The organism is Kurthia huakuii LAM0618, from assembly GCF_000505545.1.
Taxonomy (GTDB): Bacteria; Bacillota; Bacilli; order Bacillales_A; family Planococcaceae; genus Kurthia; species Kurthia huakuii.
This window is the reverse complement of the sequence record NZ_AYTB01000015.1, coordinates 1-57,671: the sequence shown is the minus strand read 5'-3', so window position 1 is coordinate 57,671 and position 57,671 is coordinate 1. Positions and strand designations below refer to the sequence as shown.

The window sequence follows — 57,671 nt, the reverse complement described above, 5'->3', positions numbered from 1 at the left end:
ATGTACCATCTCCAACGGGGGATAAGCGTTACAAACTTGTGCATCTGACAACGCAAGGCGCGGCGGTATTAACACAAATTAACAATCAATACTGTGCGCTCATCGAAGAGTGGTTTGCAGATTTTGAGGAAGATGAACAATTAGAAACGTTTATTAAATTATTAACGATTATTCAACAACGAATTGATGAGAAAGGGGAAAAAGCATGAAAAATTTAAAAAATATGCGCACGCTCGCGCTCATTTTTTGGATTGTCGCGGTTGTCGTGGCGGTTGTCGCATTACCTGACTTGCAAAAGCTAGGGCAGGAAAAAGGGCAAATCGAGCTGCCGGCAGATTTTGAAAGTGAAAAAGCCGCGTCGATTTTAAATGATATGAATAACAATGGGAAATCGACATATGATTTTGCGATTGTGTTCAATGATGAAGACGGGCTCTCGAAAGCAGATAAAGAAAAGATGAATGACGTATTGCAATATTTCAAGGACCATAAAAAAGAATATGGCATTACCGATACGTTATTTTACAATGATAGTAAGCAAACAGAGGACCAGCTCGTCAGTAAAGATAAGACGACGATTATTAATCAGTTGTCGATTAAAAAAGAGTTAGAAAGTGCTACTGAAGTGGCCGATAAGTTAGACGAGAAATTAAAAGATCTACCGATGAAAACGTATATTACCGGTAGCGACGTTGTCATGGATGACTTTGCACAAACGTCACAAGAAGGCGTGCAAAAAACCGAAATTGTCGCGATTATTTTCATTATTATTATTTTAATTATCGTGTTCCGTTCACCGGTTGTCCCGTTTGTGTCGCTGTTATCAGTCGGCGTATCGTACATCGTGTCACTAAGTATCATCGCGCATTTAGTCGAAGGTTACAACTTCCCGTTCTCAAACTTTACACAAGTCTTTTTAGTCGTCATCTTGTTCGGGATTGGGACCGACTACAATATTTTACTGTTTACGCGCTTTAAAGAAGAGCTCGCAGCAAAAGGTCATGTGCTGCACGCCATTAAAGACACGTACAAAACAGCGGGGCGCACCGTACTTTATAGTGGCATCGCCGTCTTGTTCGGTTTAGTGGCATTATTCTTCGCAGAATTTAGCTTCTACCGCGCAACAGGGGGCGTCGCAATCGGCGTTCTTGTATTGTTAGTCGTCCTGTTTACGTTAAATCCATTCTTCATGGGGCTACTTGGTATGAAGTTGTTCTGGCCGGTGAAAAATGTAAAATCCCATGCGGATAATAAATTATGGGGCTTCCTTGCGAAACAATCGTTTGCGCGTCCATTTGTCGCACTTGCGATTGTCGCGATTATTGCCGTACCGTCGATTTTAATGTATTCAGGTAAACTGAATTTTAACGATTTAACAGAAATTAGTGATAAATATGAATCGAAACAAGCGATTAATTTGATTTCAGATAAATTCCCGGCTGGTATGAGTGCACCGACGACACTTGTCATTAAAAGTGATGATAACTTGACATCGGCCGAGTCTCTACAAGAAATTGACCGCCTAACTGCTCGTTTAGAAGAAGTAAAAGGCATCGATAAAGTGTATAGTGTCACACGTCCTGAAGGTGAAAAAATTAAGGAACTGTATTTAGGCGATCAGCTTAATACGGTGACCGATAGCCTTGAAAAAATGGAAAAAGGCACAAATGATGTGCGTAGCGGTTTAGAAGATGCGGCAAGTCAATCGGCTGCTGCGACGCAACAAACAGCGGCGCTACTGCCACCGCAAGTTGCACAGCAAATGGCCGCACAAGCTGAGGCGCAGGCACAAGGATTAAATCAAGCAACAGATGGTCTGAAGCAAGTCGAAAAAGGCTTGAGCGAGACACAAGATTATACGAGTGAAGCGGCGAAAGGCAACAGCGATGTATTGTATGTGCCAGACGACGTGCTTACAAGTAAAGACTTTAAACAAAGTTTAGATGCGTATATGAATGAAGACCAAAATACGACGACGATGCGCATTATTTTAACTGAAAATCCATATACCGCAGAGGCAATGGATATTATGAAAGAAACGCAAAGCGTCGTCCATTCATTTGTCGAAGGTTCATCGGTGCTACATGATACCGATGCCTACCTCGGCGGTAAAACGATGTCAAACGTCGATTTACAGCAAATGTCTGACAGTGATTTCCAGCGTAGTATTATTATTATTTTAGTCGGTATTTCGCTAATGCTCCTGTTTATTACACGGTCACTTGCACAAACGGTGACAATTTTAATCGCCCTTGTTGTCGCAAGTTTTGCAAGTCTAGGCATTACCGAATGGCTAACAGCGACGTTCTTAGGCGAGCCAACGCTAAGTTGGAACGTGCCATTCTTCACGTACATTATGCTCATCACACTTGGCGTCGATTACTCAATCTTCCTGATGATGCGTTACCGTGAAGGAGAAAATCGTGGCCTTGACATGATTGTCGAAGCAAGTAAGAAAATGGGTGGCGTCATTTTATCTGCAGCCGTTATTTTAGGCGGCACATTCGCAGCGCTTATCCCATCAGGCATTAACACGCTCATTCAAGTAGCCGTCGCGGTCATGATTGGCCTTGTCTTCCTCGCGATTCTCTTAATGCCAGTGTTTATCCCAAGTACATTTGGCTTATCGAAAAAAATGAATGAACCGAAGAAAAAAGACTAATTGAAAAAAGAGCTTAGCATTTCGCTAGGCTCTTTTTTGATGTGTAAAAATGAATACATGTTTATTTGTAAACAATTATTAGATCGAATTACGATACCCTTGCTTCATTTTTTCAGATGTATTCATTTCCAAAACAGGCTTTTCCACTTGATAAATATGCGCGCGGTCTAATCGTGTTTTTTGCTCTTCATACTTTTTTTGTTGCAATAATGACGTCATATCGTCGAAGGTCATTAAGCCGCCATTTGGTTTTACTAAGCCCATTTCATAAATGCGTTGGATGGTTGGGAGACTCTTCATATATTCCGCTGCATTGACATTTTTGCCATGCACCGTCATATGCTTAAAAAAAGTAGACCAGTTGCCATTTTCTACTTGCTGCTTGGCATCTGTTGCATTTAATGCATATTGTGGATTGACGACATCGCCTTTTTCTACGAGATACATAAAGTCAAAAAAGTTCATCGATATAGTTCCACTAACAGGGGGGGAATAGGGAGGAAAACAAATACGGTCAAAAACTGTTAATAGTGGTCCTTGTTTTTCAAGAATATCCTTCCATCTGACCACATCTTCTTCAGAAAACTTATCGGCTAATACAGAGTTTGCTACGTTGATACCCCCAACATATGTATGACCATATTTGTCATATTGAATTTTCTTCTCTTCTACAGGTTGCTCTGATTTAGCTGATTCTACTAAATTTTTATTATTTTTTTTAGTTTCTGTCGTGGAAGCATTCTGATTAGCGAAAGGCTGGTTTGTGTTGTTAATACTCGTAAGCATGGAACTCCTCCTTTGTTTAGTTGTAGTATCGTCAACTTCCTTACATTGTTAAATAGTTCCTGATATTTCATAAAATTATATGGTCAATAAGTAAAAAAATATACATGTTTACAAAAAGAAAAGGAAGCGCAGAAGCTGCGGTTCCTTGTTTGTCTAGCGTTTTTTGACTTTTGTTACTTTGTAGTATGGAATCTGTTTGCCATTTTTCTTAAGTGTTATTAAGATAATCCCATGATTTTTTGCGATAAAGGTGTAGCCACCACTTTGGTTTTTAATGCGAATAACATTTTTAAATGTGGTGTTGCCGACCTTTTTCGTTGTATTAACCGATTGTACTTCGTAGCGATAAGGATACGCATTTCCTTCCATATCATATTCGACTAACTTGTACGTTTTCCCACTAGTCATCGGAAACTTATAGGCAGGTGTCAAAAATACATCGGAATACGCAACTCCTAATGACAAATACTTGTCGTAATACAAATGCGTGTAGCCACGATAATTTGCCGTTGTACATTGGCGCTGTGAACTAGGACCGCTACATTTGAGATTCGACAGTCGTTTTGGCGTACCTTCTAAATCATACGTATCATAACTATAACTTTTACTTGGCACATAGCTAGCACCGCTCGTAACCGTCGCCGCAGAACTTGCCATTGGTGCGGCAACAAGCGACAATGCAGCTGCAGCCGACATAACCCATTTTTTCATCAAACCACCCCTTTGATTGTGTTGGTATGACTTTAACATAAATGAGGGGGTGAGGGTAGATGTTTTGAAGAGTGCTAGTCATCGGGATTTTACGTAGTTTTAAAAAAATCCTATGTTTCTAGCTCCGATTACATAAATTAGAAGGAAGTACAGTAATATATTAATATAATAGTGAATATTTTGATATACTGTAGTAAAAAGCACTAATTGTTTATAAGTTAAAGGAGAAACAACATGATTAACTTTCAAGATAAAGTAAGCTTCATTTGGTCAATTGCGGAGATTTTGCGTGGGCCATATAAGCCAGAAGATTACGGTAAGATCGTTTTGCCATTAGCAGTATTACGACGCTTTGACTGCGTATTAGAAAGCACGAAAGAAGAAGTATTAGCAAAAGCTAAACAGTTTGCGACAATGTCTGAAGAAGCACGTGAACCGATTTTAAATCGGGTATCAAAACAAAATTTCCATAATATCAGTAAATATGATTTCAAAAAGCTGTTAACAGATTCAGATAACATCGCAGACAACTTACGTGACTATATTAATGGCTTCTCAAAAGTAGCACGTGATATTATGGAGCACTTCGATTTTGACCGCCAAATTGATAAGTTAGATCAAAATAACTTGTTATATTTAACGATTAAACGCTTTAGCGAATTAGACTTGCATCCAGAGACGGTGTCGAATGTGGAGATGGGTTATGTATTTGAAGAATTGATCCGTCGCTTTAGTGAACATGCAGAGGCAGGGGATCACTATACACCTCGTGAAGTCATTCGTTTAATGACGCATTTATTGTTCTTACACGATGATGCCAATATTTTAACGAAACCAGGCTTAACACAAACGTTATATGATGCAGCAGCTGGTACAGGTGGTATGGGATCTGTCGCACAAGAATATTTGTTAAATCTGAATCCTACAGCGCATTTAGAGTTTTTCGGTCAAGAAATTAATCCAGAATCATATGCCATCTGTAAAGCAGACTTATTAATTAAAGGGGAAGACGCAACGAATATTCGTTTAGGGAATACATTATCAAACGATAAATTCCCTACAGATAAGTTTGATTACTTAATTTCAAATCCTCCATACGGCGTTGACTGGAAATCATACGAGAAACCAATTAAAGCAGAACATGAACAACAAGGCTTTGACGGTCGTTTCGGTCCAGGGACACCACGTACAAGTGATGGACAGTTATTATTCTTGATGCACTTACTTTCAAAAATGAAAGACGTCACACCAGAAAACCCACAAGGTTCTCGTTTAGCGATTATTATGAATGGCTCTCCTTTATTTACAGGGGATGCAGGTTCTGGCGAAAGTGAAATTCGTAAATATGTGTTAGAAAATGATTTAGTAGAAGGTATTGTCGCATTACCGAACGACCTTTTCTACAACACAGGTATCGCAACGTATATTTGGATTTTAACGAACAACAAAGCACTGTTATCAAAAGGAAAAGTACGTTTAGTAAATGCGGTTGATTTCTATAAGAAAATGAAGAAATCAATGGGGAATAAACGTAACGAAATTAGAGAAGATCAGTTAAATGAAATCGTTCGTTTATATGGTGACGCACAACCAAATGAATATGTGAAAATCTTTGATAACGAAGATTTCGGATATGCAAAAATCACTGTCGAACGCCCATTACGCTTAAACTTCCAAGTAAGTGAAGAACGTCTAGCACGTGTCGTTGAAGAAAAGGGCTTTGTGAACTTAGCGACTTCAAAGAAAAAAGGTGACGCAGCACACTTTGAAATAGAAGAAGGTAAAAAACTTCAAGCGCAAATCTTACATGTCTTACGTACATTAGAGAGCGATGAAGTATACAAAAATCGTGAAGTGTTTACGAAGATTTTAAAAGATGCGTTAGCAGAAGCAACTATTAAACTCGGCGCTCCTGTATTAAAAGCGATTTTAAACGGTTTATCTGAAAAAGACGAAACTGCCGATGTATGTATGAAAAATAAAACAGACATTGAGCCAGATACAGATTTACGTGATACAGAAAGCGTGCCGTTAAAAGAAAATATTGAAGACTACTTCGCCCGTGAAGTGTTACCACATGTACCCGATGCATGGATTGATCACACGAAAACAAAAGTAGGCTATGAGATCCCGTTCACTCGTCAATTCTACAAATACACAGCGTTACGCAGTTCAGCAGAAATCATGGACGAAATTCGTGCATTAGAAGTTGAGATTGCTGAGCAGTTGAAGAAGGTGATGGGATGAGTTTCAAAGATAGTGGTATTGAATGGCTTTCACATATACCAAGTGATTGGGAGGTTAAAAAACTTAAATATTTAGCAGAAATAATAGACGGAGATAGAGGTTCAGAATATCCGAATGACAAAGATTTAGTAGATAATGGAATCTTATTCCTGTCTGGTGACAATTTAAAATCTAATGGCTTCAATTATAGTAAAGTTAGATTTATTTCAGAAGAAAAATTCGCTAAATTGGGCCGTGGCAAAGTTTTGAAAAATGACATCATTACTTCTGTAAGAGGCACGATAGGTTCAGCAGGATTATTCAGCGGCGAAGTTTATGAACAGGCTTTTATAAATGCTCAAATGATGATTATACGACCACGAAAAATATTAGACAGTAAATTTTTATTTTATTTTACAAAAACAAAGGCTTGGAAATTATGTTTAGATTACTTTGCTTATGGAACTGCTCAGCAACAGCTTTCGAATAAAATTTTAATGCAATTACCTATAGCAGTTCCAGGTCTAAAAATTCAGCATCAAGTTATAAAATATTTAGATAATAAAATAAATACAGTAGATAAAATTATCGAACAAAAAGAGCAGTTAACAAGTATGTTAGAACAACAACGCCAATCCATCATTACAGAAGCTGTAACAAAAGGTTTAAATCCGAACGTGAAAATGAAAGATTCAGGTGTTGAATGGATTGGTGAGATTCCTGAGCATTGGAATACTTCTTTATTAAAACTTTATTTGGATAAACTAACTGATGGATCTCATTTTTCACCAGAAATGATGGATGTGGGTTATCCATATATTACTGTGAAGGACTTGAAATACGGTAATATTGATTTAGAAAATGCTTTGAAAATTAGTGAGGAGGACTATAATGTTTTAGTGAAGAATGGTTGTCAACCTAACTTTAATGATGTATTGCTTAGTAAGGATGGAACAATAGGCAAAGTAGCTGTTGTTAAAGAAAATGAATTTGTAATTTTATCCTCACTTGCTATACTTCGTCCTAATAACTATTTAGATTCAAGTTATTTATCTTTTTGGTTAGAGTCACTAATAAATAAAAATCAAATGGAGAGTTTTCTAGCTGGAGCAGCTTTAAGAAGGTTAACACTTCAAACTATAAAAAAACTTAGATGTATAATTCCGCCCTTGAATGAACAGTTAGAAATCGTTAAATCTTTAAAAGAGCGACTTATTCCATTAGATGAATCTATATTGTTAGTAAGCAAACAAATCAAAAAACTAAAAGAATATCGTCAATCCCTTATCTACGAAGCAGTAACAGGGAAAATTGACGTACGTGATATGGAAGTAGATTAAGTGAGGTGAAATGGAATGGCTGTAGATACATCTGAAAAAGGATTTGAAACGAATATTGAATTGGCATTGATTGGTGCTGGTTATAAAAAGCGTGTATTAGAAGATGAAGCGAGTAAAGCGTTTAAAGAGCATGCGATTGACGTTGAAGAACTATTTGCATTTTTAGAAGATACACAAGAAAAACGCATGCGCACATTAGAAAAATCGTACGGCCCTTCTTATAAAAAAGAAGTATTGAAACGTATTAAAATGCAACTTCATAAACAAGGTCTTGTGGAGTGTCTGCGCAAAGGGATTAAAGACCGTGGTGTGACGTTACAGCTTGCCTATAATAAACCACCGACAGATATGAACAAAACATTGTATGAGCAATATGCGAAAAATCGGTTTAATGTCGCACGCCAAGTTTATTACAGCGATAAGCATAACAATAGCTTAGATATGGTGTTATTTTTAAACGGTTTACCAATCGTTGTGATGGAACTGAAAAATCCGTTAACGAATCAAACAGTAGAACATGCGATGAAGCAATTGAAAAAAGACCGTGATCCACGTGAGCAATTGTTTAAGTTTAATGAACGTGTCGCTGTTTATTTTGCTGTTGATCCAGATGAAGTATTTATGACGACAAAGCTCGATAAGGAGAAAACATATTTCTTACCGTTTAATAAAGGCAACAATGGAGGGAAAGGAAATCTGTTAGCTTATGGTGACAACTACCGTACGCATTATTTATGGGATGAAATTTTAACGCCAGATAGCTTATTAGATATTTTATATCGTTTCATTTTCGTGAAAAAAGACGATATTAAAGATTCAAATGGTGAAACAATTGGAGAGCGCCAAATGCTCATTTTCCCTCGCTTTCATCAATTAGATGCAGTGCGTAAATTAGAAGCTGACGTCAATGAAAAGCAAGTAGGCCAAAATTATTTAATTCAGCACTCTGCTGGTTCTGGAAAAACGAACTCGATTTCATGGCTCGCACACCGTTTAGCGAAATTACACAACGAAAATAATGAACCAATTTTTAGTAGCGTTATCGTGATTACAGACCGTCGTGTATTGGATAAGCAATTACAAGACGCCGTTTATCAGTTGGAACATAAAGCCGGTATGGTTGCGCCAATTGATAAAGATTCTGAACAGCTTGCACGTGCACTAAATAACGAAACTCGTATTATTATTACGACGCTTCAAAAGTTCCCATTTGTATTAGAAAAGGTAGCAGGATTAGAACGTAAAAAATATGCGGTCATTATTGATGAAGCCCATTCATCACAAGGTGGGAAAGCCTCTACTGCGTTAACGAACGTATTATCTGATAAGACGCTTGAAGCAGCCTATGAAGAAGATCGTATTGCGGAAGAAAACTTAGATGATGTTGACGAAAAAATCGTTGAAACGATTATGAAAAGTGGTAAGCAAGAAAATGTATCGTTCTTCGCATTTACTGCTACGCCAAAACCGAAGACACTTGAAAAATTCGGTACGATGGGCACGGATGGAAAACCACATGCATTCCATCAATATACGATGCGCCAAGCAATTGAAGAAGGCTTTATTTTAGACGTACTTGAAAACTATACGACGTATCAAACGTTCTGGAAAATTGCGAAGACAGTTGATGATGATCCAGAAGTGTCTAAAAAACAAGCAACTCGTAAGCTTGCACAATATGTTTCATTGCATCCACATAGCATTGCACAGAAAACGGAAATCATAATGGAACATTATCGTAATTTCGTGCAACGTAAAATTGGAGGTCGTGCAAAAGCAATGGTTGTAACGGCGAGTCGTTTACATGCTGTTCGCTATAAAATTGCCTTTGATAAATATATTAATGAAATGGGCTACGAGGATTTAAAAACAATCGTGGCTTTTTCTGGTACTGTGAAAGATGATGAGATTAATTATACAGAGCCTGATATGAATGATTTCTCTGAAAAAGAGCTACCAGAAAAATTTAATTCAGACGAATATAAAGTGTTACTCGTGGCGGAGAAATATCAAACGGGATTTGATGAACCGCTATTACATACGATGTATGTAGATAAACCTTTAAGCGGTATTAAAGCGGTTCAAACATTGTCTCGTTTAAATCGTATGTGTCCAGGAAAAGAAGATACATTTGTGTTAGATTTTATTAACGATCCAGATGTCATTAAAGAATCATTCCAACCTTATTATGAATCAACAAGTCTTTCAGAAGTAACGGACCCGAATATTTTATATGATATGCAAGCGGAAATTGAACCGTACCAAGTGTTTACGGATGATGAAGTACAACGAGTGAATGAAATTGAAGTAGCTGGTGGTGTTACAAAATCAACAAAAGCGCAAACGACTTTAAATGCGATTCTTGATAAAGGTGTCGAACGTTTCAAAGACCTTTCTGAAGAAGAACAATTTGCTTTTAAACAAGTCGCAACGAAATTTACACGTACGTATGGTTTCGTACTGCAAGTTGTAACGTTCATTGATTTAGACTTACACAAGCAATATATTTATTTAACATACTTACTACGCAAATTGCCACGTTTTAAGGGTGATAAAGATATTTATATCGCAGATGATGTTGCGTTGGAATACTACCGTAATGAAAAAGTATTTGAAGGCAACATTGAGCTAGAAAAAACAGGCGGCGCTGAACTTGATCCGCAAAAACATGGCGGTGGCGGTCAACAAGAAGATGAAAAGGTGCGCTTATCAAGTATTTTAGATAAGTTAAATGACCGATTCGGTACGAACTTTACTGAAACAGATTTCCTTTCACGTGAACAAGTGAAAGAGGATATGCTGAATAGTGAAGAAGTACGCCAACAAGCGCAAAATAACACAAAAGACAACTTTAAATTTGCTTTCGAACGTTCATTCATGGATTTTGTTATTGATCGTATGGGTAGTAATCAAGAATTCTTTATGAAGATACTGGAGAATGATGAGTTTAAGCAGGTGATTATGGAAGATATGATGCATGAGGTTTATGGGGAAGTGAACGGATAAATAATTAGGATAAAAACGCATTCCTTTTTGGGATGCGTTTTTATTTTAGTTGAATCTTCTTTTATTATTTAACTTACCATTTATATATAGTTCTGAACTTTAAAATAAGATTTTCTTTCTAAGAGTTACTTGGCACCGTCAATAATTTTGTGTAAATGGCTCAACCCAAACTTGGTAGATCATCACATTTAGCGATCAAGCATCGCTTCTAACTCGGCACGTGCTTGGTCAAAACCGAGATGACAACGTGCGAGGAAACGTGTGTTGTAGTCATTTAATTGTGAAACGAGGAAGCGTTCTAGTGATGCTTCGTTCGGAAACTGTTCCTTACGTTTCGTATATTTTTTCAGCTGTTTATTCACCGATTCAATCAAATTCGTTGAGTAAATACTACGGCGAATCGACTGTGGAAAGGCGTAGAACGTTAAAATGGCATCGCCTTTGACCATTGGCACGAGCTTCGGATAGGCAGTCTGCCACTTCTTGATAAAGCGTTCGCGTGCTTGAATCGCTTCTTCTACCGTTTCAGCACGATATACTTGTTTAAAGTCGTCACACACCTCTGCCCGATCTTTCGTCCGCACTTTATGACTCAAGTTGCGCTGCACATGAACGAGACACGTTTGATAATGCGCGTGCGGATATACTTCAGAAAGCATCGATTCCATGCCTTTTAAGCCATCTGAAATAAACAGAAGGACCTCTTCCATTCCACGTTCACGGAAGTTTTCCAATAGCTCACGCCATACATGAACAGACTCGGTCGGTGCAATCGTATAACCGAGCACCTCTTTTGAGCCGTCCAAACGAATACCAATCGCTAAATAAACGGCTTCTTTCGCTACCGTATCACGTTTGATTGGAATATACGTCGCATCTAAATAGACGCATGAATAACGGTTCGACAGCTGGCGATTGTGATATGCCTCGACTTCATCATTCATCGCCTGCGTCATATTCGAAACCGTCTGCGGTGAGTAGTGATGCCCGTACATTCGTTCAATGAGGTGGGCAATCTCCGTCATCGTAATGCCTTTTTGAAACAAGTGAATGACCGTGTTTTCAAGCGTATCGTTCGAGCGTTTATACGGTGCGATGGTCTGTTGACGAAAATCGCCATTGCGATCACGTGGGATTTCCAGCTTTAAGTCGCCATACTCAGTGTGCAACGTGCGTTCGTACACACCATTTCGTGAATTCCCAGAGTTAAAGCCGATACGGTCGTATTTTTCATAGTCCAAAAACGCCGTTAACTCCTGCGCTAACAGCGTATTGACCGCTTTTTCAAGATGACTACGAAAAACTTCACCGATATTGCCATTTTGCGCTAGCGTTTGAATGATTTCTGTCGTAAACTTATCCATAGGAAGACCCTCTTTCTAGAATTGGTTGTCGTGACTTTATTCTACCAAGAATTGGGTCTTCTTTTTTTATGGATTTTTTTCATTTACACAAAATATTTTACGCTCTCTATTTTATAATAAATGAGTTTATTTGACTATATTTATTTGTTAAATGTAAATTAAATAGATATATAGACTTTATTGTATGTTACGTTTAAAATGAAAGCACTAATAGAATGCTAATGGAGGAGAGAATAATAGGCAGTTATACTGAAGGTTCGTTATTAGTTAATTTAGATGAAAATAAAAAAGGCTGGGAAAGAAGATTTAAAGAGGCTGATCTTCAGACGGAAAAATATTCCTCCAAGAAAATAGATTTGGAAAAAAATAAAGAAGTAGTAAAAAAGCATATAGAAAATTGGAGAAAAGATACCGAGTTAAGCACATATGTATCACCAGCTATTTATTCGATAGAACTATATACATTAAATAATATAGAATCGACTGCAGAATATAAAAAGGAAATGAAAGCTATTAAAGAAAAGCTTTTAACATCCTATGTTGATTCGGCATTTACAAAATATCATTATCTTTGGGTGACATTTAATGCTAGCGGAATGGTGGTTACTGTAGGTCGAAGTTCATTTACAGAAAGAACAACGCAATTGGGGGATTTATTTTTCGAATACAATTTATTTGGGAATGGCTCTCAAAAAATAATTTTGCATAATCTTTCAGAAGTGGATCAAGATATTAAAAAATATTTACATGAATTAGGCAAAAAATTAAATGACTATAATCACTTCGCATTCATCGTTCCGATTAAATCTGGAGAAGTCAAAATAGTATCAGAGTTAGAGAAAAGGTTAGGAGATTATTTAATAGAACAAGATATTGAAATAATGAATTTTTATTCGCATCGATATTGAGGTTTTATATTAAGTGGAACGGTGCAGTTAATTTGACACCCTATCATTTTTTAATAATCTTCTAACTTAGAGTGTTGTTGATTAGTAAAAGGGTTTCACAAATAGTGAAATCACCTGACCGTAATTAATAATAGATTGATATTTAAAACATGAGAACATAAGAGTTTCAAAATTAGTGTAGATTAAGCAAATTCTATTGTGAAGAAAGGATAGTATTTGAAGTGAGTTATAAGATTTTTTATAAAAATTTCATATTACTTGGGTGGAGGTAAAATAATGTATATTTCCAGTTTAACTATAAAAAATTACAGGAGTTTTGGGGAAAAGGAGTTTACTATCCCATTGAAGCCTTTTACTGCAATTATTGGAGAGAACAATATTGGGAAATCAAATCTTCTTGATTGTATCGGACTAATTCTAAGTCAAGATATAACTATGTTTAAAAAACGGACCCTAGATACAGAAGACATTAATTCACGTACATTAGATATTTTCAAAAAATCAGTTGTGGCAATGCGATCAGAAGAAATAAATGTTGCCAAACTAATGTTCCCGGAGGTAAGGGTAGATATTATCTTGGAAGACTTAGATGAGAATCAAAAGGCCGTTGTAGGGGATTGGTTTTTTGAAAAAACACTTTCAAAAGCGCAACTGACGTATTTATTTAGGGTTAGATCGGGTTTTAAAAAATCGGAGTGGTTAGAAAACCAATTAGCTAAATTGACTATTCTCAGTGATGCGGAAGGGGTTGTTGAAGATCAATTATATACTCATGTAGAATTTCCTATTGAGCAATATGAATATATAATCTTTGGCGGTAATAATACTACAAATAAATGTGACCCATATTTTTTGAAAATGCTTAAATTGGAAATTTTGGATGCATTAAGAGATGCAAAAAAAGAACTTGTTGCCAATGGTGAATATAAATTACTGTATAGAATTTTGAATAAAAACTATGAAACAGATTTCGTTGGGATTCAAAAAATCCTTACCAGTTTAAATAAAGAGTTAACGGAAAATGAAAAATTAGTCGCAATAAAAAAAGAAATCACTAAATACTTAGATAAAGTTTCTTTAACTAATCCAGAGGAAAAGAATAATATAGATTTTAGTTTTGTTTCACCACAAGTTAATGAGATTATAAAGAAACTCAGTATAGTATATGGTGAAAATCCTATATCGGTTGAAAGAAATGGTCTTGGGAAAAATAATTTGCTTTTCATTTCACTGATATTATCACATCTAGCATCTCAAACAGAGGAAAAAACAAAGCTAGCATTTAGAGTAATAGGGATAGAAGAACCTGAAGCACATTTGCATCCGCATTCACAAATCCATTTAGCAAAAAATTTGAATCAAATCAATAAAAACGAAGGATCAGGAGAAATAAAAACGGATACACAAATTATTATTACATCACATTCGACAAATATTACTACTTCGATTGATCTAAATAATCTTGTTGTTTTATATAGGGAAAATGATGAAATACATTATCATTATATTTTAGATGGTTTTTCGGATAGAAAAGTAGGACAGAAACATATCATATATTTAAGAAAATACTTAGATGCCACCAATTCGTCAATGTTTTACGCAAGAAGAATTATCTTAGTAGAAGGAATTTCTGAACAGATCCTAATACCATTATTTTTCGAAATGATATATGGTCAGTCCTTAGAGAGTATGGGGACGACTATTGTAAATGTAAATGGAGTAGCATTTAAACACTTCCTTGAAGTAATAAAAAATGGCTATTTTATAAAATGTGGAGTTATTACTGATAGAGATAAAGGTAAGAAAACTGAAAAAAGAGCAGAAAATTTAAAGGTGGAGTATTCCACATTTAATCATGTGATTGAAGTAGCAATTAATGAGGACACCTTTGAAAAAGAAATAATTAAATATAACAATGTTGACAAGGGAAATGCGATTTTAAAGCAAGTTTTCAAAACACTTCATAAGATTAATTATAATAAGTATGAAAAGCTATGGGAAAAAGAAATTGATGTGGAAACGTACTTTAATGAGATAGAAGGAGATAAATCAGATTTTGCTTTTGCCTTACATGAAAAGTTATTAAAAGAAAGTGAAGGATTCAACATACCAGAATACATAACTGCAATTTTTAAATTCGTAGTAGGTGAAAAAATTGAACGAAAAGATTGATAACACATTAATAATTGCTGCTGCTGGTTCGGGTAAAACTACAGAATTAATAAGGTTAATTAAACATAAAACAGAGGAATTACCAGACAATAAGATTTTAGCCGTTATAACTTATACTAATGCCGCCACTAATGAAATTGTTGATAGATTAGGCGGAAATACTACAATTCAATCGAACGTGTTCATTGGTACTATACATAGTTTTCTAATAAGATTTCTTATTAAGCCTTATGGGAAAATATTAGGTCTAATATCGGATGAACTAATCATCTCAGATTATAAAATTGAATTAGAAGAATCTAAAGATTCGTTTGTCGCAAAAGCAATTATAGAAGCACAACTATCTAAAAAAGGAATAGTGACCTACGATTATATCGAAACATTAGCAAAAAAAATTTTGAAAGATGAAAATGTGAAAGAACGTTTTTGCAGTAGAATACAATATTTGTTTGTGGATGAATTTCAGGATTCTTCCAAGGGGCAATTTGAAATAATCGAAAAATTGAGGAAGGAAAAAAGAACTCAGATAATTCTTGTTGGTGACCCAGAGCAGCGGATAATGGGATTTAAAAATAGAATAATAACACACCCGATAGATGAATTACAAAAGCCGAATGGAAGAAAGTATATTTTAAAACGATTAGAAAATAATCATCGATCTAGTGAAACCATAGTAAGATTTATTAATAATTTTCATTCAAGTATCGAACAAAATTGGGCTAATACAGATATTGAATCTAAAAATGAAATAATATTTATAACATCAACAGAAGTTAAAAATATATTAAGCGAATTTAATATTATTTGTGAAGATGAGAACTATGCTCAGATTCGCCCAAAGACTAGATTTTTTCTAGCGTTTGAAAATAATTTATACGGTGAATTTCGATCCACATCATTCAATCATAAAACTAAAGAAAATGAACCACTGATTTCATCTATTTTAGATTTTTTATCTGCATTTTTTAATGTGAGAAAAAGTAGTTTTTCTGAAACATTATCGTTGGATGAAATTGAATTGAGAAAAAAATGTTTGCTGTTATTTAATACTATTAATCAAAATCAACAAACAAATTTAGAAGAAATCTTACTTTCTATAGAGGAAATTTTTAATTATAAACGCGCTATTAATGAAGCGAAAGTACAATTTGATTTTAAAGAAAAGGCGAGAGTATTTGTAGAATCATTAACAGTTAGAAAATCTGCTAATAATATAGGAGATTGTTCTAGCGAATCTAAGATGTATCAAGACTCTTTTTTAACAATTCATAAATCAAAAGGGCTACAAGCAGATGCAGTTCTTGTTGTTGCAAAAACTGAAAAGGACTTATTGAAGTGGTTGGAAGAAGACAAGGATAAACGGTTAAATAGCAATCAAGATACATGTAGGCTGGGATATGTAGCATTTAGTAGACCGAGGGAGTTGCTCTGTATCGCTTGTTTAGAGCCAGTTGGTCGAGAAACTGAACAGTTACTTCAAAATTTAAAGGTGAATTTGTATCCTGTTTTAGAAAAGATAGAGACACAACAATTGGAATTAGAACTGGTATTTTCATAGTAATTAATGAATGTGGCTATTGTATCTTGTAAGATTGATTCACATGAATTAAAGCAACTTAATGAATGGTCTGCTGAAAAAGAGCAATGGTATGCAACTGTGCAGAATAAAAATGTGGTGCGCGTCATAACGGATTATACGAAACGTGTGAAAACCCACCAATCGATTAAAGGGATTAAAAAGTGGATGAAGGAAGACCCAGAAAAGGCGACGGTAGCCGTTGATGCCATTATTCGAAACACGTACCGCACGCTCATGACACGCGGCCAAAAGGGATGTTACGTCTATTGTACCGACGCTGCATTAGCTGCGTATTTGAAAGAGCGCTTGCAAAAAGTGTATAGCGCGAGACAAGATGTAGAAACGTTGTTAGTAGCGGAGACGGGCGAAGGTTATCGTTCATAAACAAGTAAAACCATCTGATACAATGTCAGATGGTTTTGTTATTTTTCATTATACCCTTAACCCCTTTTTAGCCTCAATATATGGTAAAATTTAGTTGGAATAAATCAAACATAGTAGGTGTAAAGAATGTCTGAAATCTTACAAGAAATTTTACATGAAATTAATCCGGATTTAGCGAAGTTGACGCGTGACGTCGAGCAGTTGTTGTTTGTATCGCCGCGGGCTGCCGTACAAACGACAAGAACGATGGCGGAAACCTTAATGCGTCAAGTAGCCGATATGGAAGATATGGACTATGCGTATTTAAATTTTGGCGAGGTTCAAAAGAAGCTTTACGACGAAGAAATTATTACCGAAACGACGAACACAGCCCTTCATTTTGTCCGCCAGCAAGGGAATGTGGCGAGTCATGATGGGTCGCGGAAAATTTTTATTCGCGATGCGCTCACCTGCTGGGAGTATCAGCATCTCATTTTGACGTGGTTTATTGAAGCCTATGCAGCACCGGATATTGAGGTGCCAGAATATGTGGAGCCAGCGCCTACGAATGCCCCTAATTCCGAGTCACTGCTTGCGCAAATTGAAGGGTTAATGCAAGCGGTGACGCAGAAAAAGCCATTGCACGTAGAAGCGGCGCCGCAGAAAGTAAGTCGGAAAATTTTTTACAATGAGCAGTTTATCGACGTGCCTGATTTTTTACGCGATGCTTTTTTACTCCCACAACGCTTCCCAAAATCTACAACGTTTTTAATTCGTTTAAATGGCGAGCAACAAGCGCGTATTATGAGTGAGCTGCCACATCAACTCGCTGGTCTCCATCACCATGTAAAACGTTTTAAAGAAGCAAATGATGCCATCTTTTTTGAGGAATTGGCGCGTTATATTGACGAAGAAAAGAAGCGTAAAGCATTAATTGAGCAATATCGCGGCGAAGTGCTCTTTTTCTACAAATCCGATTTTGTGATTTTAACGGAATCATTAGGAAATTTAGCGCTAACGAAAGAAAATTTCCCAGGGCAAACAAGCTTATTGAAGTCGTTACATGAACAAGGGTTTCATCATGTAAAGGACTTACCAAAAGAGCTTGTGTTATTAGGGAAATATCGCAATGTTGGGGAAACCGCGCTACTCAATTTGTTTAATCAATTAAAAGGAAAAGGGATGGAATTTGCGGCGCCTACCATGCCCAATGTGGAACATCTGGGGCACGAAACAGCAGGTACATAAAAGCATCCAATTTAGGGGGAAGTATGGAAGCGAAGCTGGGACATCACTCGATTTTTACGAGATATATAAAATTTGAGTCGTAATTTTCTTGTCTAAATAAATCATTTAATGCGCTTGAAAGTAAAAAAATGTGAGGCGATTTTGAAGATTGCCTCACATTTTTTCTTTTGTCCCAGCCTCGTTTTCATAAAATAATCTATAATCTAAAAGTCTAATAAAGTTCCTTTATTATCCATTTTCTTAAGTGTAAGATGCCGTTTTTTCGTATTATGTTTTAAGTTATCAAAAGATGGAAAAAGATTTACTAGTTCCACATTTACAAAAAATGAAAGAAGGAGGGTAATTATTATGGCATTTCTTTGGTATATCATTATCGGCGGTATTTTAGGTTGGTTAGCAGGTCTTATTTTAGGTAAAGATGTTCCCGGTGGTGTGATTGGTAATATCATCGCAGGTATTATCGGCGCTTGGATTGGCGGTATGTTACTTGGTAGCTGGGGTCCAAAAGTAAGCGACTTCTATATCTTACCAACATTATTAGGTACTATTATTTTAATTTTAATTGTGAGCTTTATTATGAAAGCGATGCGTAAAGCGAGCTAACTAGAAGAGGTGAGAAAATGAAACGTTTTCTTAGTTTTCTCTTAGGGCTATTTCTACTCGTTCTAATTGGAACATTTCTATTTTTATATGTAGATTATTCGAGCTTTACAGCGTACCAACAACAACTTCAATCCTATTCTTGGTTTGAACCTACACTCTATAGTATGGCAGCTGCCGGCTTATTGTTAGCGCTCATTCTTATTGTATATGCATTCACACCTTCTCATAAAAAACGCGGTTTATATTTGTCATATAACGATGGCAATATTTATATGAATAAACGTTCGATTGAAAAGGTCGTGTTGCATACATTAAATAAATATGATGCGGTGCGTCAGCCGATTGTTACGATTCGTATGTATCAGAAGAAGCATAAATCTTACATCGATATTGCAACCGAGTTCTTTGTTCTTCCAACAGGTAATATTCAAACATTGCTTGAGCGCATTAAAGAGGATATTAAAATCCAAACAGAACATTTTTCAGAAATACCTGTGAGAGAGGTCAACATAAAAGTGCTCGATCAAAAGGAATTGAAAAAACGCGTCATTTAATGAGAGAGGTGTGAGTCCATTGCAAAACAATTCAACAATTGACTGGCTTCGGGAGTATAAATGGCGCATCCTTTCTGTATTAGGAATGTTTATTGTTGGTGTGCTATTTCTTACAATTGGCTTTTGGAAGACGATGTTGCTACTTGCGTTATGTGCGATTGGTTTAGTAATTGGCTTTGCAAAAGATAAGACCGAAACATTTCTACTGTTTATTGACAAAATTAGAAGATAGGGGCCGAGATATATGGTAAATAACAACTCACGTTTAGAAAAAAACTATAACGATCAAACAGGTGTCAATGCGGTTGAACAAGAAAATGAACCAAAATTTGTAAATTCACTGACGTTTGATGATGCGGTTATTGGGAAAATTTCAGGTCTTGCAGCACGTGAAGTGAAAGGGATTTTGGATATGAAAGGCGGCTTTACTTCTCGTTTTGGTAGTGAAAGTGTCACAAAAGGTGTGTCAGTAGATGTTGGAGAAAAGCAAGCGATTGTCGATCTAAAAGTTATTTTAGAATATGGCCAAAGCGCACCAGCAATCTTTGACAAAGTCACACGCTTAGTAATTGACCAAGTGCGTCATATGACAGGTTTAGACGTAGTAGAAGTAAATATGCACGTCAGTGATGTTATGAGTGAGAAGGAATATATGCAACAAAAAACAAAAGATTCAACGAATACGGATTTGAAATAGGAAAAATGGAGTCGCAAGAAGCGGCTCCATTTTTTAATTTGTAAAAAAGAGCTATTGCTTAATCTTTTTAAATTAGGCAAAAGTACAGTATGGAGGTGTTCGCGTGAAATCAATCGGATTTGAACAATACGGGGAGTCAACGGTGCTACACGAGCGCGATATCGCTCGTCCTATTCCAAAAGAACAACAGCTAGTAATCGAAACATTATTTGCAGCTGTCAATGTCTATGATGTCGAAGTACGACGTGGTGATTTTGCGGCTAGTCCATTAGAAAAATGGTATGTGCCTGGTAATGAAGTGGTTGGCAAAATTGTTGAGAAGGGGCGTGCGGTGGAAGCCTTTTCTGTAGGGGATATTGTCATCGCAAAAACGGCACGCGGTGGCTACGCTGAATATGTTGCGGCTAATCAGAGTCATGTGTTTTTAAAGCCAGCGCATATGAGCAACGAACAGGCAGCGAGTTTTTCACATACGGCTGTGACCGCTTATTGGGCATTACATGGCTTTGCGAAGGCACAGCGCGGTGAAACGGTGGCGATTCTTGGTGCATCGGGCAGCGTTGGTAGCTTTGCGATTCAGCTCGCTAAAGCGAACGGCTTGCATGTGATTGCAGTAGCAAGTGCTAAAAACGAAGCGTATGTCCGCGACTTAGGAGCCGATGATTTCGTCGATTATCGGAAAATCGATGCGACATTTGATTTGACCGCAGATATTGTCCTTGATGCGTCGCTACTTGGAAAGGGTGGTGCTGCTGGCGTTCGCTATGCGAAAGATGGTGCGCGTTTCATTGGTTTGACGGGTTTACCAGAACAAACGAGGCCTCTTCAGTGGATAGATGGCCAGCGCACAAAAGACATGACCGATAAAGAAGCGATGACCGCACTAGAACATATACCGCTTCGTCTGCGCACGCCAGTGATTTTACCGTTTACGGCAGCCGGTGCAAGGGAAGCACATGACATGCTCATGGCAGGTACGCATGATGGCAAGGTGTTACTGCGCGTGCGCGAATCCTAAATATTGTATGAATTATGACTTAATTTGCAACAAACACACAGAAGGCATTGCACAAGTGGCGAAACATCAGTAAACTTACGTCAGAAAAATGCAAGAAAGCTGTGTGAGGAATGGAATTTATCGTTTTTGGATTATTTGCATGTAGCTTATTGCTTTGTGTCGCATTCGAGCAATCGATTTTGTGGGCACTCGCATTTGGTTACTTGCTCTTTTTTATGTATGGCTTGAAAAAAGGACACGCTGTGCGCGAGATGATGCACTTTTCATGGGACGGCATTCGCCAAATTAAAGGCATGTTGTTTATTTTTGTGCTGATTGGCATGATGACCGGGATTTGGCGCGCTGCCGGGACGATTCCGATGATTATTGATGTAGCAACAGGTTTCCTTGTGCCATCGATTTTTATTATCGTCGTCTTTTTACTCAATTGCTTGGTGTCAGTGTTAACCGGTACGGCATTTGGTACCGTTGCAACAGTTGGCGTTATTTGTATGACGATTGGCAATGTCATGGGTGAAAATCCGCTATTTGTGGCAGGCGCCATTTTATCCGGTATTTATTTTGGGGATCGCTGCTCGCCAATGTCTACGAGTGCGCTACTTGTTTGTGAATTGACGCATATGAAATTGTTTGAGCATATTCGTCAAATGATTAAAACAGCGGCGATTCCGTTTGCGATAACGAGCATCATTTATATTATTTTAGGCTTTATTCATACGCCAGACAAAGTAGTGAATCATGTGACCGATATTTTCGCAGATAGCTTCGTATTAAACGGTTATACGCTCATTCCGGCGGCACTTATTTTTGTGTTGCTTCTATTGAAAATGAAAATTAAGCCAACGATGTTTATTAGCATTGTTTCTGGCATTGTCATTTGCGCAGTCGTACAGCAGATGTCGATGGCAGAAATTGCTTCGACGCTTTGGGGTGGCTATGTGGCAGACAATATGCAGCTTGGTGCGATGCTTGACGGGGGCGGCATTGTGTCGATGGTCAATGTCATTGCGATTGTCTGTTTATCGTCATCGTACTTCGGTATTTTTAACGGCACGAATATGCTAGAAAGTGTCCAGCATAGCGTCGAGCTTTTAGCCGATAAAACGACGAATTTCTTTACCGGTACCGTCGTGTCGATTGTGGCGATTATGATTTCGTGCAATCAAACGCTTGCGGTCATGTTGACGTATCAGTTAAATAAAGACATTTATGACGATGATAAAAAAACAGCGAGTATGCTTGCAGATACAGCTATCGTTATTCCGCCACTCATTCCGTGGTCGATTGCGTGCGCTGTACCACTTGCGGCGATTGATGCGCCGGTTGCGAGCATTTTCTTTGCGAGTTATTTATATTTATTGCCATTAGCGGGCATTATTCGTTCGTTTTATATGAAGCGACAGACTGCTACAGCACTGAAGCCGTTATAAATTGTTTGTCATTGCGCATATTTTTAGTACAATGGAAATGATGAGGTGACAACATGAAAAATAAGAAATTTTTAAATTCACTCGGCTTAATTATGGTCATTATTTTTGGCGGTAATTTTGTTGTAAATTATTTCCGTTATGATAAAGTCGTGATTCCTGAACTTATCGGCGGCATAATCGGTATCGTCCTATTATTAATTGGCGGCGTTGTTATTAAAAGCGGTGCGCCGAAGAAATAACATCACCCAAGAACACGCTCTGTGCGGGTTCTTGGTTTTTTTTGTTCAATTGTTTGCTTATTGATTGTTTCTTGGCTATGATAATGTCAACAAATTCCTATACAAAAAGGAGAAAATGAATGAAAATTTTTAGAAGTAAGGATTCATTTGATCAAGTCGGACAGATGATTCAATTTCGTGCACAATGGCCTGGCATTGCAGGTGGCGATGTCGAAAAAGAAGATTATGCTTTTGGTCCACTGCAATCATTTGATCATGCGGTGATTCGTAAGGGAACGGTCATTAAAATGCATGAGCATAAAAATGACGAGATTATTAGTTATCTCGTTCGCGGAGAGTTTGTCCATGAAGATTCACATGGCTCGTATGAAACGATTCGTGAAAATCGTTATATGTTAATGAGCGCAGGAGAGAGCTTTTTCCATCAAGAAGGAACGCCTAATATGGACGTAGAAATGCTGCAAATTTTTGTGCGCCCTCGCGAAGTTGATTTAGCACCAGCAGTCCATTTTGCTGACTATGAGCCACAGGATGATTTTCGCTTAATTGCAGCGCCAGCCAATGCACCGCTTGTCATTCGCCAAAATGTTTACCTTTATGATTTATATGGGAAAGCCGGCGAAAGCTATACACTTCCAACGTATGAAGATTATGCGACATGTCTTTATGTTTTTGATGGGGCTGTATTGATAAATGGTGAAACATTGATGAAGCGTGACGGTGCAACGGGGCATGATTTAATAGAGCTAACATTAACGGAAGATAGTGTCGTGCTTGTCTTTTTAGTTGATTTACAAGCACCGATGACGAAAGAGGGGCCATTTAGTGGGCGCAATCGTCCAACCGAAAAAATTGTTAGCCGCATGTGGGCTGATGTACAAAAGGATATTGACTGATTATTCAAATTACGATACAGTAAGTGTAACTACATAAAGCATTAGGTGCTCTAGCAATAGAGAGAATAGGGAATAAAGTGCAAAACTTTAGCGGTCCCGCCACTGTAACAGCGAATCGTATGTCGATAAACCACTGAATTTTCGGGAAGGTGTGCATACGGTCATGACCTGAAGCCAGGAGACCTGCCTAACGCTGTACACGTACGTATAGACGATGGAAAAGTCTGTAGTTTATTTGCGATGCAAATAAGCTACAGGCTTTTTGTTTTGTGTAGACAATGAGGAGGAAAAAAACATGTCATTATTACAACAAACAATTGAGCAAATTACAGCAACGAATCAGGCGAGCTACGATGAAGCGGAGCACTATATCGACTCGCTCGCAAAACCACCGAAAAGTTTAGGAAAGCTAGAACGCATTGCAGCAAAAATGGCTGCGATGAACGATGGCACATTTCCTGAAATTCAAAAAAAAGCAGTTATCGTTTGTGCTGGCGACCACGGGGTTTATGATGAGGGCGTGACGACAAATCCGCAAGATGTCACGGTTTTCCAAACGTTAGGCTTCCCGAAAGGAACGACTGGCGTATGTGCCATCGCAAAATCCGTTGGTGCGGCAGTTGTACCAGTCGATGTTGGCGTATTAGAAGATTTACCGGCTGATGCGGGTATAATTTTGAAAAAAGTAAAGTATGGCACTAATAATATGGCGAAAGGTCCTGCGATGAGCCGAGAAGAAGCGATTCGTTCGATTGAAGTCGGTATTGAAGTAGCGAACGAGCAAATTCAACAAGGTGTGAATTTGTTAGCAACGGGTGAGATGGGCATTGCAAACACGACGCCAAGTGCGGCCATTTTGTCGGTGTTAGAAGGCTGTGATCCACTTGATGTGACAGGCTTTGGGGCTGGCGTTGGAGCTGGTGGTATTGCCTATAAAGCGGACGTCATTCGTAAGGCGATTGTGTTAAATGAGCCAAATAAAGATGATGCCATCGATGTGTTGGCAAAAGTCGGTGGTTTAGAAATTGGTGCGATGGCAGGTGTCACATTAGCTGCAGCTGCGCATCGTGTACCAATCGTTGTTGATGGTTATATCTCAACGGTCGCTGCGTTGATTGCAGCTGAATTAAATCCTCATGTGAAAGATTATGTGCTTGCTTCTCATGCATCGGAAGAGCCTGGTGCTAAAATTGCGGCAGCACGTTTAGGAATCGAACCAATGCTACATATGAATATGCGTTTAGGTGAAGGTTCAGGTGCAGTACTCGCATTTCCGATTATTGAAGCGGCATTATCAATGGCAACGAATATGGTGACATTAGAGCAAGCAGCGGCAATTATTCAACCGAATAAATAGTATATAGGCAAAAAGCCTCGCGTGAAGCGAGGCTTTTTTTATTCTCAAAATACCTAGTGCATGAATAAATCACTGGATTTTTTATACATTATTCTTTTTTAAATTTTCTGACTTATTACATATTTATGCTATTTTAACTAAGTTATTGAACTCAAATTTGCTATTTTATGTTTCGACTAAAAAATATGAGGAAAATATGACTATACGGGGAAAGATATCTTGATAAAATGCGAATAAAATAACTATTTTTCGCTTTTTCTTGATGTTTTTTTCATATTTTTCCACCAAAAATAATAGAAAGGAGTAAGGCCAATGAAGAAAACGCTAGTAGAGAGATTTGCGATTATGCTCGCAGCTACATTTGTCTTCGTATCACCGGCGATGAATTCAATAGCTGTCGCAGAAGGTAACGCAACAGATAGTGGACAGTCTACAGTTACAAGTCAAGAGCCTAGCGCACAACCAAAAGCTTCGGAAGATACTGGGCAGACAGAAGATCAACCTGCAACTCAGACTCCCGATTCTAAAGGAACAAATGATTCACCAGGTAGTAGCACACAGCAACAACCAGCTACACAAGCACCACCTGCATCGAATGATTCTTCAACAAAAGATGACGGCCAAAAAGGGAATCCTGAACAGCCACGCGCACCAACGACAGGGGAAAATAACAACCAGGGAAATCCACAAACAACGAAATCAAATTTAGCGATTACGAAATATGAAACGGGTACAAATAAACCGTTAGCAGGTGCGACATTTAATGTTAAAGCACAGGATGGTAGTTTCAATGCGAATGTAACAACGCAAAATCCGGGCTTTGTAAATGTGAATGGTTTAATTGTCGGTAAAACGTATATCATTACTGAAATAGATGCGCCGCCGGGGTATAAGCTGAATTCAACCCCGAAAACGCATACGCTTTATCAAAGCCACAACCGAATTGCTTTTTATAATGAAAAATTGGCTCCTGTTGAAGAAAAAACAACGTTAACGATTACGAAGTTAGCAACAGGAACAAACAAAAAGTTAGCAGGTGCCGCATTTAGCGTTAAAGCACAAGATGGTAGCGGTACGGTTAAAACAGGGGTTACAAATGCTTCTGGTGTCGTCACTTTTTCTGACTTGATTGTCGGCAAACAATATACCGTGACAGAAACGAGCGCACCAGAAGGGTACACCTTACTCGATGCTCAGAAAACGATTACAGCGGGTACCGAAAAATATGTCACATTTTTCAATAGTCCAAAGGCGCCTCCTCCAACAGAAAAAGGAAGTGTGACAGTCTACAAAAAAGATAAAGATACCGGCGAGTTACTTGCAGGTGCGACATTTGCGCTGAAAGAGCAGGGCGTTGTGAAACAGACATTAACGACAGGGCCAAGTGGAACGGCGACATTTAGCGATTTAGATGTCAAAGGCAAGTATACCGTGGAAGAAATAAAAGCACCGGAAGGTTATGAAGCCGTAACAGGTGCACAATCGGTGAGTTTCTATAAAGATCACACCGTGTCACTCGTGTTCTTTAATAAGAAAACACACACACCTCCACAAGGTAAACATAGCATTACCATTTATAAAAAAGATGCAGCTGATAAAAAGACACCATTGTCAGGTGCTCAGTTTGTCGTAAAATTAGGTGATCAAGTAGTTGACTCGAAAGTTACGGGCTCAAATGGTGTTGTTCAATTTACTGGACTAGCAGCTGGTGAATATACGGTTGTTGAAACGAAAGCGCCAGACGGTTATAAAGCCTTAACGGCGAGTCAAACAGTAAAAGTTGGCGGTAAAGACTCGAATAAACATGTTGTATTTTACAATGAAAAAGAAAAACCAGCAAAAACAGGCGAATTAACGATTATTAAAAAAGACCAGGAATCAAAAGCATTGTTACCAGGTGCTGAGTTTAAAGTAACAAATAAAGCAACGGGTGAAGTCGTGGGCTCAGGCATTACAAATGCTGACGGCGCGCTCGTTATTGGCAACTTACCGGTTGATACAACGTATATTGTTGAAGAAACGGTTGCGCCAGCAGGCTATGAAAAAGTAACGCAAACGCAAACCATTACAATTGATGCTGATAAACACAAAGTAAAAGGGAAAGATAAGTGTGAAGCTTCGCTCGTATTCTTTAATAAAAAGAACACGCATGATAAAAAAGGTAGCGTGGCTTTAAAGAAAATTGATAAGGATACAGGGAAAGCATTAAAAGGTGCCACATTCGTGTTACTTGATAAAGATGGTAAACAAGTGGGCGAAGGAACAACGAATAACGAAGGCTATATCGAAGTGAATAATTTGGCACCGGGAACGTACTACTTCAAAGAAACGGTTGCACCACCGGGCTATAAACTGATTGATGATAAATTTAAAGTGACGGTGAGCGATCGAAAAGGAGACGACCGACACAAGCAGAATTTTGTCGTCGTAAAAAATGAATTTGTGAAAAATGGTTTTGGTGTCGTGAAATTAATGAAAGTCGACAAAGAGACACAAGAACCATTAACAGGCGTTCAATTTAAACTATATGATGCCGATCACAAACCAGTATCAGATACAGTGTATACAACGCAAAAGGGTGTTATTATGGTCACAGGTTTAACACTTGGCGCGACGTATTACTTCCAAGAAGTGAAAGCGTTAGATGGTTATGAACCAAATGCTGGATTCCAAAAAGTAGTGGCAGGTATTCATTCAGCATGGGGTAGTGTCAAAGTTGAAAATGAAAAAACAACACCAAAAGTAGGGTCTGTACGTTTAACGAAAACAGATGCCAATGATGGTAAAGTGTTGGCAGGCGTTAAATTTAACATCGTCAATGCGAATACAAATGAATTTATTACAGTAGAAACCAATGAATGGGGACAAATTAACCAAGGTGACCTACCAATGGGTGACTACTACATTCAAGAAGTAGAAGCATTGCCAGGTTATGAATTGAACGCAACAAAATTATACTTCAGCCTTCCAAATGATAAGGCAACGAGTGAAGATGATCGTTACTATCCAAAATTAGCATTAACGAATACACCAATTTCTACACCAACATTATATGACGCACAGCTACTAAAAGTTGATAAATACGATAAAAAGAAAGTGTTAGCAGGCGCAGTGTTTGGTGTTTACAAAGCGGGTAGCAATGAACCGGTAACAAAAATTACGACCGGAGCAAATGGTATCGCCACAGTCACAGGTTTAGAAGCGGGTAGCTACTACTTTAAGGAGTTAGTAGCACCAACAGGTTATGATAAAAATAATCAAGCGTATCCATTTACTGTTGGCGATAAAGAAAAAGGGAGTAACCATCATTCGAAAATCGTCATAGAAAATAAAAAATCGACAGTGGAAGAAAAATATGGTTCAGCATCGATTCGTAAAGTCGATGATCATAAACCACTGCAAGGGGCCGTATTCCAGTTATACAGAGATGGACAAAAAGTAGGCGAACCAGTCGTGACAAATGACAATGGTGTCGCAACCGTCACGAAATTAGCATACGGTGACTACTACTTTATTGAAATCGCTGCGCCAGAAGGCTACAAATTGGATTCAACACCAATTAAATTTACGATTTCAAAAGAGCATAAGAACTTTACGACGGTCTTTAAAAATGACAAAGTAAATCCAGAACCAGAAAAATCAAAAGCGATGATTAAGAAAGTGGATGAACACGGAAAACCACTTGCGGGTGCGGTATTCCACTTATTCACGAAAGACGGAGCCTATGTAGGCCAAGCAACATCCGGTGCGGATGGATATGCGACAGTTGACCATGTTCAAGTGGGCGACTACTACTTCAAAGAAATGAGCGCTCCGGCAGGTTATGAAGCAGATTTAACAAAACTTTATCCAGTCGAAGTGACGAAACATGGCGGTAAAGTGAAAGTCGATGCCGTTAATAAATTCATTCCGGCTAAGACAGGTAGCGCAACATTAATTAAAGTAGATGAAAATGGTCATCCATTAGCTGGCGCAGTATTCCAGTTATACAAAGATGATAAGCCATATGGCGCGGCGATGACGACAGGTACAGATGGTGTCGTACTCGTGAAAGATTTACCATACGGTGCTTACTACTTTAAAGAAGTCACAGCTCCAGCAGGCTATGTTTTAAATGATGCGCCAATTAAATTTATGCTGAATGCAGAACATGCGACATTCCAGCGTGAAGTGATGAATAAAAAAGTTGTCACACCACCAGAGCTTGGTAGCGCAACATTATTGAAAGTGGATAGTGTTACGAAAAAACCATTAGCGAATGCAACGTTTGAGCTGTACAAAGATGGCGTGCTGTATGGTAAATACACGTCAGACTCATCAGGTTATGTGACGGCGCATAGCTTACCACTTGGTAGTAACTACTACTTCAAGGAAATTAGTGCACCGAGCGGGTACAACTTAAGTAGCGAAATGCCAAGCTTTAAATTAACAAAAGAGCATCCATCATTCCGCTATGAATTTAACAACAAGAAAACAATTATTGTTCCGCCAATCCTAAAAGGAAACGTCGTATTAACGAAAATGGATGCGGATACGAAAAAGGGATTGCCAGGAGCTGTATTTGAACTACGCAACGCACAAAATGTCGTTGTCAAAACAGGTTTAACGACGGATGCTACAGGTAAAATTGTTGTCACAGATTTTGAGCGTGGTAACTATAGCTTCGTCGAAACAAAAGCACCAACAGGTTATAAACTGAATGCAGACCCTGTATCATTCACCGTAAAAACGGGCGAGACGGCTTATGTCTCAAAAACGAATAAACTTGATACGGGTAGTGTTGTGCTGACGAAAACGGATAAAAAATCTGGTCATGCATTAGCAGGCGCAACATTCAACGTAGTCGATGCATCAGGCAAGACGGTTAAAGAAGGTTTAACAACGAATGCAGCGGGTCAAATTATGATTGAACAATTAGCACCGGGTGCCTATAGCTTCGTCGAAACGAAAGCGCCAGTAGGTTATAAACTTGATGCTACACCAGTTGCATTTACGATTTCAGCGAATCAATCAGCTGCTGTACACGTAACGAAAACGAATGAGTTAGAACGCGGTAGTGTAGTTCTAACGAAAGTCGATGAAGATACGAAGATAGCGTTAGCAGGTGCAATCTTTAAACTGCAAGATAGTGGTGGCAATGTCGTGAAATCAGACCTTGTGACAAACGCAGCGGGTCAAATTGCTGTTAGCGATTTAGAGCCGGGTGACTACTACTTCGTTGAAACGAAAGCACCAGCGGGCTACAAACTAGATGCGACGCCTGTAAAAGTAACCATTGCTAAAGGCTCGCACAGCATGAATTATGTAACAAAAACAAATAAAATGCACACGGGTACAGTCATGCTGACAAAGGTAGACGGTAAAACAGGAGCCGCATTAGCAGGCGTTGTCTTTAACTTAAAACGCAGCGACGGCACGATGCTTCAGCAAAGTCTTGTAACAGATGAAAATGGTCAAATTACCGTTAGTAACTTGAAACCAGGAGACTATACTTTTGTCGAAACGAAAGCATTGAAAGGCTATATTTTAACGAAAACACCAATGAAATTTACGATTGTAGAGGATGCAGCATATCCGGTATTAATTTCATTTATCAACTGGAAAGCATATGAGGCACCGCCGGAAGAACCGGGAACACCGGGAACACCAGGAACACCGGGAACACCGGGTACACCGGGAACACCAGGTACACCGGGAACACCAGGTACACCGGGAACTCCGGGTACACCAGGAACTCCGGGTACGCCAAGTACTCCAGGAACGCCAACTACGATAACTGGAAGCAATACACCAAATAATGCAGCACCACCAGCCGTGAGAACAACAACGACGTATACAAATCAACCCCAAGCATCTGGCGCTACAACAACTGCCGGTACAACATCTTCAGGTACAAATGAAGGCATGAAGAGCGCATTACCACAAACAGGTGTAGGCTATGCGACAACTGCTGCGGCAGGTATCGCGATTATGTTATTAGCATGGTGGTTAATCCGTCGCTCACGCCGAGCACATTAAGTTAACAGAGGGCGGTAAGTAATCATAAGCACGATAAAAAGCAGGAATTGCGTACTAGGCGCAATTCCTGCTTTTGTTATTTCTTGTTTACTACACGACCAACGCTTTTCAATAGCACGAGCATAAAGGCAGCGGCTTGCCAAACGTCAGGATTTTTCGCTAATTTGAGTACATGTAAGACTGGATTACGTTTTTTTTGTCGTTCCGCAATACGTTCTTCTTGCTGTACTTTTAAGTTGTGCACAACAGCTTTTGTTTGCTCGCCATCAATTAAAGCGCCAACACTAGCGAGTGCTTGAACGAGTAACACTAAATTTTGCGCTGGCTGCTTTTGCAGTTGATCGATGACAACATGTGATACGTCAGTACGGGATTTTAACAAGCTATCAACAGCATCTAAGCTTCCCGAATGGTCTAGTTGCTGTACGATCGAGAGTATTTTTTTTAAGGCTTGTTCATTTTGTGCGAGCTCATGTACGAGGCTCGTCATTTTTGCTTCTTCCATTTGTTGTGCTGTTGGTTGTTGTAATTCAATCGTGTGAATCGGCTTTGCCATGTTCCATTCCTCCCTCATCCGTTAACGGCTCATAATCATTGCGCCGCCATTTGCGTTCAACCTCGACGCCCATTTTGGGATAGCGTTTACGATTTCGCTGATTATTTTTAGGTAGCGGATTGGCGCGTTTTTCATCGAGCACTTCCATGCGCACTTTTGTTTGTTTAAAAGCAGGTGTATTTGTAAATTCATCGAACCCCGCACCGGTTAACATATTAACGGCATGTTCATTGTTGCGCGTATGCATCGGCAAAAACAGCTCATTTTGTTGCACACGTGATGTTACAAGTGCCGGTACTTTTATGCTGCCAAATGGCGAGATGAGGCGTACCATTGTGCCGTTTTCAACACGGCGTTCTTGCGCAAGTTCTGGCGATATTTCGACAAATGTGACCGGTAGTCGACTATTTAAACCGGCCAATTTCCGCGTCATATTTCCTTCATGAAATTGTTCGAGTAAACGCCCGTTATTTAACTGCAAGTCATATTGAACGTCATAGCTTATAGGTTTTACCCAGTCATGAATGACAAGGCGCGCTTTTTTGTCAGGGAAGTTAAAACCATCTGTATAAAGCAGTGGTGTACTCGCCCCGTCATTACTTCCCCAGAAAAAATAGCCCCAATCTTTTAAACCCTCGTAATTGGCTTGTGCAAATAGTGGTGTGAGCGACGCCATTTCTGCAAAAATTTCACTCGGATGGGTATAATGCCAATCACCGCCAAGTGCGTTTGCTAATTGTTGCGTAATCCACCAATCGTGTTTCGCATTTCCTTTTTCAGGAAGCGCTTGATACAAACGCTGGACGCGGCGCTCCGTGTTTGTAAAAGTTCCTTCTTTTTCAAGCGATGGCACACCTGGTAAAATGACGTCCGCATAACTAGCCGTTTTAGAAAAGGTAATATCTTGGACGATTAGAAATGGCAAGTCACTTAATAATTGCTGTGCTTGATTTAAATTTGAGTCGACGAGCGCCACTTCTTCACCGACAACATAAAGCGCTTGGATCGTACCTTCGCCGATAGCATCCATCATTTGAATATGATTGAGTCCAGGCTTTGCTGCAATATCGACACCATAGGCTTTTGAGAATTTTGCACGGGCTGCGTCATCCATTATTTTTTGATAACCAGGAAAATGATTAGGCAATGTGCCCATATCAGATGCCCCTTGTACGTTGTTATGCCCGCGAAGTGGATACGCACCCGCTCCGTGACGGCGATAATTTCCGGTAATGAGCAGCAAGTTTGAAATCGCTGCACTCGCCATACTACCGCCGATATTTTGCGTAATGCCCATGCCCCATAAAATACACGTGCCATCTGCTTCGTGAATCATACGCGCTGTGTCGATTAATTGCGCTTGCGGTATGCCTGTCACCTCTTCGACATACGCTAATGTGTACGGAGCAAGGCTTGCATAATAGGCGTCAAAATGGTTAACATTCTCAGCGATAAAAGCTTTATCATGCCAATTTTGATCAATTATATATTTTGTGACACCCATGAGCCATGCTTGGTCGGTTCCTTGTTTTGGATGTAAGTAAAGGTCGGCACGTTCAGCCATTTCATTTTTTCGCAAATCGGCGACAATTAATTTTTGACCAAAAAATTTCTGTGCACGTTTGACACGAGAGGCGAGGACCGGATGTGCTTCGGCAGAATTGGCTCCGATGATTAGGACGAGACTAGCCGAGGCAATATCATCAATCGTCCCAGCGTCACCACCCATGCCTACTGTGCGGAACAGCCCTTCTGTTGCGGGCGTTTGACAATAGCGAGAGCAGTTATCGATATTGTTTGTGCCGAGCATTTGACGTGCAAATTTTTGCAACACGTAGTTTTCTTCATTTGTAATTTTCGACGATGAGATGACGCCGATTGCATCGTTGCCAAATGTCTCTTTTGTGCGTTTCAATCCTTCTGCCGCAAAAGCAATCGCTTCTTCCCAGCTTGCTTCCATAAATTTATCGCCGCGACGAATAAGAGGCGTCGTTAAGCGACCGTCATCATTGACAAAATCATAGCCAAATTTCCCTTTTACACATGTTGAAATATGATTGACGGGACCATGCTTCGGTTCGATTTTTAAAATTTTGCGTTCCTTCGTCCACACTTCAAATGAGCAACCAACGCCGCAAAATGTACAGACGGTTTTCGTGCGTTTAATTTGATGTTTTCGCATGCGCGACTCCATATCAGATAACGCAAAAATTAAACTATAAGGTGGTTCAACATCTTTGACGACATCGATCATTTTATTTAACAGTGGACGTTCCATTCCCGTTAAATAGCCCGCTTCGCCAATCATTGATTTTTCTTGTAGTGCATTACAAGGGCAGACGGTCACACATTGCCCACAGCCGACACAAGAGGAATCATTAATTTTCACACCGTCATCCCAAATGACAAGTGGCCGACTGCGCTCCCAATCGATTGATAGTGTCTCATTCACTTGCACCGTTTGACAGGCCTCGACACATTGCCCGCAAGCAATACATTGATTTGGGTCATAACGATAAAACGGATGCGAATTATCGACTACACGCCCGTCTATTTTTGGCTCAAATGGATATGCTTGCTCTTCCATGCCCATTAATTCGACCGTATTATGCAGCTTGCAATTGCCATTATTATTTTCACAAACTGTGCAATATAGCTCGTGATTGCGCAACAGGCGGTTCATCGCTTCATTCCGCGCCGCTTCTGCCGCCTCAGATGTTAACTGAATCGTCATGCCTGCTTCGATGAGCGTTGAGCACGTCCGCATCAACTTGCCGTTGATCTCGGCAATGCACGTATCACATGTTTGCGGTGTACTAAGCGGTGGCGTGTAACACACTTGTGGATGCGCAAGCGCTAAATCATTTAATGTATCGACAATCATTTTACCAGCCACGACGTCATACGGTTTGCCATCTACTACAATTTGAATCTTTTCCAATAGGAATCCCCCCTCAAAAAGTGGTATGATTTTCAATTCCCGTTAAAATAACGCCATAAACGGTACAAAAAAACAGGTAACGCCTGTTGAGCGCTACCTGTTTGATTTAAGAAACAACGGGTTTTGGTGGCTGTACATCATCGGGAATCGCTGGTTTAAATGTTATGCCAGCGCGATTGCGGTCAAATTCCTCGCGTGCTTGTTGAATAATAGTAGAGTCTGTGAAGCTATCCAGTACAGCACCTGCCATAATTTTCGCAGCGTAATGCATGCCTTTCATACCGATAGAAGAGCCGAATGATGCGGTCGCCTGCCACGTATGAAGTTGGACAGCAGACGGTGCGCATGTCGTCATAATTTGTCCCATTGGTGTAATCCATGAGATATCACCAATATCTGATGAACCGGGCATTGGCATGCGGAACATTTGTGGGATGTGTTGGAAGCCTTGTGCAAGATCCGCCGCTTCTACAAAGCCCATTTGTGCCATCGATGCTTTTGAGCCTGCTACAACAGACGGCTCAATATTTTGTTGCAACACTTCTGCAAAAGTTTGTTCTTCTGCAGTGTACGCAATGTCTGGCAACAGCTGCGCATTGGCATACATCACTTCATTGAGCGTCATATTTGGCAATGTATCGTAGCATCCTGCTTTAATTTCGACTGTGACCGATGTTTCGGTCATCATGGCAGCACCTTCTGCTACTAAATGCAGGCGACGCAATAAATCATCAACTTCTGTGCGGTTTTTGCCGCGAAGGAAGTAGAGGACGCTCGCATTGTCCGGTACGACATTGGGCGCTAAGCCACCATTGGTAATTTGATAATGAATGCGCGAGCCATCGGGCACATGTTCACGTAAATAATTGGCGCCAACATTTGTCAGTTCAACAGCATCGAGTGCACTACGCCCTAAGTGCGGGGCAGCGGCAGCATGTGCAGTACGACCATGAAAGAAAAATTCGACACTAGACAATGCTTGCATCGCTAAATTGGTCGTCATATTAAACGTACCGGGGTGCCACGTATAAACGATATCTAAATCATCAAAAACACCAGCGCGTGCCATAAATGTTTTTCCTGACAATAACTCTTCAGCAGAACAGCCGTAATAACGCAATGTTCCAGTAATATTGTGCTCGTCCATATAAGCTTTTAGCGCGATTACCGCTTCAACACCAGCTGTACCAAGTAAATTATGTCCACAGCCATGTCCTGGTGCATGTTCATCGATTGGTTGTAATGTAGGTGAGACAGCTTGTGATAAGCCAGGCAATGCATCAAACTCACCTAAAATCCCAATAATTGGCGCACCGCTACCACATTCCGCGACAAAAGCCGTTTTGATCTCACCAATATTGGCAGTCACATGAAATCCAGCGTCACGCAATGTACGTTGTTGTAAGTCAGATGCATACAGCTCACTATAGCCTAACTGTGGGTGTTCCCAAATATCTTTTGCGATGTCAGCGAACGTTGGCTCGGCTGTTGTCATCGCCTCGAATAATTGCTGTTTTGACATAAAAAACGCTCCTTTTCTTCACCGTATGATAGGATTCGATCGTATGTAGCATGATTCAGCTTACTATACCCCTTTTCACAAAAGTGATACCATCAAACTTTAGAATATTGTATGAACTTTCATCTACAACAATCGGAACAATCATGCTATGCTTATGTTATGAATTAAGTAGACGCACATGAATAGGGAAATGAGTGAAAAACTTATGCAGCCCCCGCTACTGTAATGCTGACGACTTCACAAGAACCACTGAAAGGGAAGGTGTGAACGAGAATGACGCAGAGCCAGGATACCTATTTACTTAATTGATAACAACATGCTTTTCGGTGGGAGAAGCAGGGGCTTTTTTGTTGCTCCTTTTTTCAACCAAAGACTGGCAACAAGGAGTGAACCATATGCAAGGCCCATTAAAAATGAATTTTGAAAAATTATGGCAACAAGGCATGCACGATTGGGAAGGAAAAATGCCTGAGCGCATGACCGATGATACATTAGAGGAAAAGTTTTGGCGTGAATCGATGGCACGAAAAAAGCCGAAGCAAACGGACCCACATGCCATTCCTATTTTTGAAGCAATGAAAGCGCATATCGAGCCGACAGCTTCAGTATTAGAAATTGGCCCGGGCTGGGGAAACTATACATTTCCGCTAGAGGCGCACGCGAAAACATTGAGTTGTGTCGATAGCTCAGAAAGCGTGTTAGCGTATTTAGCACACCATACGAATGCGCAACTCATTCATGGAAAGTTTGAGTCATTGCCACTAGAGGCCCATGATGTCGTCGTTGGTGTCAATTGTTTTTACCGTATGTATCATATGAATGCGACACTTTTAAAAATGAATGAACTAGCGCGAAAAAAAGCGATTATCGGTATGACAACGGGGCCAATTCAACCACATTATGAAGTACTCGACAAACAATTTGGCTATGCTGTTAAATACCCACGCCGCGATTATATTGAAATTTTAAATATGTTGTATCAACTTGGCATTTTTGCCGATTGTCAAATGTTGCCGTTAGAACGTACGTATACATATGCAACGAAGGAAGCGTTGCTAGCAGCGCAAAGTAAAAAAATATTGGACACAACGTTTGACGTAGCTCATGTCGAGCAAGCACTTGAAAACTTTATTACATACGACGGGGAGCAGTATCAATACAAACATCGCTTTTACGCGGCGATTATTTCGTGGACACCACAACATTAAAAAAACGTAGACATGTATATTTGTAAACATGTCTACGATGGTGTGCAAAATACAATAGTGTGCGAATATGCTGAACATTCTCTAAGACGTAACGGATTTTCATACGCTTTAAGCAATTTAATAGAGACTCTTACCTATTGGCTGTATAATGGGGATAATATAATAAGTAAGAGGAGCCGATTCGACATGAATCATTATGCAACGGATTATATGCGTGTTGGTGAAGCATTAAATATTGTGGAATGTCGTTTATACCAGTTGGATTATCAAATGCGACATGAATCGGATGTGCATATGGAGCAATGGCAGGAACGCCAAATGATTTATGCGTTGCTGCAAGCTGTCTATGTGCGCCTGTATGAACTGAATGAAATTGATGACGTAACGCTTGTCTGTAAACATAAGCACACCGATTTATCGGGTGCGACAGCCGTTTTAACGTTCCGCACTATGTATTTTATTAGTGATCAAGTCGTACGCCGCTATCCGAGTGATTTTGAAAAATATTGGTCATCGCGCATTACAATTGAGCAATTTACGCCATTAAGTGATGCGATTTGGCAGCAATTAAACGATGCGATGCAACAAAAAATTCAGCTTGAAGGTGAAGCGGATGTGGCACGAGAGATTGCGTTACTGCAACGTTTTTTAACTGAATAATTAATGGAGCCCTTCGCTGATTCGTGCGAAGGGTTTTTTTCATACGCAAAAAGAGACTGGGACAAAACAGTTCCTGTTCCTTTTTTAGCGTTCGCAACAAAAAACCGGAACCGCGCCACAGCGTGATTCCGGTTTTTCTTATGCTCATCTTAGAGGGTGTTGTTACACGTATGTCCCAGCCTCTTTGTATTTAGTGCTTTTTGTTGTTTTGCTATTTTTTTAAAGCGGCGTTTCTCAGCAAGTTGTTGTTGCGCGTTCGTTTTGCGCTCAATAAATGCGACTTCGCGTAGTAATTTAAAATAATTTTGTAAGCGAGCGACTTCTAATTCGCCGTGCTCAACAGCCGCAAGTACGGCACAACCAGGTTCGTTTTGATGTGTACAATCGCGAAAGCGGCATTGTTTGGCATAACGTTCAATGTCTTTAAAGCCTGTTTCTAAACTATTTTGCTCACTCCAAATGTGCAATTCGCGCATACCCGGTGTATCAATCAAGCAAGCACCACTCGGCAATTGTATGAGTTCGCGGTGAGTCGTTGTGTGGCGCCCTTTAGCATCATCTTCACGAATATGAGCGACTTTCATCGTTTCATTATGCATTAAAGCATTCGTCAATGAAGATTTTCCGGCACCGGATGAGCCGAGCAATGCCGCTGTTTTCCCGCGTGTTAAATAATGTTGTAATTTTTCGAGCCCTTCACCCGTCACAATGCTCGTCACAACATAATCTACGCCAATCGCCACGCTTTCAACTTCTTGTAGAAATGGCGTGACATCATCGCACGTATCGGATTTTGTCAAAACGACAATCGGTATAGCACCAGATTCCCACGCCGCGACAACATACCGTTCAAGGCGGCGACTATTAAAATCGGCGTTTAAGCTCATTACTAAAAAAACAATGTCAATATTAGCCGCTACCACTTGTTCTTCCACTTCGACGCCAGCTGCTTTGCGTGTAAATACGGATTTACGTTCGAGTAAGCGATGAATTAAACATTTTTCCTCGCCAGGCATTTGTTCGACAAGTACCCAATCGCCAATCGCCGGGTAATCCGTAGCATGTAATGAATGAAATGCATAGCTGCCGCTAACAGTCGCAAGCCAATTGAAATGTTCCCCTTGTACGCGGTAAGCATGTTTATGTTGTTGAACGATACGTGCAGCATGAAGCTGTTTTTTTGTATCACGTAATTGCTGTTCGAAAAATGGTGTAAAACCTAATGTTTGTAAATTCAATTGAATTTCCTCCTATTTGCATATAAAAAAACCTATGACTGAGCCGTTTGAGCACATTCATAGGTTTCATCAAACACAAAATAGGCACACTAATCGCTAGTGTATAAGTCGGTCGATGACTATAAAAGTGTGCAAAGGCTCATGAGACGATACAATCGCATTCATATTTTTCATAGTCAACACCTTCTTCCGTTTCAAAGTTACTATCTACTATACATCAAAACGTTTTTTTTAGTCAATTTTTGACAAAATAATTGCATTAAGCAGAATAATTGTGTTAAAAATAGATAAAGGGTGGTGAGGCCATGCGGAAGTTAACGGTGAAAGAACGCGTCGTCGAAGCAGCACTCGATTTATTTCAAGAAAAAGGCTATCACGGTGTCAGTGTGGAGGAACTTGTCGAACGCGCCGCAACGTCAAAGGGTGGCTTCTATCATCATTTTAAATCGAAAGGCGACTTGCTGTATGAAATTTATGATATTTTCATTTCATATGTGTTAAATGAAACAAAAAACGCGTGTGCGGAGCATCATTCAGCGATTGATCAGCTTGATACGCTGATGCGGACGTTTATGAATGTCTTTAATATTTATCAGCGTCATATTACGGTATTTTACAATGAAAGCGTTTACTTATTACCAGAGCATGAAGCATTGATTAATAAAAAGCGCACAGCTTACCGTAAACTATTAGAGCAAATTTTAACAAATGGGCAACAACAGCATGTTTTTCGGCAAGAATTATCGATTACGATTACAGCGATGTTGATTATTGGGACAGTCAATTGGACATACAAGTGGTATAAACAACATGGCGCGCTGACGATGCACGATATTACGCGATATTTTAATGATGTTATTTTGCGTGGTGTTATGACAGAGGAAGGCTATCGTGAGGCTTCAACTAAGCAGTATTTATTGTGAACCTTTGCGCCATACAGACCGACTAGTCGGTTTAAATTGAGGAGGAATGACAATGAATTTTGAGTTAACGAAAGAACAACAGATGATTCGTAATATGGTCCGTGATTTTGCCCAAGCGGAAATTGCGCCACATGCTCGTATGCTCGATGAAACACATACATTTCGCGAAGAAAGTTTCAAGCGTATCGGTGAGCTTGGCTTATTAGGCATTCCGTTCCCTGAAGAATATGGTGGCGCAGGTGGTGATACGACGTCGTATGCGCTTGCTGTTGAGGAAATCGGCCGTGCTTGTGGCGGTACAGGTTTATCGTATGCGGCGGCTGTTAGTTTAGGCGCAACACCATTTTACAATTTTGGTACCGAGGAGCAAAAACAACACTATTTAGTACCACTCGCAAAAGGTGAGACGCTTGGAGCATTTGGCTTAACAGAACCGAATGCCGGCTCTGATGCTGGTGGAACGCAAACGCGTGCAGTGCTTGATGGGGACGAGTGGGTCATTAATGGTGAAAAGCAGTGGATTACCAATGCGGAGTATTCACGCCAAATTGTTGTGACAGCGGTTACTGGTAAAAATGAACGCGGTAAAAATATTATTACGGCAATCATTGTACCAACGGACACACCGGGCGTGACCATTCGCTCAGATTATCAAAAAATGGGTGTTCGTGCCTCAAATACATGTGAAATTATTTTAGACAATGTTCGCGTCCCGCGTGAAAATGTGCTTGGCGATGAACAAAAAGGCTTCGGTCAATTTTTAAATACATTAGATGGTGGTCGTATTTCCATTGCGGCGTTGTCAGTTGGGATTGCACAATCAGCTTATGATAAAGCGTTGGCGTATTCTAAAGAACGCGTGCAGTTTGGGCAATCGATTTCAAAACTACAAGCGATTCAATTTAAATTGGCGGATATGGCAATGGAAATTGAGTTAGCACGCAATATGGTGTTAAAAGCGGCTTGGTTAAAAGACAATGACAAACCGTTCAAATTAGAAGCGGCCTATGCCAAACTATTTTCTTCTGAAATGGGCTTCCGCACATGTAATCAGGCGATCCAAATTCATGGTGGCTATGGTTACATGGCTGAATATGATGTAGAGCGTCATTTACGCGATATTAAATTAATGGAAATTGGTGAGGGAACGTCGGAAATTCAACGCGTTGTGATTGCGCGCCAACTTGGCTGTTAATCTAAAAATGAAAGAGAGGTGAATCCTACTTCTTCGATGTGAAGTAGTAGGACTCCATTTGGCTCAATTAGTGGAACAAACGATTAGCGAATTTCTTGAACAACGCGTTGCACAAGTCCCGCACAATGAAGCGCTTGTTTATACGAATCAGAATGGGCGGATGACGTATCAGCAGTTTAATACGCATGTCAAAGATGTGGCAAAAGCATTAATGGCGACAGGACTTAATAAGGGGGAGCATTTTTCGGTATGGACGACGAATGTTGCAGTCAGATTTCGCGTCATAAAATTCCACAATATATATTCTTTGTTGCCGAATTCCCGATGACCGCTTCTGGAAAAGTTCAAAAATTTAAATTACGCGAAACATTTGAAAATAGGCGAGGTGAGCAATGATGTTTCAAAAAGTATTAATTGCTAATCGTGGTGAAATCGCACGTCGAATTATTCGTACGTGCAAACGTTTAGGTATTCAAACAGTAGCTGTATATTCAACGGCAGATGCGGATAATTTACACGTACGCGATGCCGATGAACGTTATTTCATTGGTGAGTCGCCAGTAAATCAAAGTTATTTAAATATCGAGGCGATTATAGCAGCGGCAAAAGAATCAGGTGCAGAAGCCATTCATCCAGGTTATGTCTTGTTATCTGAAAATGCGCATTTTGCAACCGCAGTCGAAGCGGCAGGACTTGTTTTTATCGGTCCAACATCAGCTGTTATTGAAGCGATGGGCAGCAAATTAGAGGCGCGCAAACGGATGGAAGCTGCGGACGTACCGATTATTGAAGGGGTGAACGATGCGCTAGCAAGTGCTACTGAAGCAGCTAGAGTGGCGCAACAAATTGGCTATCCGGTCATGTTAAAAGCATCTGCAGGTGGTGGAGGTATTGGCATGCAAGTAGTTCACGACGAGGCGGAGCTATTAAAGGCGTTTGAAGGTAATCAAAAACGCGCGGCAAGTTTTTTTGGTGACGGGACGATGTTTGTCGAGAAATTTATTGCCGAGCCACATCATATCGAAGTACAAGTGCTCGCAGATAAACACGGTCATGTTATTCCGATATTTGAGCGTGAGTGCTCAATTCAGCGCCGCAACCAAAAAGTTGTTGAAGAGGCAACATCACCGTTTATTAGCGACACGACGCGTGAAAAAATGCTTGATGCGGCAGTAGCTGCAGCTTCATCAATCGGCTATACAAATGCCGGTACCATTGAATTTTTAGTAGATAAGCATGAACAATTTTACTTTTTAGAAATGAATACGCGCCTACAAGTCGAGCATCCGGTAACCGAAGAGATTTCGGGCCTTGATTTAGTGGAATGGCAGTTGAAAATCGCTGCAGGGGAGCCGTTGACGATTCAACGCAATCAGTTGAGTGTGCATGGCCATGCGATTGAAGTGCGTATTTATGCTGAAGATTCCTTGCGCTTTTTCCCGTCACCAGGGACGATTACAAAGCTTGTCTTGCCAAAACAAGAAGGTATTCGTCATGAAATTGGTGTCGAACAAGGTAGCGTCGTCACACCATTTTATGACCCGATGATTGCTAAATTAATTACGACAGGAGCCACGCGCGATGAAGCGGTTACACGGATGCAAGAGGCACTCGCAACATATGAAATTGAAGGCATTAAAACGAATATTCCAATGCTGCGTGATGTCGTAGCGCATCCGGAGTTTATCGCAGGACGCACGACAACAAGATTTGTTGAACAATATTATTTGCCGCAAGTGGCGAAAAAATAGAGAGGATGGATGAACGATGATTAAAGCAGAGATGGCAGGAACAGTTTGGAAAGTGTTAGTAAAGGAAGGCGACAGTGTAGAAGAAGGGCAAGAAGTGATGATTTTAGAATCGATGAAGATGGAAATTCCTGTTGAAGCGGAAGAAGCTGGCGTCGTAAAGCGCGTCATTGTAAACGAAGGTGATTTTATTGATGTGGATGCCGATTTAGTCGAAATCGAATAGGGGGATTTTTTAATGAAGCAACCAAACGCTGTACAACTAAAAGAAGTAGGACCGCGCGATGGGCTTCAAAATGAAAAGGCCATCGTCACTACTGCCGATAAAATTGAGCTCATTAATCGTTTAAATGATACCGGACTTGATTATATCGAAGTGTCGAGTTTTGTCCATCCGAAATGGATTCCACAACTTGCTGATGCAGTCGATGTGTTAAAAGGAATTACGCGAAAGCAGGGGGTTACTTATGCGGCGCTCGTACCGAATTTAAAAGGGCTTGAACGGTCGCTAGACGCTGATATTGATGAAGTGAGTGTGTTTATGTCGGCATCGGAGGGGCACAATAAAGAAAATATTAATAAAACGATTGCTGAAACGTTTCCGGTATTACGCGAAGTTGTCGAAGCCGCGCGTGCAGCGGGAAAAACAGTACGCGGTTACATTTCGACCGTTATCGCCTGTCCGTATGATGGCTATACAGAGCCTCGCCAAGTGAAATATGTTGCCGATCAGTTATTTGATATGGGTGTGCAAGAAATTTCGCTTGGCGATACGATTGGCGTCGCCGTTCCACCACAAGTGGAGCGCTTATTAGATGAGCTGATGAAGCACTACAAACCAGAGCAGTTAGCGATGCATTTTCATGATACGCATGGCACAGCGATTTCGAACATTGTCGCAAGCTTGCCATATGGGATTACGAAGTTTGATAGTGCGGTTGGAGGGCTTGGCGGCTGTCCATATGCAAAGGGCGCATCTGGTAACGTCGCAACAGAAGATGTGTTGTATTTATTTGATACGATGGGCATTGCAACCGGTGTCGATATGCAAAAATTGTTGCAGGCTTCGCAGTTTATGGAACAAAAAATTAAGCGGCCGCTAACATCAAAGCAAATGGCGGTATTCCGAGGTGAGCAAGCATGACACTCGTAGTGGTAGAAGTAGAAAATCATATTGCAACGATTACGTTAAATCGGCCAGAAGCAGCGAACTCTATGTCGCTGGCAATGCTTCATGAATATAAGACGGCGCTTGAAACGATTGCACATGACCGCACAATCCGCGTTGTATTACTAACTGGTGCAGGAAATAGTGTGTTTTGCGCTGGAGCGGATTTAAAAGAGCGCCAATCGATGGATGATATTCAAACACGCCAAACGGTTGCGTTAATTGGTGACATTATTCGCCAAACAGAAGCACTACCGCAACCGGTCATTGCTGTGATTAATGGTGTTGCAGTTGGCGGAGGACTTGAAATTTCATTAGCTTGTGACCTGCGCGTTGCGAGTACTTCGGCGAAAGTTGGACTCACTGAAACGGCACTTGGCATTATTCCGGGAGCTGGCGGCACGCAACGACTTGCTCGCTTGATTGGTGCAGGGAAGGCAAAGGAGCTTATTTACACAGCGCGTCGCATTTCTGCCGAAGAAGCATTGCAGTTAGGTATCATTGAACATTTATATGTACCGGAACTGCTAATGAGTGAAGCGAAGAAATTAGCCGGGGAAATGGCGAAAAATGCCCCGTTATCATTGATTCAGGCAAAAAAAGCGATTCAAGCCGGTTTGCAAACGGATCTTGCAACGGGGCTTGAAATTGAGGGACTTGCGTATGAACGGCTACTGCATAGTGAAGATAGGCTTGAAGGATTGCGCGCATTTCGAGAAAAACGTGCACCGCAGTTTAAAGGACAGTAAAGGGAGGAATTAGAGATGACGGAGAAATCGTATCGTGATTATAAAGAACAAATTGCAGCAGGGGGCGCGCCAAAGTATCATGAAAAAAACGCGACGCAAGGAAAGCTATTTGTACGAAATCGTTTACAGCGATTATTTGACGATGATGTTTTTGTTGAGGACGGCGCATTTGCGAATATTATGGCCGGTGATTTGCCGGCAGATGGCGTTGTAACGGGAATCGGTAAGATTAACGGGCGCACCGTTTGCGTGATGGCAAATGATTCGACAATTAAAGCAGGTTCTTGGGGAAAGCGTACCGTTGAAAAGATTATCCGCATTCAAGAAACGGCTGAGAAGTTAGAAGTGCCGCTACTCTATTTAGTCGATTCAGCGGGTGCACGTATTACCGACCAAATTGAAATGTTCCCTGGTCGACGCGGTGCTGGGCGCATTTTTTATAATCAAGTAAAGCTGTCGGGCCGCATTCCACAAATTTGTTTGTTATTTGGGCCATCTGCTGCAGGCGGTGCGTATATTCCAGCGTTTTGTGACATCGTTGTCATGGTACAGGGGAATGCATCGATGTATTTAGGGTCCCCTCGAATGGCTGAGAAAGTAATCGGTGAAAAAGTTGATTTAGAGACGATGGGTGGCGCAAAAATGCACTGCTCGGTTTCAGGTTGTGGTGATGTTTTAGCAAAAACGGAAGAGGAAGCGATTGATTATGCACGCCGTTATTTGACGTACTTCCCGCAAAATTTCCGTACGAAGCCAAATGCTGTTGACAGCAAACAACCGCAAGTGTTTGATGATACATTAGAAGACATTATTCCTAAAAATCAAAATGCAGCTTTTAATATGTATCAATTGATTGATCGTGTGATTGATGAAGGCTCATTTTGTGAAATTAAAAAATTGTTTGCAAAAGAATTGATTACGGGGCTTGCGCGTATTGATGGACAAGCGGTTGGGATTTTAGCCAATCAGCCAAAGTCAAAAGGGGGCGTGTTATTCCACGACTCAGCTGATAAGGCAGCGAAGTTTATTAATTTATGCGACGCGTTTCATATTCCACTGATTTTCTTATCAGATGTGCCGGGCTTTATGATTGGTACGCAAGTCGAGAAACTGGGTATTATTCGCCACGGTGCCAAAATGATTTTTGCGATGAGTGAAGCGACAGTGCCTAAACTATCGGTTATTGTGCGAAAGGCTTACGGGGCAGGACTTTATGCGATGGCTGGTCCGGCATTTGAACCAGATGCTTGTATTGCACTAACGACAGCACAAATTGCAGTCATGGGGCCAGAAGCGGCAATCAATGCAGTGTATGCGAATAAAATTGAAGCGATGCCAGAAGCAGAGCGCGCAGAATTTATCGCACAAAAAACGGCAGAATATAAAGAAGAAATTGATGTTTACCGCCTCGCATCGGAGCTTGTCATTGATGATGTTATCGAACCAAACGAGTTGCGACAAACACTTGTTACACGCCTCGCTGCCTACAAAACAAAAAATGTATCATTTACTGAACGTAAACACGGGGTGAATCCGGTATAGATTAGAAGAAACCGAGCAGTCTAGATGAGGGCTGCTTTTTTAGGTGGAATCAAGATGCAAAAGCGGATACTAAACAAAAAACGAGAGATGGACAGCTGTTCATCTCTCGTTTTTTTTTATAAAAAATAAATCATTTGAAGCTCATTCAAGTAATGACCATCTGGCATTTTCATTACCTTTGGATCATGACAAAGTATTTCAAATCCAGCGCGTTCGTAGAGACGAATAGCGGGCATCATCGAGTCAACTACCGATAGGCGAAGCTGCTCAAGCTGTGGATTTGCATGAGCATCATCAATAACAAATTGAAACAAAGCTTTACTATAGCCTTTCCCGCGATGTTCAGGTGCTAAATAGACACCAATAATTTGTGCGAGATGTTTCATTTTTTCATATGGGTTGTGCTCAAGTGTCGTGACACCGACAAGCTCCTCGTTATCAAAAATACCATATGTCGCTGTCAATGGATTGTTTAGTTGCTGTTCGTAAACAGCGACATCTTTTTTTTGTTCTTCTTCGATTGTTGGTGAGAACGATTCAGGTTCTTCGAGGACAGCGCGATGACGAATGCTTAAGTAAGCGCGCGCATCGGCGGCCGTTAATTTACGAATATCCATACTAAACACCCTCTCTTTAATAACATAATAATACGATATGAATGGTAGTAAACTTTACCCTTTTTTCAGAAAAAACATTCTATGTAGTTGAACTATTCAGTTTGACTGTATATAATCAAATTATACAGTTCAACTGAATATATAGGAGGTCTAAATATGAAAAAACATCCATTATTGCCGTTATCAGAAACGATGCACTATATTTTAATTGCGTTACAACAACCGCTTCATGGCTATGCGATGATGCAAAAAATTGATGAGTTAAGTGGTGGTGAAGTGCATTTAGCGGCAGGTACATTGTATGGGGCGCTTGATAATTTGTCTAAATACGATTGGATTGAGCAAGTTGGAGTTGAAGGCAGGCGAAAAATTTATCATATTACGCCTGAGGGGCAACGTATTTTGGCTGTAGAGAAAGCGCGATTAATTCATTTATTATCACTTTATTAGGAGGGGTTTCATATGAAAAAGTCAAACTGGTTCCGTATTAATATTTTGAAAGAAGAACAATGGCTTAACAAGACGTTACAGCAAGGTTTTAAGATTGCGGCAATAACAGGTTGGAGTTCAACATTTACCTTTGAAGAAGTATCTGAACCTCACATTGTGCGTATTGACTGCCAACAATCTATGAATAAAGCGGCTTTTGAAGAATATAAGCTTATCTATGAAGATTTTGGATGGACCTATTTGTCTGGCTCGCGTTCGTCTGGCAAGCATTACTGGCAAAAAGTTATTGAAGGAGAGGAAGCAGATCAATTATTTTCAGATAAACAGTCAACGAAGAGTTATTACAAGCGTTTGATGAACTATAGTTTGTTGTTTGCGCTTCCTTTTATGATGTTGTCGATGGTGCTGTATCAACAACATATTTTCTCGCTTAGCAACCTATATTTAACACCTGGGTTATGGGATATGGAAGGTGCACTATTTTGGAAGGCTTTTATTTTTGAGACACCTTTTGCCTTATTTCGACTGCTTTGTCCGGTAATTGTATTTGGTGCAGTAGTTCTTTCGTTGAAAGCCTATTATGAATATCGTAAGCTTCAACAAAGAATTCAATAAGGTTAAGACTTTGTAAAAACGGGAAAATAATAAATGAGATATGAAAGGTGGCGACTGAATTGGGAGAACGTTTAAATTTGGCATTGAATTTTGAAGGACAAGTCATTGCAAATGTTTATTTTCACTGGAGTGCGACAACATTTGAAGGTCTTTGCATGGCGATAGATATTGTGAAGAGTTTACAAAATGGCGTACCGACGCTTTCACATAATTCTTTATTGTTAGCCGATTTTGGGCTGACGATGAATAGTGATGCAGGGTATAATGAAGAAAGTTTACAGTATATGAACGAACATTATCCACAGCAAATTTTTCGAAAGCCTGAAAGTCGCTCCTATGGACTTATTGGCATTACACCGGCAGACAAAGAGAAAAATGAGGCATTTGCCGATGCGACCATCACTATTTCTATGGATGAACACAATCAAATGTACATTGATATGGGCATGATTGAAGGGTTTCAGGACTATGCGACATTTGAAAAAGAATTTGTTGATGAATATGAATTAAGGGATGTGCATGGTATCAATTTAAATACTGTTTTACCGGCAGTGCTTGATTTTAAAAAATTAACATTAAATGACGCGCGTACCTTAGCGAAAGCATTGTATGACATAGAGGAAGCTACACCGACATATTTTGTGTATGGTGAAAAAATATATCCATATTTGACAATGTAAAAAAAACGAGGATGGTCACGATGAGGCCATGCTCGTTTTTTCATTAGTCTTGATGTTTCGTTAAATCTACATTTAATAAATCTTCTTTTGTTGGTGCATCTTGTAAATCTTTTTTCAATTCTAGACGCATTTTATCTGTTTCAATTTGAAAATTTTTATATTTCAATTCTTCTAATTTAATTTGCTCGCGCATCATTTCAATTTCCATTTTTTTCGTACGTTCTTTACTTTTAATTGCTTTTTCCACAATCCCACCTGTTACCGAGATGGCGACAATTAAAACGATAGCTATCCAAAACATATTAAACGCCTCCTTGTTTAATGAAGTATCTACTTAATTATACGGATAACATACTAAATAGTTTCTTTTTTTCAAAAATACTTGAGCGCTGTAGTGAGGTAACTGTGCGGCGTTCAATGTTATAATAAGAAAAATATTTGAATATTGAGGAGAGTGGGTTTCATGAGTTCAAGCATTCAAGGTATCGCGGCATCTGCAGGAATTGCGATTGCAAAAGCATTTACATTACAAGTACCTAATTTAACGATTGAAAAACGACTGACCAGTGACGATGCAGTAGAATATACACGTTTAGATAATGCATTAGCTGCCTCAATTGCAGATTTAGAAAAAATTAAAGCGCGTGCGCTACGTAAAATTGGCGAAGAGCAAGCGGCTATTTTTCAAGCGCATTTATTAGTGTTAAGTGACCCTGAGTGGATTTCACAGGTGAAAGATTATGTGGCAAACGAACACGTGAATGTTGAATTTGCCGTACAAACCGTATCACAAACGTTTATTGAGTTATTTGAAGCGATGGATAATGAATATATGCGTGAGCGTGCAGCGGATATTCGCGACGTTACAAAACGTGTGTTAGCACATTTATTAGGACAGCCTTTAATCGATTTAACAGCACTTGATGAAGAAGTTATCATTGTCGCGGAAGATTTAACGCCGTCAGATACCGCACAATTAAATAAAGAATTTGTGCAAGGTTTTACGACCGATATAGGGGGACGTACATCTCATTCAGCAATTTTAGCGCGTACGCTAGAAATTCCGGCAGTTGTTGGGACGAATGAGGCGACGAGGTCTATTCATCACGGAGATAAGGTTATTGTCGATGGTTTAGAAGGACACGTCATCATTAATCCGAGCGAACAAGAAATCGCAAAGTATCGTGAAAAACAAGCGCAGTATAGTGCTCAAGCAGTAGCATGGGCAGCGCTAGCTCATGAAGTGTCTCAAACGGCAGATGGCCACCAAGTTGAATTAACTGCAAATATTGGCGCGCCAGACGATGTAGCAAGTGTGTTGGCGAATGGTGGAGAAGGTATTGGTCTATACAGAACGGAATTTTTATATATGGGCCGCAAAACTTTGCCGACAGAAGACGAACAATTTGAAGCATATAAAGCTGTATTAGAAAAAATGGAAAATAAACCCGTTATCGTACGCACACTAGATATTGGTGGCGACAAAGAGCTACCGTATTTGCGACTACCACACGAAATGAACCCATTTTTAGGATATCGAGCAATTCGTTTATGCTTAGATGAACAAACGATATTTCGCACACAACTACGTGCGTTATTGCGTGCAAGTGTGTATGGGAACTTAAAAATCATGTTCCCAATGATTGCGACGATTCATGAGTTTCGTGAGGCCAAAGCTGTGCTGCTTGACGTAAAAGCTGAATTACAGCAGCAGCGTATGGAAGTTTCAGACACAATTGACATTGGTATGATGGTTGAAATTCCATCATCTGCTGTAATGGCGGATGTCTTTGCAAAGGAAGTAGATTTTTTCTCAATTGGAACGAATGACTTAATTCAGTATACAATGGCAGCAGACCGTATGAATGAACGCGTCGCATATTTATACCAACCATATAACCCAGCCATTTTAAAATTAGTACAATTCGTTATTAATGCTGCACAGAAAGAAGGAAAATGGGTAGGAATGTGTGGAGAGATGGCTGGCGATGAAGTAGCCTTACCTATTTTATTAGGTCTTGGTTTAGATGAATTTTCAATGAGCGCCACGTCGATTTTACGCGCGCGCAGTCAATTAAAACGATTATCAATACAACAAGCACAAGCTGCTATTCCTGATATCATGGCGATGGCGACAGCTGCCGATGTAGAAGCTTATGTGCGAGAAAAGTTTAACGTTCTTTAGCTGTAAATAGTTAGTGAAGTGTTGGTAGAGACGAAATGATAGCTTGCGATAACACAGCGCCTAGAATTCCATCTAGCGCTGTTTTTTATTTTTGTTGATTAAAAGTATGATTGATGGGTATACATATTATAGAAAAGAACATGGAGGTTTTAACATGGCTAAGAAAAATAACTACTTACTTGCAGCTGCAATTGCCGGTGCGGCAGCTTATTTACGAAAACCAGAAAATCGCGACAAAGCAATGGCAATGTTCAACGACACGAAGGGTAAAGTAAGTGAATTCGTGACGCAAAAGAAACAAGAGATGAATAATAAGCAAAATGCTGACCCACAAACAGGAGAGCATACGATTGTTCCTGATCGCAATACAGCATATGATTTAAATGATGAAAAAATGGTAAGTGAAGGGTCGACACAAGCAACTGTAGATTATGAAAATTTAGAGCAGGAAAAAGAAGCGAAAGAGCCATCATTGTCGGCCAATAAAGAAGAATTAGATCCAGAGGGCGGCATTCAAAAACAATAGTGACGACTAACAGCAGTGAAGCCTATAGAGGTTTCATTGCTTTTTTGTATACAAAAGGGGTATAGAAATGGTAATTAAAATAAGGAGGAGGATTTTACATGGATATGCTTAATAAGCCAACCGAACAAGCCAAATCAGCTGTGATGCAGCAACCTGAAGTTGACCAAAATTTAGCAAGTGAGTTTCATAAGCGCATTATGGAAATGATTTTAGATTTTGAACGGGAGCTAGATGAAGAACATGAAATTGGTGTGAAGCTCGTCAATTTTGGACAAACCGTACAATTTAATATTACCGGTATCGGTTATTACAATCCAAGTTTGATTCATTTTCATGGTCAAACAGAACAAGGAACCCGCATTTAACTTGTACAGCACGTATCACAAATTAGCTTTTTGTTGATGGCTATGAGAAAAGTAGACCCTGACCCGGAAGTACCGCCAAGACGAATTGGTTTTATAAAAGATGAACAATAGAATGTAATCAATCTAAATGCTGAATTTTTTATGGAAAATGAAAGAGTCGAAGTTAGTAGTTGTTAAAATAGCGAGTGTAACCTAATGAACAACTTGTTTTTTAACTGCTCTTCTCTAACAAAGAAAAATGACCATTTTCGATGGCAACTTGCCCGCTTAGTAAACTACCATGTTTCAGTATTTCTTTATGAAATAAAGGGCTATCGTCGTCAAATGGCAGTTGTTGTACAAAGAGTGCGTAATGAACAAGCTCATGAACGAGTACACGACGAAAAAGCTGTCGATTTTGTATGCTAGCAAGTGAGGCATCAATCGCAATATAAGAAGGTTCATATGTATTTTTCATGACAAAAATACCGAGGCTTCCTTTTTGTAAAATTTGCGTTGAAACATAAATGGGTATCGTGAGTTCTAAGCCGTATTGCGTGCGCAGAAATTGTTTAGCAAAACAGCGTTCAGTTAGTACAATTAACGCAACGATTAAATAAGACCACCATTTTCTCATGATTGTTCACCGCCTTTTTATGATGTTTTTAGTATATCAAACATTTGTTCGCTTTTCAATAAAGTTATTCAACCGTTTAACAAATCATTTTTGAAGAGGTGATTTTTCTATCTTAAATGTAGCAGAAGACGCCCACCTCAAGGAGTGTAGCGAGTAGGGGGACGGCAAAGTACCATTTTTAGAAATATAAAAAAGACGAGGGGACAAATCCCTCGCCTTTTTATATACAGTTTATCGCTAACCAAAAGAGATAGTATCATATTTTTTGATGTTATAAGTGCGAAATTAGATTTTTGTATCGAAAATCTAGTTAAAAGAGCGAAATTGCTACGCTATGCAATTGGTAAAGTTCCTTCTTCATCATGAATATCGCCGACAATTTCACTTAAAATATCTTCCATTGTCACAAGACCAACCGTTTTATTTTGGTCGTCTGATACGAGTGCCATATGTGTGCGCGTTTTTTGCATTTTCACAAAGACATCTTTAATTGATGTTGTATGTTTAAAGCGTGGAATCGGATGAATAAAATTGTCGATTGGACTTGTACGACCTGCTGCAATATCGGTCATCATTTCCTTTGTATTAATGAAGCCGATAAAGGCGCTTTTCTTACTTTCACGATCTGTCATGGGGTAACGTGTGTAATCATACTCCTCAATGACCTTTACCATATCCTCTAATGATTGATGTTTTTCTAGTGTAATAATATTGGCGCGCGGAATCATAATCTCTTGCAGTTGTCGGCCATCAAAAGCGAAGATATTTTCTAAATAAGCTAATTCCGTTTGATTAATTTCGCCACCTTCATAACTTTGCGTCACAATAAGCTTTAATTCTTCTTCCGAATAAACGGTGTCGTGACCAGCTGGCTTAACACCAAATGAGCGCAGTAATAAGCGTGATGACCCATTTAATACTTTAATAAATGGGCTGGAAATTTTCCCAAACCAATAAAGTGGTGGTGCAAGCAATAGCGTCATGCGTTCAGCATATTGGATGGCTAATGTTTTCGGAGCTAATTCGCCAAAAACAACGTGAAGGAATGTCACAACGCTTAGTGCGATGATATAAGACAGCGTTGTCGCGACAGCAGCCGGTACATCAAAATGTACAAAGACAGGGTGTAGCATCTTTTCAACAGCGGGTTCCCCAAGTGCACCGAGAATTAACGCCGTTAGTGTAATACCAAGCTGACAAGCTGATAAATAATAATCTAAATCTTGCGCTACTTTTTTCGCCGTAATGGCTTTTTTATTACCTTCTGAAATTAATTGGTCGAGGCGTGAAATGCGCACTTTTAAAATCGCAAACTCTGCTCCGACGAAAAATGCCGTCAAAATGATAAAGATGACGATTAGTACTAAACTCATGATAATTGAACTGTCCAATTAGTCGGCTAGTTTAACTAGCCTTTTCACCTCCGAGATGATTAAGTTTGTTCGTCTGTTTGTTCTAATTTATATTGATGGAATGTCACTTCACGAATTTGATAATTGTCCATGTCTGAAATCGTCCAAATATGGTTGTCTTGTTTAAACTGATCCCCGACGTGAAGTACATCGATATTTTTATGCTGAAGCCAGCCACCAATCGTATCGATATCTTCACTATCGTCGAATTCTAAGCCAAAGCGGTCCTCTAATTCAACAAGAAGTACGCGGCCATTGATGATATAATCTTGCGCATTTATTTGGCGAATATCATCGACTTCATCGTCATCAAACTCATCGCGAATTTCGCCGACAAGCTCCTCTAAAATATCTTCCATCGTTAAAATACCTGCTGTGCCACCATATTCATCACTGACAATCGTAAGATGCACTTTTTGTTTTTGCATTTTCAATAATGCATCTTGTAGCGGCGTTGTTTCAACAATAAACGGTACATCGCGTACATATTGATCAAGTGCCGCTTCGCGATTTGTCACGATATGATTCAGCATTTTCTTGGCGTTGACAACACCGATAATACGGTCTTTATCATTATGCTCGGTGATTGGATAGCGCGTATAATTATGCTCATCTAAAATTTGAATAATCTTGCTATAGTCCATTTCCTTATCAATCGTAATCAAATCGGTACGTGGCACCATAATGTCGCTTGCAACACGCTCATCAAACGAAAATACATTTTCTAAATATTGCAGCTCGGTTTGGTCAATTTGTCCACCTTGGAAGCTTTGCGCCATAATGATTTTCAGTTCTTCTTCCGAGTAGGCTTGCTCATGACCAGCCGGTTTCACACCAAACATGCGTAAAACTAAACGTGATGCGCCGTTTAATGCTTTAATGAATGGTTTCATGATTTGTCCGAACCAATAAAGCGGACCTGACAGTTTTAACGATAGTTTTTCGGCAAACTGAATCGCTAGTGTTTTGGGCGCCATTTCACCGATGACAACATGCAAGTAACTAACAACGGCAAGTGCTAACAAATACGAAATCACATACAATAACACGTCAGGTATATGAATCCATTTTAAAATCGGTGTCACCAATTCTTGTACATACGGTTTTGTAAAAGCACCTAGCCCGATTGATGTGACCGTAATGCCTAGCTGACAGGCAGATAAATAATAATCGAGGTCCGTTACGACTTTTTTTGCAACAACAGCTTGTTTATTACCATCTGCAATCAGTTGGTCTAGTCTTGATGTTCGAATTTTTACGACAGCAAACTCCGATGCAACGAAGAATGCTGTAGCAGCAAGTAAAACAATTAATAAAATGATATTGGCTATTCCGGTTATGTCCAATCAATTCCCTCTGATGTGAGGGATTCACCTCCAAATAATTTGAATTGTTAAAAAATAGTGAGCGGCTCATATGTAAAGTGCTCATGATGATAAGCTATAAGGAAATTATACGCAAAAGGTTATTTTGTAGCAATTATTTATGTTTGAATAGCAAAAAAATGTTTGAAAGAGGACGGAATTCTTGACATATTTACAAAGCAAATGATGCATTTCAAAATAAAATAGTTGCAAAAATGGTCTTTTTCGATGAAACGTAAAGGATTTTCTTTAAAGTGTGCCGAACAACTAACAGTAAGGGGGGATATACAATGAGTAATCCATTTCAATGGGAGCATCCAAAAGCGATGAGCTATAATGACACGATTCGTCGCCGTATCATTGGGTATGAATTTATTTTTCAATTAATGGCGGATTTAATTGAAACGACAGCGACACAACCAGAAAAAATGACGATTGTTGGTGCTGGCGGAGGACAGGAACTGAGCACGTTGGTGCCTATTTTGCCAACAGTGGCCTTTACAGCGATTGACCCTTCAAGCACGATGCTAGCATTGGCCAAACAGCGTCTTGAAGCCGAAGAGTTACACGGCAATGTGCAGTATATCGAATCCGAATTAGAGGCTGCTGCACTTGAGCGGGCTGACATTGTGACGTGTCACCTCGTACTGCATTTTTTACGCACGACTGCGCTGAAAAAAGCGATGTTGCGCGAAATTGCTGCGCATGTACGCATCGGAGGACATGTCTATTTATCGAGTATTAATGGTGATTTGTCAGATGAGCGCTTCAACCAGACGTTAACAGCTTGGGGGCTTGCGATGCTACGCAATGGCGTGAAACCGCATCAATGGGAGGCATTTCGTGCGTCGTTTGGTGATACACTGATGCCGATTCCAACAGCCGAACTCCTACAAATTTGTGAAGAGGTTGGTCTACGTGTTCGTCATGCATATTTCCGAGCGTATCATATTGAGGCATTTTGTTTTGAAAGGGTGAATTAGATGCGGATTTTTAATAAATGGCACGATGATTATGTCGTATGGCATGCTAAAAAAGCTCCACTACCAGTACATTTCGATGTGGAACTGTGCACGCAAAAAATTCGCTTTAGCGGCCGTGCTCGACAGCAATTAGAAGAGGCAATGTGTGAAGAAGTGGCCTTTGATAGCCAGGTCGTTAAAAAATTGTTGCAGCATACGTTGTTAAAAGAATTATTAACACAAGTTGTTTGGAAACAACGCGAGCAATTTTGTTATTTAGAACATGAGTTTTATGCATTAAATCAAGAAAAATTGTCCCTTCAAGGTGATATAATTATCGCGCATCCAGCTCATTTCTATGCGGCGAAAAATTGGCGTGCGTGGCAACATTTTATTTTTGAACAGCAATGGCAGCAACCATTTAAACAACTATTCCGCGAATTTTATATTGCTACTGCAGATGAAGTAGCACAGGCAACAACAAATCGTTTTGAAGGTTATCAAATTCAACCTAACAAAGCCGTCGCATTATTACGTTCACGCGGTTGGCAAATCGGTTATTATGAACCTATTCGCCACATTTCATATCATTATAACGTCGTGACGATGCTGGGCTTTGAATATGATGCCTATACACCAGCAGACGTAGAAGCACCGACAATCGGGACGGTCTATTTTGATGAACGTATGACCGGTAAACCTAAACGTATTCAGTCGCTATCACCAGTGTTTTTCAGTGAAATTATGCGCGATTTAGACCTTGTTGCGAGCGTTGCCCATGTTGGCGAAGTTGACCCAGATGCGAGTCATTCGACAATTGAGATGCGTACGGTTATTGCTGAGGAGGTCGCGTTGTTATTTGGCTTCGATCATATACAAGTGAAGGCACCACATGTGCTGATTCGAGGAACATTAGGAAACTATAGTTTACATTTAGGAAGCGGCCATGTTCATCAACAAGGTGGGACGATGATTCCGGTTGCGACCATCCCATCTCAGCATCGAGGGCGTGTATTTTTACCATTTATTGATGAGGATCCAAAAACAGCTGAAATTATGGCGAAATTACTATTATTTGCGCAAGATGATCAAATCAATGACCCTGCGATTCGAACGTATATTATGCGGTAATTATAAGGGAATTGGGGTATAATATAAGTAGATATTAAGTTAGAAAAAATTTAAGCATAACGATGTGAATTTGTCGTGTTATGTGGCAATCAAAATTTCCAATTTAAAGAGAGTAATTTAG

General features: G+C 39.8%; 49 protein-coding genes, 1 pseudogene and 2 riboswitches (1 of these 52 running past the window's edge). Of the genes and pseudogenes, 38 read left to right on the top strand and 12 right to left on the bottom strand.

The genetic code is table 11. From position 1 onward, the window contains the following. Together V514_RS0111990 and V514_RS0111985 are read left to right on the top strand one after the other, a co-directional pair. A protein-coding gene (locus V514_RS0111990; protein WP_029500177.1) for a MarR family winged helix-turn-helix transcriptional regulator crosses the window boundary here: on the top strand, positions 1-209 show its end. 244 nt of this gene lie to the left of the window's left edge; the window shows 209 of its 453 coding nt (coding positions 245-453); the start codon falls outside the window, past its left edge; the stop codon is at positions 207-209. After that, entirely contained in the window at positions 206-2,662 is a 2,457-nt protein-coding gene (locus V514_RS0111985; RefSeq protein ID WP_029500176.1) for an MMPL family transporter, read from the top strand. The genes V514_RS0111990 and V514_RS0111985 overlap by 4 nt, the downstream gene beginning before the upstream one ends. 78 nt (positions 2,663-2,740) lie before the next feature. Here the strand turns inward: V514_RS0111985 and V514_RS0111980 are convergent, their stop codons facing one another. Continuing rightward, entirely contained in the window at positions 2,741-3,448 is a 708-nt protein-coding gene (locus V514_RS0111980) for a hypothetical protein (protein ID WP_029500175.1), read from the bottom strand. Positions 3,449-3,601: 153 nt separating this feature from the next. After that, positions 3,602-4,159: a hypothetical protein gene (locus V514_RS0111975; protein ID WP_029500174.1), complete on the bottom strand. Its 558-nt coding sequence runs from the start codon at positions 4,157-4,159 to the stop codon at positions 3,602-3,604. A 234-nt stretch (positions 4,160-4,393) separates the two neighbouring features. On the opposite strand from V514_RS0111975, the gene V514_RS0111970 reads away from it, so the two are divergent. The 3 genes from V514_RS0111970 to V514_RS0111960 are packed head-to-tail and all read left to right on the top strand — an operon-like array spanning position 4,394 to position 10,731. Beyond that, a complete protein-coding gene (locus V514_RS0111970) occupies positions 4,394-6,406 on the top strand; it encodes a type I restriction-modification system subunit M (RefSeq protein ID WP_029500173.1) in 2,013 nt (670 codons plus the stop codon). Beyond that, on the top strand, positions 6,403-7,725 hold the full coding sequence (locus V514_RS0111965; protein WP_029500172.1) for a restriction endonuclease subunit S: 1,323 nt from the start codon (positions 6,403-6,405) through the stop codon (positions 7,723-7,725). The genes V514_RS0111970 and V514_RS0111965 overlap by 4 nt, the downstream gene beginning before the upstream one ends. Before the next feature lie 15 nt (positions 7,726-7,740). Further along, a complete protein-coding gene (locus V514_RS0111960; RefSeq protein WP_029500171.1) occupies positions 7,741-10,731 on the top strand; it encodes a type I restriction endonuclease subunit R in 2,991 nt (996 codons plus the stop codon). A 188-nt stretch (positions 10,732-10,919) separates the two neighbouring features. On the opposite strand, the gene V514_RS0111955 is transcribed toward V514_RS0111960, so the two are convergent. Further along, on the bottom strand, positions 10,920-12,095 hold the full coding sequence (locus V514_RS0111955) for an IS256 family transposase (RefSeq protein ID WP_029500170.1): 1,176 nt from the start codon (positions 12,093-12,095) through the stop codon (positions 10,920-10,922). 221 nt (positions 12,096-12,316) lie between these two features. Here V514_RS0111955 and V514_RS0111950 point away from each other — a divergent pair, with 221 nt between their 5' ends. The 15 genes from V514_RS0111950 to V514_RS0111880 all read left to right on the top strand — a co-directional run bounded on the left by V514_RS0111950 (position 12,317) and on the right by V514_RS0111880 (position 31,177). After that, positions 12,317-13,003 carry a hypothetical protein gene (locus V514_RS0111950; RefSeq protein WP_152528979.1) on the top strand — a complete coding sequence of 229 codons (687 nt, stop codon included), beginning with the start codon at positions 12,317-12,319 and terminating at the stop codon, positions 13,001-13,003. A 276-nt stretch (positions 13,004-13,279) separates the two neighbouring features. After that, positions 13,280-15,175: an ATP-dependent nuclease gene (locus V514_RS0111945; protein ID WP_029500168.1), complete on the top strand. Its 1,896-nt coding sequence runs from the start codon at positions 13,280-13,282 to the stop codon at positions 15,173-15,175. Further along, positions 15,159-16,733 (top strand): UvrD-helicase domain-containing protein, encoded by a 1,575-nt coding sequence (locus V514_RS0111940; protein ID WP_029500167.1) that lies wholly within the window; start codon positions 15,159-15,161, stop codon positions 16,731-16,733. Before V514_RS0111945 ends, V514_RS0111940 begins: the two co-directional genes overlap by 17 nt. Positions 16,734-16,745: 12 nt before the next feature. After that, positions 16,746-17,138: a DNA/RNA helicase domain-containing protein gene (locus V514_RS0111935; RefSeq protein WP_327059468.1), complete on the top strand. Its 393-nt coding sequence runs from the start codon at positions 16,746-16,748 to the stop codon at positions 17,136-17,138. A 126-nt stretch (positions 17,139-17,264) separates the two neighbouring features. Then, entirely contained in the window at positions 17,265-18,365 is a 1,101-nt protein-coding gene (locus V514_RS0111930) for a DUF4145 domain-containing protein (protein WP_029500165.1), read from the top strand. A gap of 348 nt (positions 18,366-18,713) precedes the next feature. After that, a complete protein-coding gene (locus V514_RS0111925) occupies positions 18,714-18,968 on the top strand; it encodes a GlsB/YeaQ/YmgE family stress response membrane protein (RefSeq protein ID WP_035944790.1) in 255 nt (84 codons plus the stop codon). Between the two features lie 17 nt (positions 18,969-18,985). Further along, positions 18,986-19,522, top strand: a complete 537-nt coding sequence (amaP, locus tag V514_RS0111920; protein ID WP_029500163.1) for an alkaline shock response membrane anchor protein AmaP — start codon at positions 18,986-18,988, stop codon at positions 19,520-19,522. Between the two features lie 19 nt (positions 19,523-19,541). Further along, the gene (locus V514_RS0111915) at positions 19,542-19,754 is read left to right on the top strand and encodes a DUF2273 domain-containing protein (RefSeq protein WP_029500162.1); all 213 of its coding nucleotides are present in this window, start codon (positions 19,542-19,544) and stop codon (positions 19,752-19,754) included. A 12-nt stretch (positions 19,755-19,766) separates the two neighbouring features. Continuing rightward, on the top strand, positions 19,767-20,219 hold the full coding sequence (locus V514_RS0111910) for an Asp23/Gls24 family envelope stress response protein (protein WP_029500161.1): 453 nt from the start codon (positions 19,767-19,769) through the stop codon (positions 20,217-20,219). Positions 20,220-20,322: 103 nt separating this feature from the next. Next, positions 20,323-21,237, top strand: a complete 915-nt coding sequence (locus V514_RS0111905) for an NADP-dependent oxidoreductase (RefSeq protein WP_029500160.1) — start codon at positions 20,323-20,325, stop codon at positions 21,235-21,237. A gap of 110 nt (positions 21,238-21,347) precedes the next feature. Next, complete coding sequence (locus V514_RS0111900) at positions 21,348-22,667, top strand: Na+/H+ antiporter NhaC family protein (RefSeq protein WP_029500159.1); 1,320 nt, start codon at positions 21,348-21,350, stop codon at positions 22,665-22,667. Positions 22,668-22,720: 53 nt separating this feature from the next. Next, a complete protein-coding gene (locus V514_RS0111895) occupies positions 22,721-22,906 on the top strand; it encodes a hypothetical protein (RefSeq protein ID WP_029500158.1) in 186 nt (61 codons plus the stop codon). Positions 22,907-23,025: 119 nt separating this feature from the next. Beyond that, entirely contained in the window at positions 23,026-23,802 is a 777-nt protein-coding gene (locus V514_RS19180; RefSeq protein ID WP_029500157.1) for a pirin family protein, read from the top strand. 26 nt (positions 23,803-23,828) lie between these two features. Next, a riboswitch (cobalamin riboswitch) is annotated at positions 23,829-24,007 on the top strand. A 90-nt stretch (positions 24,008-24,097) separates the two neighbouring features. After that, positions 24,098-25,159 (top strand): nicotinate-nucleotide--dimethylbenzimidazole phosphoribosyltransferase, encoded by a 1,062-nt coding sequence (gene cobT / locus V514_RS0111885; RefSeq protein ID WP_029500156.1) that lies wholly within the window; start codon positions 24,098-24,100, stop codon positions 25,157-25,159. Positions 25,160-25,471: 312 nt separating this feature from the next. Beyond that, positions 25,472-31,177 (top strand): SpaA isopeptide-forming pilin-related protein, encoded by a 5,706-nt coding sequence (locus V514_RS0111880; protein WP_029500155.1) that lies wholly within the window; start codon positions 25,472-25,474, stop codon positions 31,175-31,177. 76 nt (positions 31,178-31,253) lie between these two features. On the opposite strand, the gene V514_RS0111875 is transcribed toward V514_RS0111880, so the two are convergent. The 3 genes from V514_RS0111875 to V514_RS0111865 form a co-directional block, all read right to left on the bottom strand. After that, positions 31,254-31,733 (bottom strand): DUF1641 domain-containing protein, encoded by a 480-nt coding sequence (locus tag V514_RS0111875; protein ID WP_029500154.1) that lies wholly within the window; start codon positions 31,731-31,733, stop codon positions 31,254-31,256. Continuing rightward, entirely contained in the window at positions 31,708-34,674 is a 2,967-nt protein-coding gene (gene fdhF / locus V514_RS0111870; protein ID WP_029500153.1) for a formate dehydrogenase subunit alpha, read from the bottom strand. Before fdhF ends, V514_RS0111875 begins: the two co-directional genes overlap by 26 nt. A gap of 106 nt (positions 34,675-34,780) precedes the next feature. Further along, entirely contained in the window at positions 34,781-36,196 is a 1,416-nt protein-coding gene (locus V514_RS0111865; protein ID WP_029500152.1) for an amidohydrolase, read from the bottom strand. A gap of 149 nt (positions 36,197-36,345) precedes the next feature. Beyond that, positions 36,346-36,511, top strand: a riboswitch (cobalamin riboswitch). Positions 36,512-36,591: 80 nt separating this feature from the next. Here V514_RS0111865 and V514_RS0111860 point away from each other — a divergent pair. After that, on the top strand, positions 36,592-37,404 hold the full coding sequence (locus tag V514_RS0111860) for a class I SAM-dependent methyltransferase (protein ID WP_029500151.1): 813 nt from the start codon (positions 36,592-36,594) through the stop codon (positions 37,402-37,404). A gap of 186 nt (positions 37,405-37,590) precedes the next feature. Then, positions 37,591-38,064, top strand: a complete 474-nt coding sequence (locus V514_RS0111855) for a hypothetical protein (protein WP_029500150.1) — start codon at positions 37,591-37,593, stop codon at positions 38,062-38,064. A gap of 149 nt (positions 38,065-38,213) precedes the next feature. Here V514_RS0111855 and rsgA read toward each other — a convergent pair whose 3' ends face one another. After that, complete coding sequence (gene rsgA / locus V514_RS0111850; RefSeq protein ID WP_029500149.1) at positions 38,214-39,302, bottom strand: ribosome small subunit-dependent GTPase A; 1,089 nt, start codon at positions 39,300-39,302, stop codon at positions 38,214-38,216. A 305-nt stretch (positions 39,303-39,607) separates the two neighbouring features. On the opposite strand from rsgA, the gene V514_RS0111845 reads away from it, so the two are divergent. From V514_RS0111845 to V514_RS0111810, 8 genes and pseudogenes are all read left to right on the top strand, one after another. Next, entirely contained in the window at positions 39,608-40,225 is a 618-nt protein-coding gene (locus V514_RS0111845; RefSeq protein ID WP_029500148.1) for a TetR/AcrR family transcriptional regulator, read from the top strand. Positions 40,226-40,277: 52 nt separating this feature from the next. Continuing rightward, the gene (locus V514_RS0111840; RefSeq protein WP_029500147.1) at positions 40,278-41,420 is read left to right on the top strand and encodes an acyl-CoA dehydrogenase family protein; all 1,143 of its coding nucleotides are present in this window, start codon (positions 40,278-40,280) and stop codon (positions 41,418-41,420) included. Positions 41,421-41,490: 70 nt separating this feature from the next. Beyond that, positions 41,491-41,625: pseudogene (locus V514_RS20920) on the top strand (hypothetical protein); the annotation flags it as partial. 190 nt (positions 41,626-41,815) lie between these two features. Next, on the top strand, positions 41,816-43,171 hold the full coding sequence (locus V514_RS0111830) for an acetyl-CoA carboxylase biotin carboxylase subunit (protein ID WP_029500146.1): 1,356 nt from the start codon (positions 41,816-41,818) through the stop codon (positions 43,169-43,171). Between the two features lie 16 nt (positions 43,172-43,187). After that, positions 43,188-43,394, top strand: coding sequence for an acetyl-CoA carboxylase biotin carboxyl carrier protein subunit (locus tag V514_RS0111825; protein WP_029500145.1), 207 nt, complete (start codon positions 43,188-43,190; stop codon positions 43,392-43,394). 12 nt (positions 43,395-43,406) lie between these two features. Further along, the gene (locus tag V514_RS0111820; RefSeq protein WP_029500144.1) at positions 43,407-44,312 is read left to right on the top strand and encodes a hydroxymethylglutaryl-CoA lyase; all 906 of its coding nucleotides are present in this window, start codon (positions 43,407-43,409) and stop codon (positions 44,310-44,312) included. Beyond that, positions 44,309-45,085 (top strand): enoyl-CoA hydratase, encoded by a 777-nt coding sequence (locus V514_RS0111815; RefSeq protein ID WP_029500143.1) that lies wholly within the window; start codon positions 44,309-44,311, stop codon positions 45,083-45,085. The genes V514_RS0111820 and V514_RS0111815 overlap by 4 nt, the downstream gene beginning before the upstream one ends. 15 nt (positions 45,086-45,100) lie before the next feature. After that, positions 45,101-46,627: an acyl-CoA carboxylase subunit beta gene (locus tag V514_RS0111810; RefSeq protein WP_029500142.1), complete on the top strand. Its 1,527-nt coding sequence runs from the start codon at positions 45,101-45,103 to the stop codon at positions 46,625-46,627. Between the two features lie 116 nt (positions 46,628-46,743). On the opposite strand, the gene V514_RS0111805 is transcribed toward V514_RS0111810, so the two are convergent. Next, complete coding sequence (locus tag V514_RS0111805) at positions 46,744-47,244, bottom strand: GNAT family N-acetyltransferase (RefSeq protein WP_029500141.1); 501 nt, start codon at positions 47,242-47,244, stop codon at positions 46,744-46,746. Positions 47,245-47,400: 156 nt separating this feature from the next. Here V514_RS0111805 and V514_RS19175 point away from each other — a divergent pair, with 156 nt between their 5' ends. The 3 genes from V514_RS19175 to V514_RS0111790 are packed head-to-tail and all read left to right on the top strand — an operon-like array spanning position 47,401 to position 48,989. After that, positions 47,401-47,694, top strand: a complete 294-nt coding sequence (locus tag V514_RS19175; RefSeq protein ID WP_035944785.1) for a PadR family transcriptional regulator — start codon at positions 47,401-47,403, stop codon at positions 47,692-47,694. A gap of 12 nt (positions 47,695-47,706) precedes the next feature. Further along, the gene (locus V514_RS19170) at positions 47,707-48,309 is read left to right on the top strand and encodes a DUF2812 domain-containing protein (protein ID WP_035944784.1); all 603 of its coding nucleotides are present in this window, start codon (positions 47,707-47,709) and stop codon (positions 48,307-48,309) included. A 59-nt stretch (positions 48,310-48,368) separates the two neighbouring features. After that, positions 48,369-48,989 carry a hypothetical protein gene (locus tag V514_RS0111790; protein WP_029500140.1) on the top strand — a complete coding sequence of 207 codons (621 nt, stop codon included), beginning with the start codon at positions 48,369-48,371 and terminating at the stop codon, positions 48,987-48,989. Positions 48,990-49,032: 43 nt separating this feature from the next. On the opposite strand, the gene V514_RS0111785 is transcribed toward V514_RS0111790, so the two are convergent. Beyond that, entirely contained in the window at positions 49,033-49,290 is a 258-nt protein-coding gene (locus tag V514_RS0111785) for a hypothetical protein (protein ID WP_029500139.1), read from the bottom strand. 162 nt (positions 49,291-49,452) lie between these two features. Between V514_RS0111785 and ptsP the strand changes: the two genes are divergently transcribed. The 3 genes from ptsP (at position 49,453) to V514_RS19165 (ending at position 52,065) form a co-directional block, all read left to right on the top strand. Then, a complete protein-coding gene (gene ptsP, locus V514_RS0111780; protein ID WP_029500138.1) occupies positions 49,453-51,174 on the top strand; it encodes a phosphoenolpyruvate--protein phosphotransferase in 1,722 nt (573 codons plus the stop codon). Between the two features lie 154 nt (positions 51,175-51,328). Then, complete coding sequence (locus V514_RS0111775) at positions 51,329-51,700, top strand: hypothetical protein (RefSeq protein WP_029500137.1); 372 nt, start codon at positions 51,329-51,331, stop codon at positions 51,698-51,700. 98 nt (positions 51,701-51,798) lie between these two features. Next, positions 51,799-52,065 carry a DUF6173 family protein gene (locus V514_RS19165; protein WP_235073350.1) on the top strand — a complete coding sequence of 89 codons (267 nt, stop codon included), beginning with the start codon at positions 51,799-51,801 and terminating at the stop codon, positions 52,063-52,065. A gap of 211 nt (positions 52,066-52,276) precedes the next feature. On the opposite strand, the gene V514_RS0111765 is transcribed toward V514_RS19165, so the two are convergent. The 3 genes from V514_RS0111765 to V514_RS0111755 all read right to left on the bottom strand — a co-directional run bounded on the left by V514_RS0111765 (position 52,277) and on the right by V514_RS0111755 (position 55,439). Then, positions 52,277-52,681 carry a hypothetical protein gene (locus tag V514_RS0111765; RefSeq protein WP_029500136.1) on the bottom strand — a complete coding sequence of 135 codons (405 nt, stop codon included), beginning with the start codon at positions 52,679-52,681 and terminating at the stop codon, positions 52,277-52,279. A gap of 332 nt (positions 52,682-53,013) precedes the next feature. Further along, positions 53,014-54,054 (bottom strand): hemolysin family protein, encoded by a 1,041-nt coding sequence (locus V514_RS0111760; protein ID WP_407636650.1) that lies wholly within the window; start codon positions 54,052-54,054, stop codon positions 53,014-53,016. Between the two features lie 59 nt (positions 54,055-54,113). Then, positions 54,114-55,439, bottom strand: a complete 1,326-nt coding sequence (locus V514_RS0111755) for a hemolysin family protein (protein ID WP_029500134.1) — start codon at positions 55,437-55,439, stop codon at positions 54,114-54,116. A 308-nt stretch (positions 55,440-55,747) separates the two neighbouring features. On the opposite strand from V514_RS0111755, the gene V514_RS19160 reads away from it, so the two are divergent. After that, complete coding sequence (locus tag V514_RS19160) at positions 55,748-56,440, top strand: methyltransferase (RefSeq protein ID WP_029500133.1); 693 nt, start codon at positions 55,748-55,750, stop codon at positions 56,438-56,440. Beyond that, positions 56,441-57,550, top strand: coding sequence for a DUF4132 domain-containing protein (locus tag V514_RS0111745; RefSeq protein WP_029500132.1), 1,110 nt, complete (start codon positions 56,441-56,443; stop codon positions 57,548-57,550). Positions 57,551-57,671 lie beyond the last annotated feature (121 nt).

Excerpts from the sequence above, each read along its gene's own strand:
- V514_RS0111810 (WP_029500142.1), top strand. The coding sequence starts at position 45,101 with ATGACGGAGAAATCGTATCGTGATTATAAAGAACAAATTGCAGCAGGG.
- V514_RS0111745 (WP_029500132.1), top strand. The coding sequence starts at position 56,441 with ATGCGGATTTTTAATAAATGGCACGATGATTATGTCGTATGGCATGCT.
- V514_RS19175 (WP_035944785.1), top strand. The coding sequence starts at position 47,401 with ATGAAAAAACATCCATTATTGCCGTTATCAGAAACGATGCACTATATT.
- V514_RS0111880 (WP_029500155.1), top strand. The coding sequence starts at position 25,472 with ATGAAGAAAACGCTAGTAGAGAGATTTGCGATTATGCTCGCAGCTACA.
- V514_RS19165 (WP_235073350.1), top strand. The coding sequence starts at position 51,799 with ATGGATATGCTTAATAAGCCAACCGAACAAGCCAAATCAGCTGTGATG.
- V514_RS19170 (WP_035944784.1), top strand. The coding sequence starts at position 47,707 with ATGAAAAAGTCAAACTGGTTCCGTATTAATATTTTGAAAGAAGAACAA.
- V514_RS0111910 (WP_029500161.1), top strand. The coding sequence starts at position 19,767 with ATGGTAAATAACAACTCACGTTTAGAAAAAAACTATAACGATCAAACA.
- ptsP (WP_029500138.1), top strand. The coding sequence starts at position 49,453 with ATGAGTTCAAGCATTCAAGGTATCGCGGCATCTGCAGGAATTGCGATT.
- V514_RS0111840 (WP_029500147.1), top strand. The coding sequence starts at position 40,278 with ATGAATTTTGAGTTAACGAAAGAACAACAGATGATTCGTAATATGGTC.
- V514_RS0111945 (WP_029500168.1), top strand. The coding sequence starts at position 13,280 with ATGTATATTTCCAGTTTAACTATAAAAAATTACAGGAGTTTTGGGGAA.
- V514_RS0111830 (WP_029500146.1), top strand. The coding sequence starts at position 41,816 with ATGTTTCAAAAAGTATTAATTGCTAATCGTGGTGAAATCGCACGTCGA.
- V514_RS0111785 (WP_029500139.1), bottom strand. The coding sequence starts at position 49,290 with ATGTTTTGGATAGCTATCGTTTTAATTGTCGCCATCTCGGTAACAGGT.
- V514_RS0111805 (WP_029500141.1), bottom strand. The coding sequence starts at position 47,244 with ATGGATATTCGTAAATTAACGGCCGCCGATGCGCGCGCTTACTTAAGC.
- V514_RS0111975 (WP_029500174.1), bottom strand. The coding sequence starts at position 4,159 with ATGAAAAAATGGGTTATGTCGGCTGCAGCTGCATTGTCGCTTGTTGCC.
- V514_RS0111965 (WP_029500172.1), top strand. The coding sequence starts at position 6,403 with ATGAGTTTCAAAGATAGTGGTATTGAATGGCTTTCACATATACCAAGT.
- V514_RS0111825 (WP_029500145.1), top strand. The coding sequence starts at position 43,188 with ATGATTAAAGCAGAGATGGCAGGAACAGTTTGGAAAGTGTTAGTAAAG.
- V514_RS0111955 (WP_029500170.1), bottom strand. The coding sequence starts at position 12,095 with ATGGATAAGTTTACGACAGAAATCATTCAAACGCTAGCGCAAAATGGC.
- V514_RS0111820 (WP_029500144.1), top strand. The coding sequence starts at position 43,407 with ATGAAGCAACCAAACGCTGTACAACTAAAAGAAGTAGGACCGCGCGAT.
- V514_RS0111960 (WP_029500171.1), top strand. The coding sequence starts at position 7,741 with ATGGCTGTAGATACATCTGAAAAAGGATTTGAAACGAATATTGAATTG.
- cobT (WP_029500156.1), top strand. The coding sequence starts at position 24,098 with ATGTCATTATTACAACAAACAATTGAGCAAATTACAGCAACGAATCAG.
- V514_RS0111865 (WP_029500152.1), bottom strand. The coding sequence starts at position 36,196 with ATGTCAAAACAGCAATTATTCGAGGCGATGACAACAGCCGAGCCAACG.
- V514_RS19160 (WP_029500133.1), top strand. The coding sequence starts at position 55,748 with ATGAGTAATCCATTTCAATGGGAGCATCCAAAAGCGATGAGCTATAAT.
- V514_RS0111900 (WP_029500159.1), top strand. The coding sequence starts at position 21,348 with ATGGAATTTATCGTTTTTGGATTATTTGCATGTAGCTTATTGCTTTGT.
- amaP (WP_029500163.1), top strand. The coding sequence starts at position 18,986 with ATGAAACGTTTTCTTAGTTTTCTCTTAGGGCTATTTCTACTCGTTCTA.
- V514_RS0111775 (WP_029500137.1), top strand. The coding sequence starts at position 51,329 with ATGGCTAAGAAAAATAACTACTTACTTGCAGCTGCAATTGCCGGTGCG.
- V514_RS0111970 (WP_029500173.1), top strand. The coding sequence starts at position 4,394 with ATGATTAACTTTCAAGATAAAGTAAGCTTCATTTGGTCAATTGCGGAG.
- V514_RS0111930 (WP_029500165.1), top strand. The coding sequence starts at position 17,265 with ATGTCTGAAATCTTACAAGAAATTTTACATGAAATTAATCCGGATTTA.
- V514_RS0111860 (WP_029500151.1), top strand. The coding sequence starts at position 36,592 with ATGCAAGGCCCATTAAAAATGAATTTTGAAAAATTATGGCAACAAGGC.
- V514_RS0111855 (WP_029500150.1), top strand. The coding sequence starts at position 37,591 with ATGAATCATTATGCAACGGATTATATGCGTGTTGGTGAAGCATTAAAT.
- V514_RS0111815 (WP_029500143.1), top strand. The coding sequence starts at position 44,309 with ATGACACTCGTAGTGGTAGAAGTAGAAAATCATATTGCAACGATTACG.
- V514_RS0111765 (WP_029500136.1), bottom strand. The coding sequence starts at position 52,681 with ATGAGAAAATGGTGGTCTTATTTAATCGTTGCGTTAATTGTACTAACT.
- V514_RS0111895 (WP_029500158.1), top strand. The coding sequence starts at position 22,721 with ATGAAAAATAAGAAATTTTTAAATTCACTCGGCTTAATTATGGTCATT.
- V514_RS0111875 (WP_029500154.1), bottom strand. The coding sequence starts at position 31,733 with ATGGCAAAGCCGATTCACACGATTGAATTACAACAACCAACAGCACAA.
- V514_RS19180 (WP_029500157.1), top strand. The coding sequence starts at position 23,026 with ATGAAAATTTTTAGAAGTAAGGATTCATTTGATCAAGTCGGACAGATG.
- V514_RS0111950 (WP_152528979.1), top strand. The coding sequence starts at position 12,317 with ATGGAGGAGAGAATAATAGGCAGTTATACTGAAGGTTCGTTATTAGTT.
- V514_RS0111760 (WP_407636650.1), bottom strand. The coding sequence starts at position 54,054 with ATGAGTTTAGTACTAATCGTCATCTTTATCATTTTGACGGCATTTTTC.
- V514_RS0111925 (WP_035944790.1), top strand. The coding sequence starts at position 18,714 with ATGGCATTTCTTTGGTATATCATTATCGGCGGTATTTTAGGTTGGTTA.
- V514_RS0111845 (WP_029500148.1), top strand. The coding sequence starts at position 39,608 with ATGCGGAAGTTAACGGTGAAAGAACGCGTCGTCGAAGCAGCACTCGAT.
- V514_RS0111985 (WP_029500176.1), top strand. The coding sequence starts at position 206 with ATGAAAAATTTAAAAAATATGCGCACGCTCGCGCTCATTTTTTGGATT.
- V514_RS0111980 (WP_029500175.1), bottom strand. The coding sequence starts at position 3,448 with ATGCTTACGAGTATTAACAACACAAACCAGCCTTTCGCTAATCAGAAT.